The following is a 57,671-nucleotide window of genomic DNA, read 5'->3' on the forward strand; positions in this document are numbered from 1 at the left end:
CTGGCCGCGCGTGACGTGCATCCCGGCCAGATCATCGCGATCACGTTCACCAACAAGGCCGCCGGCGAGATGAAGGAGCGGGTGGCCGCGCTGGTCGGGAGCCGGGCCCGGCTGATGTGGGTGTCGACATTCCACTCCGCCTGCGTGCGCATCCTGCGGGCGGAGCACGAGCACGCTGGGCTGAAGTCGACGTTCTCCATCTACGACGCGGACGACTCGCGGCGGCTGATGCAGATGGTGGCGCGCGAGCTCGACCTCGACCCGAAGCGCTACCCGGCCCGCGGCCTCGCTCACCAGGTCTCCAACCTGAAAAACGAGCTGATCGACCCGGATAGCTTCGCCGAGCGCGCCAAGGGGCCGGCCGAGCGGGCGATCTCCGAGGCGTACACGTTGTACCAGCGACGCCTCAAGGAGGCCCACGCGCTGGACTTCGACGACCTCATCATGACCACCGTCCACTTGCTCCAGTCGCACCCGCACGTGGCGGAGACCTATCGGCGGCGGTTCCGGCACGTGCTCGTCGACGAGTACCAGGACACAAACCACGCGCAGTACGTGCTGATCAAAGAGCTGGTTTCCGGTACCCCCGGGCTGGAGCCGGCCGAGCTCTGCGTGGTCGGTGACGCCGACCAGTCGATCTACGCGTTCCGCGGCGCCACGATCCGCAACATCCTGGAGTTCGAGCGGGACTTCACCGACGCGCGCACGATCCTCCTGGAGCAGAATTACCGCTCCACCCAGACGATCCTCAATGCGGCCAACGCGGTCATCGACCGAAACAGCTCCCGCAAGCCCAAGCGCCTCTGGAGCGAGCAGGGGCAGGGTGAGCAGATCGTCGGGTATGTGGCGGACACCGAGCACGCCGAGGCCGACTGGGTGGCCCGCGAGATCGACCGCCTCTGCGACGCCAGCGAGGCCCGCCCCGGCGACGTCGCGGTGTTCTACCGCACCAACGCGCAGTCCCGCGTGTTCGAGGAAGTGTTCATCCGGGTCGGCCTGCCGTACAAGGTGGTCGGCGGCGTGCGCTTCTATGAGCGCAAGGAGGTCCGGGACGCGCTGGCGTACCTGCGGGCGGTTGTCAACGACGACGACACGGTGAGCATCCGGCGGATCCTCAACACGCCGCGGCGCGGGATCGGCGACCGGGCCGAGGCGTGTGTCGAGGCGCTGTCCAGCCGCGAGCGCATCTCGTTCGGCGCCGCGCTGCGCCGCGCCTCGGAGGCACCGGGCATCTCCACCCGCGCGGCCAACGGCATCGCCGACTTCGTCGCGCTGCTCGACACCGTGCGCGAGCTCGCCGAGACCGCCCCACCCGAAGAGGTGCTGGAGGCGGTTCTACAGCGCTCGGGCTACTTGGCCGAGCTGGAGGAGAGCCTCGACCCGCAGGACGCCGGACGGGTGGAAAACCTCCAGGAGCTGGTGAGCGTCGCCCGGGAGTACACCGAGCGCGCCGAGGCCCAGGCGGAGGAGGGCGGCGAGGGTGCCACGATGGCCGGCTTCCTGGAGCAGGTGGCGCTCGTTGCCGACGCCGACCAGGTGCCCTCCGACGACCCCGACCACCAGGGCGTGGTCACGCTGATGACGCTGCACACCGCCAAGGGCCTGGAGTTTCCGGTGGTGTTCCTGACCGGCCTCGAGGATGGCGTCTTCCCCCACCTGCGCTCGCTGGGCGACACGCACGAGCTGGAGGAGGAGCGCCGCTTGGCGTATGTGGGCATCACCCGCGCCCGCCAGCGCCTATATATCTCCCGCGCGATGACGCGGGGAGCGTGGGGACAGCCGCAGTACAACCCGGCCTCCCGCTTCCTCGCCGAGCTTCCGGGCGAGCTTGTGCGGTGGGAGCGCACCGACGCGGCCTATACGTCGTGGTCCGGCACCGGCGGGGGCATCGGCGGCCGGTCGTCCGCGTCCGGGACGAGCCGGGGCACCTTCACCGGCGGCACCGCCAAGGCCGCCCGGCTGGCCGAGCGGCTCGGCGTCGACGGGGCCAAGCTCGCCACGGCCAGCGACCTACCGCAGGTCCCGAGCGTCAGTGCCGGCGACCGCATCAACCATCAGCGGTATGGCATGGGGCGCGTTGTCGAGGTCGAGGGCTACGGCGCCCGAGCCCAGGCAAAGGTCGACTTCGGCGACCAGGTCATGTGGATCGTGCTCCGGCACGCCCCGATCGAAAGGCTCTAGAAAGAGATCTGAGCTACCGCGGCGTCCGTCGTGGTCCGGACCGCTGCTCCCGCGGCTTCACCCTCCGCGACTCTCCCGCTTCGGGTTCGAGGGGCAGGGCGAGCCCTGCCCCTCGAACCCAGCACCGCATCTCAGCAGCCGAGGTCTACGCCGCGTTCGCGCATGAACGGGGCCGGGTTGATCTGGTTCCACAGGCCCATGTGCACCTCGAAGTGCAGGTGCGGGCCGGTCGAGTCGCCGGTGGAGCCCTCGTAGCCGATGACCTCGCCGGCCTCGACCTTCTGGCCGGGCTGCACGACGGTACGCGACTGGTGGGCGTAGTGGGTCTGTACGCCGCCGCCGTGGTCGATCATCACCGAGATGCCGTATCCGGAGTAGACCCAGCCGGCGTCCAGGACGGTACCGCTGGCGGCGGCGTGGATCGGGGTGCCCTCGTCGGCGGCGAGGTCGATGCCCGCGTGCAGTACGCCCCACCGCTGCCCGAAGCATGACGTGATCGCGGCCCCCGCTATCGGGATGACCCAGGCGGCCGCGGGCTTGGCGGTCGTGGGCTTCGGGGCCGGCGCCGCTTCCTGCTTCTTCGCTGTCTCCGGGGCCGCGGCCTTGGCGGGCGCCTGGCTCGACGCCGAGGCCGAGGGCGACGGGGGCGGCGGGCGCTCGGCCCGGTCCGCGCGGTCGGCCGTGTCGGCCCGTGCCTCCTGACCGGCGGCGACCGCGAGCGTGGCCGCCGGGTCCGGCTCGCCGCCGTTCATCGCCGCGGAGATGGCGGCTACAGGCAGGCCGATGAGCAGGACCGCGGCGGGTACGACGAAGCGGGCGCGACCGCTGAGCCGAGTGCGTACCCGGTGCCGGATGACCGCACGACCGCGGCGGCGGCGGGAGTGGGCCGGTGCGTGGGGGGACGTGCTCTGCACGGGGGACCTCCGTGGTTCGTCGGACCCGCAAATGTTTGTTTGCCGGCCGTTCACCACGGGTAGGGGTGTGAGGAGCCATCGACGGGGATTCGCTGGAGAGCGAGCTGCTTTGCCCGTATTTGCCGACTACCACCCGGTAGCGCCACTAGGCCCGTGTGTGGCGTCGGTCACACCTGCTGCTGTGACCAGGGAAACTTTGCCTGGTCAGGGGCATGAAAAAACCGCCCATGCCGGGAGGCACGGGCGGTCGGAAGGACAATACGCTGGGTCAGGAAGCGGCTACATCGGGGGCAATTGCCTCGACTTCGAGCTTGATGTCCGCTCCGCGGTCGCGGAACCACGGGATCGGGTCGCGAGGCTCGCCATTGACATGCACCTCAAGGTGCAGGTGGTTGCCATACGCATGGCCGGTGCTGCCCACGTATCCGAGCGTGTCTCCGGCCTTCACCTGCTGGCCCGCCTTGACCGCGACCTGCGACGAGTGGCCGTAGATGGTCTCGATGCCGTTGCCGTGGTCGATGATCACCGCGTTGCCATAGCCGCCGTAGTAACCGGCGAGCTTCACCGTGCCGGCGTGCACCGCGCGGTAGGGCGTGCCCTCGGGAGCGGCCAGGTCGACGCCAGCGTGCAGCTGGCCCCAGCGCATCCCGTAGGCCGAAGTGAACTCGTAGCCGTGCAGCGGGAGCAGCCAAACCTCGTCGGAGGCCGCCGCGGTGTCGGACCGCCCGTCGCGGGACGCCCGATTGGCATCCTCCGCGCGCTCGGCGAGATCCTGCTGGGTCGAGGCCTGGTCCAGGTCGGCGATCGCCGACGGGTCGACCGTCTTCGCGTCCGGCATCGCGCCCGCACCGAGCGCGACAATCCCAGCGCCGACGAACGCGGTGGTGACAACTGCCGCGTAGCGGCTGCGCGGGGGTGTGGGGACGCGCCGTCGACCGCGATAGCGGTCGGGCTCAGACGACAAGCGCTGGCGCACGCACATCCTCCGGTATCCGTCAGGCTGGCGGCTGACGAGCGTCTCAAATGAGGGGGTGAACGCTCGGTCGCCGCGCTGTCGTCCCGTGGGGGCCGGGATGACAACCGTTGGACACGGTAACGAAGCCGATAGGCGTGTTACAAGCCGAACAGGCAAATTCCCTACAGAACCTTGAGCTGTCCGTTGTGGAATGCCGGAATTCGTTACTATTTGTGTGCCCACTCGTTAGTAGCGTTCAGTCACATCGAATCGTACTGATAGTCATGTGACCTGTTCAACAGCGGTAAATGCTTGATCTCCTTAAAGGACGGTCCATGGCGCCCGTGGGGAGCTGCGGCAGGCCCTGACGCTTCCTCTCCGCGTCGATGCGATTACCGTCCGCTCTGGTGTGGCGGCATCATTCCGGACGCCAGCATTGGGCGAACATTACGCAATCAGTGGGATCGCACTACGCACCGTTGTTATTGGTGCTCCATAATGTACGAACAGCAAAAGGGAGAGGCCGGACGCACCCCTCACACGTCCGGCCCCTCTATGCACGATGCCCCGCCGCCACCCCTCGACCGACAGGGCATCGGCCGTCTTCGTCGTTGCTGTATCGCTCAGACACTTGAATCAACGACCCCCTACACGGGGGGTTACGCAACCGTCGCAAAAAGATTGGTGCTGCTCGCCTCCGGCGGCCCGGTGCTCGCGATCGGCCCGGTCGGGCTCTGGATCATGACGCGACCCACCTGCGTCCAGGGCCCCCGAAGCGGAGATCATCGCGGCGGTCGCCCACTGCTCCGGCGGCCGGCTACCGGCCACCTGAGCCACCGGTGTGTAGTACCGCACACCGGTCACCCGTTCGGTTGCTAGGCGTACGCCTGTCGCTAGGCTGCGGCCAATGGCCTGTTTATTTCCGATGACAGGCGTCAACCGCTTTCTCACGCTGAGGGTGCTACGTGGACCTGTACGAGTACCAGGGGCGCGACTTGTTCGACCGGCACGGGCTGCCCGTGTTGGCCGGTGGCGTCGCCACGACCCCGGAGGAGGCCCGCGCGATCGCCGAGCGCCTTGGCGGACGCGTGGTCGTCAAGGCCCAGGTGAAGGTCGGGGGCCGGGGCAAGGCCGGCGGGGTCAAGCTCGCCGATAACCCCGAGGAGTCGGTGGCCCGCGCCACGGACATCCTCGGCATGGACATCAAGGGTCACACGGTCCACAAGGTCATGATTACGGTGACCGCGGACATCGAGGAGGAGTACTACTTCTCCTACCTGCTCGACCGCGCGAACCGCACCTTCCTCTGCATCGCCAGCGTGGCCGGCGGCATGGAGATCGAGCAGGTCGCCGAGGAGGCGCCGGACAAGGTCGCCAAGGTCGCGATCGACGCGAATGTGGGCGTCGACGAGGCCAAGGCCCGCGAGATCGTGGCCCAGGCGGGCTTCCCTGCGGACGTGGCCGACCAGGTGGCCGACATCGCGGTGAAGCTCTGGAAGACGTTCGTCTCCGAGGACGCGACGCTTGTCGAGGTCAACCCGCTGGCCAAGGTCAAGGGCGGCCAGGTGCTCTGCCTCGACGCGAAGGTGACGTTCGACGCCAACGCCGACTTCCGCCACCCGGAGCACGAGGAGCTTGTCGACCAGGCCTCGATCGACCCGCTGGAGCAGCGCGCCAAGGAAAAGGACCTCAACTACGTCAAGCTCGACGGCGAGGTCGGCATCATCGGCAACGGCGCGGGCCTCGTCATGTCCACGCTCGACGTCGTGGCGTACGCGGGTGAGGCGGTAGGCGGTGTCAAGCCGGCCAACTTCCTCGACATCGGCGGCGGCGCGAGCGCGGCGGTCATGGCCAACGGCCTGGAGATCGTGCTCTCCGACCCGAGCGTGAAGAGCGTGTTCGTCAACGTGTTCGGCGGCATCACCGCGTGCGACGAGGTGGCCAACGGCATCGTGCAGGCGCTCGCCCTGCTCGATCAGCGCGGCGAGAAGGTGACGAAGCCGCTGGTTGTACGGCTCGACGGCAACAACGCTGAGGCCGGCCGGGCCATCCTCGACGGAGCGGCCAACCCCCTGGTCGAACGGGTGGACACTATGGATGGGGCGGCCAAGCGCGCCGCCGAGCTCGCCGCGGCAGGAGTCTGATCATGGCAATCTGGCTGACCAAGGACTCGAAGGTCATCGTCCAGGGAATCACCGGTTCCGAGGGCTCCAAGCACACCCGCCGGATGCTCGTCGCGGGTACCCACGTCGTGGGTGGGGTCAACCCGCGCAAGGCCGGCCAGCAGGTCGTCTTCGAGGACCTTAACGGCGGCACCGCGCTGCCCGTCTTCGCGACCGTGGCCGACGCCATGAAGGAGACCGGCGCGGACGTCTCGGTGATCTTCGTGCCGCCGGCGTTCGCCAAGGCCGCGGTCATCGAGGCGATCGACGCCGAGATCCCGCTCGCCGTGGTGATCACCGAGGGCATCCCGGTGCACGACACGGCGGCGTTCTGGGCGTACAACGTGTCGAAGGGCCAGAAGACGCGGATCGTCGGGCCGAACTGCCCCGGCATCGCCTCGCCGGGCGCCTCCAACGCGGGCATCATCCCGGCCGACATCAGCGGCGCCGGCCGCATCGGCCTGGTGAGCAAGAGCGGCACGCTCACCTACCAGTTGATGTACGAGCTGCGCGACATCGGCTTCTCCACCTGCGTCGGTATCGGTGGCGACCCGGTGATCGGCACGACGCACATCGACGCGCTCGCCGCGTTCCAGGAGGACCCCGACACCGACGCGATCGTGATGATCGGTGAGATCGGCGGCGACGCCGAGGAGCGGGCGGCCGAGTTCATCAAGGCCAACGTGACCAAGCCGGTGGTCGGCTACATCGCCGGCTTCACCGCGCCGCCCGGCAAGACCATGGGCCACGCGGGCGCGATCATCTCCGGCTCGGCCGGTACCGCCGACGCCAAGAAGGTGGCGCTGGAGGCCGCCGGCGTCAAGGTCGGCAAGACCCCGAGCGAGACCGCTCGCCTCATGCGCGAGCTGATGAGCTAGCCCAGCAAGTCGGTACGAAAAGGGCTCTCCGCGAGGAGAGCCCTTTCGTCTTTGTCAGCGTCGGAAGGCGTAGACGATGTTCCAGACGATGCCGATCGCACAGCAGACGAACGCGATGTACGCCAGCGTCGGCTGCCTGCCCGCCCTGCGCGCGTCGCGGAAGGACAGGTACGCGAAGACGAGGCCGAGCGGCCAGCAGCAGATCAGGCCGATGACGATGCCGAGTACGCCCCAGAGCGTCGTGCGGTCGTTGGACGGGGCAGCCGCGGGTGGCGGGTAAGGCTCGCTCATGCTGATCTCCGCGGGTCACGTCCGCGACCCCCGATGATCGCGGCCCTCCGGGCTAAATTATCCTGAAACGCCCGCATATTGCCCCGAGAACACCATGATCGACGGTGGTGTCGCCATCGAGCGGGGGCCAACGCGTGTCAGAGTAGGGCCTGATGCCAGACACCACCCCTGACCAGCCTGCGCCGGAAAACCCGGCCAACAGGGAGACTGTGCGCATCACGGTCCGGGAGCAGGAAACCGTCCGGCTGCCCAGCCAGCGCTCCGGCCCGGCCCGCGCCGCCCGCCCTGGCCGCCCCACCCGGCGACCGCGCCGCGCCCCGCTCCCGGTGGCCGTCGGCGTGGCGACCCTCTGGGCCGCCTTTGTCTCGTACCTTCCGGTGGCCGTAGTCCTGGGCATGGCCCAGTTCGCCGAAGACACCGGCTCGGTGGCCGGTGCGGCCCGCCTCGGCCTCGCCGGCTGGCTGCTCGGGCACGGCGTACCGCTCGACACCCCCACCGGTCAGCTCGGCCTCGCCCCACTTGCGCTCTCCGCGTTCGCGGCGTGGCGGATCTCCCGTGCGGGCGTCCACGTCAGCCGGGCCATCGGCGCGCGTCACCGCGGTACCCCGGCTCAGGCACTCTCCGTCGCGGGCACGGTCGGCCTCGGGTACGGGATGATCGGCCTGATCGCCGCGATCATCCTCAACACCGGGAGCGTCTCGGCCTCACCGCCCCGGGCCGGCCTGACGCTCGCCGCGTTCGGGGCGGCCGCCGCGCTTGTCGGGGCGCTCCGCACGACCGGCGCGCTGCGCTTGATGGCCCGCCGGATGCCCCGCGTGCTCCGCGACGGGCTGCGCACGGGCGTGGTGGCCGCGTTCTTGGTGCTCGGCGCCGGGGCCGGCGCGGCCGGGTTGGCGGTGGCGCTGGGCGCGGGCAACGCGAGCGACACGCTGGGCGCGTACCGGACCGGGGTCACCGGACAGGCGGGCATCACACTGGTCAGCGTCGCGTACGCGCCGAACGCCGCGGTCTGGTCCGCCGCCTACCTGCTCGGCCCCGGCTTCGCGGTCGGGACCGACACGATTGTGCGTACCACCGAGGTGTCGGTCGGCGCGTTGCCCGCGGTACCGCTGCTCGCCGGGCTGCCGGAAGGGCCGATGGGCGGAGCCGGCGCCGCGCTGCTCGCCGTCCCCGTCGTGGCCGGTATGGCGGCTGGATGGTTGCTCGCCCGTCGCATGCTGCGGGCCAACCCGTCGGCCCGGTGGCGGGCGGTGCTCGGTGCGGCTGCGGTGTCCGGGCCGGTCGCCGGCCTGGTGCTCGGTGCCGCGGCGCTGGTTTCCAGCGGCCCGCTCGGGGGCGGCCGGATGGCGGAGATCGGGCCGGTCGCCTGGCAGGTGGTGGCGATGTCAGCAGTGGTGGTGGCCGTGGGCGCGGTGATCGGTGCGGCGGGCACGAGGGCGTTCACCGGCCCCTGAAAACACTCCGGGGCGCCCCGGTCACCCGGAGCGCCCCGACTACCAGGCCCCTCAGCGAGAGGTCCAGTAGATAATCGAACCGATCAGGTTGAGCGCGCTGGCCGCGAACGCGATGTAGGCCAGCGTCGGCGGCTTGCCGGCCTTCTTCGCCTCCTGAAGCGCGAGCACACCGAAGACGATGCCCGCGGGCCAGCAGCAGATCAGGCCGATGACGATGCCCAGGACACCCCAGAGCGTGGTGCGGTCGTTGGCCGGCTGCGCGGCGGGCGGCGGCGGATATGGTGTCGTCACTTTCTGTCCCTCCCCAATTTCTTCCAACTTGTTTCGAACGTAGCTGGACGATGCTCGCGTTTGATCACTTGCACGTCAAGCCCGTCGATCGCGCAAATCGCTAGTAGTACGCGAATCGCTAGTAGTAACTGACGTTGAAGATCAGGGTCAGGGCGGTGCTCACGATGCCGCAAGCGGCGCCGATGATGCCGCAGATGAAGCCGGTCTGAGCCTGCTTGCGGTTGTTGGCGAGGCCCTGGTCGGCCTTGTTGCGGCCCAGGAAGCCGAGGATCGCGCCCACGACGCCCAGGATGACGCCGATGAACCCGCAGCAGATGCCAAGCGGGATCGCGGCGATGCCGAAGATCATGGCGAGCAGGCCCTGCGTGTTGCTCTGCCCCGCGGGCGGCGCGCCGTAGCCGCCGGCCGGGTAGGCCGGCGCCTGGGGGTAGGCCGGCGGCTGCTGCCCGTACGGGTCCTGGTACGACGGCTGCTGCGGCGTGGCGTAGGGGTCCTGGTACGGCTGGCCGTACGGCTGTCCCGAGGTCGGCTGCCCATAGGGCTGGCCCGACGTCGGCTGACCGTAGGGCTGTCCAGAGGTCGGCTGGCCGTAGGGCTGTCCCGACGTCGGCTGTCCATACGGCTGTCCAGGGGCGGGCGGCTGGCCGTACTGGGGCTGGCCGTAAGGTGGCTGCGCATTGGGATCCTGGGGCTGCTGGCCGTACGGGTCCTGGCCTGGGTAGCCGGGCTGCATCGGAGCTCCTTGGTGACGAGTGCTGGGTCCGCCAGTCGGGTGACCCACGGCGACCGGCAGCGTACCTGGTCAACACCACTCCACGAGGTCCCGGTAAGGTCTCGACGTGCGTGAAGGCGCCCCACAACCCGCTCGCCTCGTGGTCCTGGTATCCGGCTCGGGTAGCAATCTGCAGGCTCTGCTCGACGCCAGCGCTGACCCCGAGTACGGGGCGCGGGTGGTCGCGGTGGGCGCCGATCGCGACGGCATCGCCGGCCTCGACCGGGCGGCCGCGGCGGGGGTGCCGACCTTCGTCGACTCCGTCCGTGGGTACGAGACGCGTGAGGCGTGGGATGCCGCGCTGACCAGGCACGTCGCCGAGCACAAGCCCGACCTGGTGATCTCTGCGGGCTTCCTCAAGCTTGTCGGCGCCGCGTTCTTGGAGGCGTTCGCCGACCGCTATATCAATACGCACAACTCGCTACTCCCCGCGTTCCCCGGGATGCACGGCCCGCGCGACGCGCTCGCCTATGGGGTGCGGGTGACCGGCGCGACCCTGTTCTTCGTGGACGCCGGCGTCGACACCGGGCCGATCATCGCCCAGGTCGCGGTGCCGGTGCTGCCCGATGACACGGAAGAGACGCTCACCGAGCGGATCAAGGAGGCCGAGCGGCGCCAGCTGGTCGAGTCGGTCGGCCGCCTGGTCCGCGAGGGCTGGACCATCAACGGAAGAAAGGTCTCGATTCCATGAGCCCGGAGGCGGGGCGGCGGCCGATTCGGCGCGCGCTCGTCAGCGTGTACGACAAGACCGGCCTGCCCGAGCTGGCCAAGGCCCTGCACGGGGCGGGTGTCGAGCTTGTATCCACCGGCTCCACCGCCGCGGCGATCGAGGCGGCGGGCGTGCCGGTGACCCGGGTGGAGGATGTGACCGGCTTCCCGGAGACCCTCGACGGCCGGGTGAAGACGCTCCACCCGGCGATCCACGCGGGGCTGCTGGCCGACCTGCGGCTGCCGGCCCACGAGGCCCAGCTGGCCGAGGTCGGCGTGCGCCCGTTCGACCTGCTGGTCTCCAGCCTCTACCCGTTTCGGGAGACGGTCGACTCGGGTGCCACCGAGGAAGAGTGCGTCGAGCAGATCGACATCGGCGGGCCGGCGATGGTGCGCGGGGCCGCCAAGAACCACGGATCGGTCGCGGTGGTGACGTCCGTTTCGCTGTACCCGATGATCCTGGACGCCCTCGACGGCGGCGGCTTCACGCTCGCCCAGCGCAAGTCCCTCGCAGCCCGCGCGTTCGCGGACATCGCGGAGTACGACATCGCGGTGGCCCAGTGGACCGCGGCCGTGCTCGACCCGGACCCGGACGGGTGGCCGGCCTTCGCCGGGCTGGCGCTGCGCCGGGCAGACGTGCTGCGGTACGGGGAGAACCCGCACCAGCAGGCCGCCCTCTACCTCAACCCGGACTCGCCGCCTGGGTTGGCGCAGGCGGAGCAGTTGCACGGCAAGGAGATGTCGTACAACAACTACGTCGACGCCGAGTCGGCCTGGCGCGCGGCGAACGACTTCGGTGACCCGGCGGTGGCGATCATCAAGCACGCCAACCCGTGCGGCATCGCGATCGCGGCCGACGTCGCCGACGCGCACCGCAAGGCGCACGCCTGCGACCCGGTGTCGGCGTTCGGCGGCGTGATCGCGGTCAACCGCCCGGTCTCGCTGGAGATGGCCAAGCAGGTGGCCGAGATCTTCACCGAGGTCATCGTGGCCCCGTCCTATGAGGACGGTGCGGTCGAGGTGCTCTCCGCCAAGAAGAACCTGCGCATCCTCGTCGCCCCGCCGTGGCAGCCGCTGCCGGCGGAGTGGCGGCTGGTCGGCGGCGGCGCACTGGTCCAGATCGGCGACCGCATCGACGCGCCCGGCGACGACCCGGCCACCTGGCGGCTCGTGGCCGGCGAGCCGGTCGAGGACCTGCGCGACCTCGCGTTCGCCTGGCGGGCCGTGCGCTCGGTGAAGTCGAACGCCATCCTCATCGCCATCGACGGCGCCACCGTCGGCGTGGGCATGGGCCAGGTCAACCGGGTCGACTCCGCGCGGCTCGCGGTGACCCGTTCCGGCGGCCGGGCAGCCGGCGCGGTGGCGGCCTCGGACGCGTTCTTCCCGTTTGCGGACGGGCTTGAGGTGCTTGCCGAGGCGGACGTCCGCGCGGTCGTACAGCCGGGTGGCTCGGTGCGCGACGAAGAAGTCATCGCCGCGGCGAACGCGGCCGGCATGACCATGTACTTCACCGGGACGCGCCACTTCTTCCACTGACCGTTCACGACAAGGTCTGAGCTACCACGACGGGGCGTCGCGGTAGCTCAGATCTCCATCGTCAGGCGGCGGCGTTGACCGTTAGCTTCGTCAGGTCGACCCGGCTGTAGAGGTCCAGCTCGACGCCCTTGACGCGGGCCGAGAAGCCGAAGTTGTTCTGGCCGAAGCGGAGCGGAATCACCGGCATGTCCCGGGCCAGGATGTCCTCCGCCTCCTGGTACTTCTTGATCGTCTCGCCCTCGTTGGCCGCCTGCATCGCGTCGGTGATGAGGGTGTCGAAGCGGGCGTTGCGATATCCGGCGTAGTTCGACGAGCCGGCCGTGGAGTACAGCGGGGCGAGGTAGCTCTCCATCGACGGGTAGTCCATCGGCCATCCCATCCGGAACATGCCTACGGCCTTGCGCTGCTCCACCTTCGCGAGCACGTCGCCGAAGCGCGGCTCGGCCACCGCCGTGCACTGGACCCCGAGGTTGGCCCGAAGCTGCTCGCACGTCGCCTCGACCCAGGCCTTGTGGCCGCCGTCGTCGTTGAAGCTGATCTGAATCGAGCCCGGCCCTCCCGCCTCCGAGTAGAGGCGCTTGGCCTCGGCCGCGTTGAACTGGCAGGCGGCGCCGCAACTGTTTTCGCGGTAGCCGGTGACGACCGGCGCGACGAATGACCGCGCCGGCTTCTGCGCGCCGTGGAAAACCGATGCCGCTATCGCGTCCCGGTCGATCGCCATCGAAATCGCGCGCCGCACGCTGCCCTTGAAGAAATCCGGCATGAACGTCGGGAACGCGAGGAACTGGATCGTCGAGTCGGGGCTGCTGCCGGCCCGGCCGTCGAGATCCTTGGCCGCGTCGGCCACCCGTTCCGCCGGGATCGTACGGATCACGTCGAGGTCGCCGTCGCGCACGTCCTCGTACGCCTTCGCGAGGTTGTCGTAGATCCGGAATGCGGCACTGTCGACGCTGGGCTTGTCCCCCGGGTACGCGTCGAAGCGCTCGACCTCGATCGCGGTCTTGTCCCGCCAGCCGCCCTTGAGTTTGAACGGGCCCTGCCCCACGATCGCGTCCTCGAAGCCGTCGGCGAGCACGCCCGGCTCCTTCCACGCTGCGTTGGGGAGCGGGTAGAAGGCGGTGTCCCCGAGCATCGCCTTGAACTCGGTGAACGGCGTCGAGAGCGTGACCCGGAACGTGCGGTCGTCCACCTTCTTCAGGCCGGAAAGCGTCTTGGCCTTGGGCTCGGCGGTCGGTTGGGGGCCGGGACCGTCGGGGTCGGTGGGCTGGGTGTCCGCGTACCCGCCGATCTTGGCGAAGAAGTATCCGTTGCTCTGCTTGTTGGGCGCGTAGGCGCCGTAGTTCCACGCGTTGATGTAACTGTCGGCGGTCACCTTCTCGCCGTTGTGGAACGTGTAGCCGTCCTTGAGTGTCACGGTCCACACTCGGTGGTCGGTCGACTTGATCGACTCGGCGGCTTGCTCGCGCGGCCGGTGCTCACCGTCGTACTGGACCAAGGGGGCGAAGAGGGCGGAGAGCACCTGGGCGCCATCCGCGTCGTTCGTATTCGTCGGCAGCATGTGCCGGGGCTGGGCGATCTGCACGCTTACCGAGCGCGGGCCGGTGCCGCTCGCCGAGTCGCCGCCGAGTGGGTCGCACGCGGTCAAGGCCAGCGCACCGGCCACCGGTAGGACCGCACAGATGGCGATCGCGCGTACCTGCATGACGTCCCCTCACCACTTTCTCTTCGGGCTCCCTATGAGACCATTTGCGGCGTGACCGCGACACTCCTGGACGGTAAGGCAACCGCGTCCGCCATGAAGGACAACCTCCAGACGCGGGTAAAGGCTTTGGCCGAAAGGGGAATCGTTCCGGGACTTGGCACAGTCCTGGTGGGTGACGACCCTGGCTCACACGCGTATGTGCGGGGAAAGCACCGCGACAGCGCCGAGGTGGGCATCGCCTCGATCCAGCGCGAGCTGCCCGCCGACGCCACGCAGGAGCAGGTCGAGGCCGTCGTCACCGAGCTCAACGCCGACCCGGCCTGCCACGGCTACATCGTCCAGCTGCCGCTGCCGCCGCAGATCGACACCGAGCGGGTGCTGGAGCTGATCGACCCGGACAAGGACGCCGACGGGCTGCACCCGATCAACCTGGGGCGGCTTGTGCTCGGCTACGACGCACCGCTGCCGTGTACGCCGCGCGGGATCGTCGAGCTCCTCCGGCGGTATGGCGTGGAGCTGCGCGGTGCGGAGGTGACCGTGGTCGGCCGCGGTACCACGGTGGGGCGCCCGCTCGGGCTGCTGCTCACCCGCCGCAGTGAGAATGCGACCGTGACCCTCTGTCACACCGGCACCCGCGACCTGGCCGCGCACACCCGCTCCGCCGACATCGTGATCGCCGCCGCCGGCGTGCCGGGGCTGATCACGAAGGACATGGTGCGCCCCGGCGCGGTCGTGGTCGACGTGGGCATCACCAGGGTCGTCGGCGAGGACGGCAAGGGCGTCTACACCGGCGACGTAGCGCCCGAGGTAGCCGAGGTGGCTGGCGCCCTGGCCCCGATGCCCGGCGGCATCGGCCCAATGACCAGGGCCATGCTCCTAACCAACGTGGTCGAGCGCGCCGAGCGCCTCCTGTAGTTGATCAGGGACTTCGCGGGCGTGTCGGACGGCGCGTCGCCCCATCAACTCCCTGATCAACGGCGAAGGACCGTGTGGACCGGCACAGCCGCCCCGGTCAACGGAAACAGCAGTTAGCACGGCTGATACGGTCCGGAAAAGAATGCCGTTCGTATCAAGGAGTGAGACGACCATGGGCAAGAAGGTCACCGTCGTCGGCGCCGGCTTCTACGGCTCCACGACGGCACAGCGGCTGGCCGAGTACGACATCTTCGACACGGTCGTGCTCACCGACATCGTGGAGGGCAAGCCCGAGGGTCTCGCGCTCGACATGAGCCAGTCCCGGGCGATCGAGGGCTTCGAGACCAAGGTGGTCGGGCAGACGACCGGTCCGAACGGCGAGGGTTACGAGGCGATCGAGGGCTCGGACGTCGTCGTCATCACTGCCGGCCTGCCCCGCAAGCCCGGCATGAGCCGGATGGACCTGCTCGGCGTCAACGCCAAGATCGTGCGTCAGGTCGCCGAAAACGTCGCGAAGTACGCGCCAAACGCCGTCGTCATCGTCGTATCCAACCCGCTCGACGAGATGACCGCGCTCGCCCAGCTCGCCACCGGCTTCCCCAAGAACCGGGTGCTGGGCCAGGCCGGCATGCTCGACACCGCCCGCTTCACCCACTTCGTCGCCGAGACGCTGGCCGTACCGGTCGCCTCGGTGAAGACGCTGACGCTCGGCTCGCACGGCGACACGATGGTGCCGGTGCCGTCGAAGTGCACGGTCAACGGCAAGCCGCTCGCCGAGCTGCTGCCCGCCGACAAGATCGAGGAGCTTGTCGTCCGTACTCGCAACGGCGGCGCTGAGGTCGTGGCGCTGCTGAAGACCGGTTCGGCGTACTACGCGCCGTCTGCGGCCGCCGCCCGCATGGCCCGCGCCGTGGCTGAGGACTCCGGCGCCGTGCTGCCCGTCTGTGCCTGGGTCGACGGCGAGTACGGCATCTCCGGTGTTTACCTCGGTGTCGAGGCTTCGATCGGTGCGAACGGCGTCAACCAGGTGGTCGAGACCGAGCTCACCGAGTCGGAGCTGGCCGGCCTGACGGCGGCCGCCGAGGCGGTCCGCGCCAAGCAGGCGGACGTAGCGGCTCTCTAGCAACGACCGAAATGACCGGCCGCCCGGCTTCCATGAGAAGCTGGGCGGCCGTTCGCATGTCCGGTGTCCCTTACGCCGGTAAGAACGGCTCGCTCAGGTGTGGTGTGGCGAGAGTGATGCCCGCTTTCAACAGCTTCGTCCGGGAGTTCCGCGCCGCCTCGGGGTCCATCTCATGCGCGTATGCCGTGTCGGGGGCCACGAGCTGGACCACGTGCACCAAAAGATCGCCCGTGATCAGGAGCTGCCGCTCGCCGTACCCGATGAGCACTGATTGGTGTCCCGGCGTATGGCCGGGCGTCGCGATCGCGGTGACCCCGGCGGCGATCGGGACGTCGCCCTCGACGAGCCGCAACTGGCCGGCGTCCGTGAGCGGGCCCAGCAGGCGGCGCCTGATCTCCGGCCGGTCGAACGCCTCCGCGTCGGCCCGCTGGAGCAGATAGGTCGCGTTCGGAAAGTACGGCGTGCCGACCAATGAACCTTTTTCAACCTCGCCTCGCCCTCCGTGGGTTGGGGTGCCGGCTCCGCGCGGTTCAGGTTGAAAAAAGTTCACAGCCCAGCCGATATGGTCGGTGTGGAGGTGGGTGAGCACGACGGTGTCCACGTCGGCGGGGTCGATGCCGGCGGCGGCCAGCTCCTCCGGGAGGCGGCCGGGCACCGGCGCCCAGCTCGCGGCAAGCGAGTCCGCTGGCCCGATGCCGGCGTCGACAAGGGTCACGTGGTCGCCGTGGCGGACCGCGAAGCATCGGAAGCGCAGCAGCCACTGGCCGTCCGGCGTCACCGCGCCCGGGTCGCGCGCGTCGGCCTGTGCCCACAGCTCGGCGCTGACCTGCGGAAACGCCTCACCGCGCGGCTGGAAGAAGGTGCCTTCGCCGTCGTGCAGAGCGACGACCGTCGCTCCGCCGAGGGTCCGGGTGAGTGGCATGCAGGGCAGTCTAGGCCGTGCAGTACGCTCGTACTGCTTAATAACTGCCCGGAGAGGAGCGCCGGCTCGATGGCGAAGATCAAAGTAGAGAACCCCGTTGTCGAGCTCGACGGCGACGAGATGACCCGGATCATCTGGAAGCAGATTCGGGAGCAGCTGATCCTGCCCTACCTCGATGTCGAGCTCGAGTACTACGACCTCTCGATCCAGTACCGCGACGAGACCGACGACCAGGTCACCATCGACGCGGCCAACGCCATCAAGCGCCACGGCGCAGGCGTCAAGTGCGCCACCATCACGCCGGACGAGGCGCGGGTGGCGGAGTTCGGCCTCAAGAAGATGTGGCGCTCGCCCAACGGCACGATCCGTAACATCCTCGGCGGCGTCGTCTTCCGTGAGCCGATCATCATGGCCAACGTGCCGCGGCTCGTGCCCGGCTGGACCAAGCCGATCGTCATCGGCCGTCACGCCCACGGCGACCAGTACAAGGCCACTGACTTCGTGGTGCCCGGCCCGGGCACGGTGACCATCGCCTACACGCCTGACGACGGCGGCGAGCCGATGGAGTTCGAGGTGGCGAAGTTCCCTGGCGGCGGCATCGCCATGGGCATGTACAACTTCGACGACTCGATCCGCGACTTCGCGCGCGCCTCGTTCCGGTACGGCCTGGACCGCGGCTTCCCGGTCTACCTGTCCACCAAGAACACGATCCTGAAGGCGTACGACGGTCGCTTCAAGGACCTGTTCGCCGAGGTGTTCGAGGCGGAGTTCAAGGACAGGTTCGTGGCGGCCGGCATCACGTACGAGCACCGCCTGATCGACGACATGGTCGCGGCCGCGCTGAAGTGGGAGGGCGGCTTCGTGTGGGCCGCCAAGAACTACGACGGCGACGTGCAGTCCGACACGGTGGCGCAGGGCTTCGGCTCGCTGGGCCTGATGACCTCGGTGCTCATGACGCCTGACGGCCGTACCGTCGAGGCCGAGGCGGCGCACGGCACGGTCACCCGGCACTACCGGCAGTGGCAGAAGGGCGAGAAGACCTCGACCAACCCGATCGCGTCGATCTTCGCCTGGACCCGCGGCCTGGCCCACCGGGGCAAGCTGGACGGCACGCCGGCGGTCACCGAGTTTGCCGACAAGCTCGAGCAGGTCTGCGTCGATACGGTCGAGGGCGGCCAGATGACCAAGGACCTGGCCCTCCTGATCTCGCGCGACGCCCCGTGGCTCACCACGGACGAGTTCATGAACGCGCTGGACCAGAACCTGTCCAAGAAGCTCGCCTGAGTTTTTCGGCCTGCCCCTCTTCGGCTGTTTGAAACGGCCGGGGAGGGGCATCGCGCCCGGAGCGAGATGTGGGGCGCGGGGGCCCGGGACAGGGCCCCCGCTGGGAAGGGACGGCAGGCTATTCGCCATAGCCGTAAGACCGACGGCCGGCACGGTGGGCGGCCATGACCGGCGATCTCACTGGACGTGACTGGCACCACGTCCACTCGTACTAACGAGCCCGTCGATCCCTGGTGACGGCACAGCCCGTTTCCGCTATGCGAACGGGGTCGGCGGTGGCGTATTCGCCAGGAGGCGGCGTGTGGTCTCCACTCCCCAGTCGTCGAGGTCCGCTATCCGGTCGGAGCTGACCCGCAGGCCGCCGAACCGCTCGACCACCCTCGCCCAGTCCGCTCGGCGCTCCACTTCCGGCCGCGCGATCAGGCAGTCGGGGTCGTTGACCCAGAAGCGGCCGTGTTGCCAGGCCCGCGCTTGCGTGGAAAGGGCGGCGCCGCGCTGGGATGGCTGGGAGAGGTCGCCGTCCACCGGCTCGTACGCGGGGCTGATGTCGGCCGACACGCGCATCGCGTCGTAGAGGCCCACGCTGGGCAGGATCGGGGCGCCGCAGCCGAGCAGGTAGGCGTCCGGTCCGATGACCTCACGGACCAGGGTCACCGCCCGCCGGTACGCGGCCAGCGGCTCGACGCCTGTGTGGCGTGAGCCGGCGAGCGCGGCGGCGTACGCGAAGTCGATTTTGAAGTAGTCGAAGCCGAGGCCGGCGAGCCAGGCGAAGACCTCGCAGACGTAGTCGGCGGCAGCCGGGTTGGTGGTGTCCAGGCCGTAGGACGGGGCGCCCCAGTGCCGGCCGGCCGAGACCGGAAGGCCGTCCGGCCCGGCGATCAGCCACTCCTGGTGCTCGCGGGCGAGCCAGCTGCCCTCCTGGACCCAGAACGGCGCCACCCAGATGCCGGCGCGCAGCCCCGCGTCCCGGATCCGCGCGGCCACGCCGTCCAGCGAGGTGAACCGGTCGGACAGGTGCAGCCAGTCGCCCACCGCCGCCTGCCAGCCGCCGTCCACCTGGACCACTTCGACCGGCAGCTCGCGGTCCCGGATGGCGGCGACGTTTTCGTCGATGTCCGTTTCCGTGACCCGCTCGAAGTAGTGGTACCACGAGCACCAGGCGGTCGGCGCCGCGCGCGGTAGGGGTCCGCCGGCGGTACGGGCGAAGCCGGATGCCCAGTCGCCGAGCGGTACGCCGGTGTGCGCGGTGACCGGCCCGTCCGCCGCGACCACGAGCCGGTCGCCGGTGAGCGTGGCGCGGATCGAGGGGACGGTCAGCGGGTCTGGCGCGGCGTACAGGCGCAGCGGCCCACCGTCACCCGGATCGATGGCCAGCAGCCCTTCGCCCTGGAAGCCGTCTGCCGGTGCGGCGCTCTCCGGGCGGTAGTTGCCGCGCCGCCGCCAGTCGGCCGCCGGGCGGGGAGGCGGAGCGTCGACGGGATACCACGAAGTGGGCGACGCGGACTGCCATCCCTCCTCGTAGACCCGGGCCGTCCCCGGGTCGACCCGGACCTCGTCGAGGGTCTCGAAGAGCACTGGCACAGGATGTCACAACGGCTGCCTGCGTGCGGTAGTGTTCAAATCTGTTCACTTGCGTTCTGTTCACTCGGTCAGGGATGTCGAGGAGGGTTGGGGCCGATGCTCGCACCGCAGCGCCAGGCCGCGATCCTGGACCGGGTCAGGGCCGCCGGCGGGGTTCGGGTCAGCGACCTGGCCGCCGAGTTCGGCGTGTCCGACATGACGATCCGCCGCGATCTGGAGGCACTCGCCGACCGGGGCCTGCTCGCCAAGGTGCACGGCGGCGCGACGTCGGTGCAGCCCGGCTCGACCGACGAGCCGGGCTTCGCGGCCAAGTCCATCCGGCAGCGGTCCGAGAAGGCCGCCATCGCGGTCCGGGCCGCGCAGCTCGTCACCCCCGGGACGGCGGTCGCGCTTTCCGCGGGTACCACCACCGCCGAGCTCGCCCAGCGCCTGGTCGACGTGCCCGAGCTGACCGTGGTGACCAACTCGATCCCGGTCGCCGACGTCTTCTACCGCGCCGGTCGCCCGGACCAGACGGTGGTGCTGACCGGCGGTGTGCGTACCCCGTCCGACGCGCTCGTCGGCCCGGTCGCGGTCGCCGCGATCCGTTCGCTTCACCTGGACGTGCTCTTTTTGGGGGTACATGGGATGAGCGAGCGGGCCGGTTTCACCACGCCCAATCTGATGGAGGCGGACACCAACCGGGCGCTCATCGCCGCCGCCGAGCGCCTCGTGGTGCTGGCCGACCACACCAAGTGGGGCACGGTCGGCATCTCCTCCATCGCCGAGCTGTCCGAGGCCCACGTCGTGGTGAGCGACGCCGCCCTGCCCCCGCCCGCCCGGGCAACCCTTACCGAGCATGTCGAGGAGTTGGTGATCGTCCCGTGAGGAAGGTGCCGACCACGCTGGCCGACGGCCGCGAGCTGATCTACTTCGAGGAGCGCGACGACACCTTCCGCGACTCCGTCGACAAGCGTGACCTGCCACCCCCGCCGCCCGCGTCCCAGTTGCGGTATGACGCGCTGGTCGACGAGTGGGTGGCGATCGCCGCCCATCGGCAGAGCCGTACCTTCCTGCCGCCGGCGGACGAGTGCCCGCTGTGCCCGTCGCGGGACGGGCGGCAGAGCGAGATCCCCGCCTCCGACTACGACGTGGTCGTCTTCGAAAACAGGTTCCCCTCCTTCAGCGACCGCCCGGTGGCGCTGCCGGAGGACATCGTGGCGAGGCCGGCGCAGGGCCGGTGCGAGGTGGTGTGCTTCACATCGGACCACAACGCGTCGTTCGCCACGCTGCCGCCGTCCCGCGTGCGCACCGTGCTGGAGGCACAGATCGACCGCACGCTGGCACTGTCCACGCTGGACGGTGTGGAGCAGGTGTTCTGCTTCGAAAACCGGGGCGTCGAGATCGGTGTGACGCTCCACCACCCGCACGGCCAGATCTACGCGTACCCCTTCGTCACCCCACGCACCCGCGCGATGCTCACCGCCGCCCGCGGCCGCCCGGTGTACTCGGAGCTGCTGGCCAGCGAGCGCGCCGCCGGCGTACGCGTGGTGGCGGCCAACGAGCACTGGACCGCCTTCGTGCCGGTGGCCGCGCGGTGGCCGTTCGAGGTGCACATCGCCCCACACCGCCGGGTGCCCGACCTGCCCGCGCTCGACGACGCGGAACGCGCGGCGTTCGGCCCGCTCTACCTGGACGTGCTCGGGCGCTTCGACGGCCTCTTCGACATGCCGATGCCGTACATCTCCGCGTGGCACCAGGCACCCGTACGCAGCGGCCGCGAGGAGAGCCACCTGCACCTACAGATCTTCAGCATCCGCCGCGCGGCGACCAAGCTGAAGTACCTGGCCGGCTCCGAGTCCGCCATGGGCGTCTTCATCAACGACATCGTCCCCGAGGACGCCGCCCAACTCCTCCGCGCCGCCACCTGACCTCTCTGAAGGAGGAGCAATGAGCGCAAACTGGCGGGACGTCAAGGCCAAGGCGCGGGCGCACGACCCGGAGTGGGACAGCGCCGAGCGCGCCGGCCGGCGCGCTCAGATGCGCCAGGAAATGCTTGCCTCGCTGAGCGGGGCTCAGCTTGCCATTCATGGGCGTGATGGCGACGTAGGCGGGCGACTGCTGGAATCTTGTCGTACCCGGGGCCTAGATTCAGAGCGTGGACCTGCGCGTAGCGGTTGGTGAAGGCGTTCATTTGCGGGTGCGCCGGCGCGATGGGGCGCGTGAGCCGTCCTTCCTGCTCGTGCACGGCCTCGCGTCCAATGCGCTCCTCTGGGACGAGATGGCCGCCGAGCTGGCCCGGGCCGGCCACGGGTCGTTCGCGGTAGACCTGCGTGGCCACGGCGAGTCGGACCTGCCCGACAGCGGCTTTGACGCGGGCACCGCGGCTGCCGATCTCGCGGCCGTCGCGACCGCGCTTGAGCTCCAGGACCTGGTGGTGGCCGGGCAGTCGTGGGGTGGCAATGTCGCGGTCCGGCTGGCCGCCGAGCACCCCGCGCTGGTCAAGGCCCTCGCGCTGGTCGATGGCGGGTGGATCGACCTGTCTACGCAGTTCGGCAGTTGGGAGGAGTGCGCCACCGCGCTGCGCCCGCCCGACCTCGACGGGCTGCGCGTCGACCAGATGCGGGGCTTCCTGCGGCGCACGCACCCCGACTGGTCCGATGTCGCGATCGAGGCGACCGTGGCCAACCTGCGGGTCGGCCCTGAAGGTTTGCTGGCCCGGCGGCTGCCGATCCCGCGCCACATGGAGATCGTCCGCGACATGTGGGAGGACCCGCCGCAGCGGTTCTACCCGGCGCTCGTGATGCCGGTGTTGTTGGTGCCGGCCGTGCCCACCGACCTGGAGCGGGCGGCGCGCGGTCGGGCGCGGGTCGAGGCCGCGGCGCAGGCGCTGGCCGACGCCACCATCCGGGAGTACCCGGGCGGCGACCACGACCTGCACGCGCAGCATCCGCGTGAGCTGGCCGCCGACCTACTGAGGTTGGTATGAGCGGGAGTCGTGAGGCTACGGGCCTTCACCACGACGGCGGACGAGCGCCGAGCGACGGAGCGTGGAAGGCACAGGGCGGGCTCCTGGTCATCATGGGGTCGGGGGAGACCGCGCCCACGATGGTCAAGCCGCACCGGGCGATCCTGGAGCGGGTCGGCACGCGGCGGGCCGTGCTGCTCGACACGCCGTATGGGTTTCAGTCCAACGCCGAGGACATCTCGTCACGCGCGGTGGGCTACTTCGCGGCCAGTGTGGGGCGCGAGATCGAGGTGCTCTCCTGGCGCCGTCCGCCCACCGACACGCTGGAGCGGGAGCGGGCGCTGACCACGCTCCGCGAGGCCGGGTGGGTGTTCGCCGGTCCCGGCAGCCCGACGTATGCGCTGCGCCAGTGGCGGGACACCGCCGTGCCTGACCTGATCGCGGGCAAGCTGCGCGACGGCGGCGTGGTCTGCTTCGCCAGCGCAGCGGCGTTGACGCTGGGCAGCCACGCCATCCCGGTGTACGAGATCTACAAGGCCGGCATCGAGCCGCACTGGGTGCCCGGGCTGGACGTGGTCTCGTCGCTGTTCGGCGTTCCGGTCGTGATCATCCCGCATTACGACAACGCCGAGGGCGGCCACCACGACACCCGCTTCTGCTATCTCGGTGAGGGGCGGCTGACCGCGATGGAGGCCGAGCTTTCCGACGAGACGCTGATCCTCGGCGTCGACGAGCACACGGCGGTGGTCTTCGACCTCGCCGCGGGTACGGCGTCGGTGCTTGGCAATGGGCACTTCACGATCCGCCGGCGCGGCGAGAGCACCGTGCACCGGAGCGGGTCGGTGGTCGGCATCGCGACGCTGGCGTCGGGCGGCTCGGCGGCGGTCCCCAGCGCGGTCGCACCGGCGGATGAGGTGCTGCCGGACGACCCGGTGCCCGAGTCGTCGCTCAAGGCGGCCGCCGACGCGCTGGAGCTCCGCTTCGCCGCGGCGCTCGCCCGGCGCGACGTGGACGGCTGCGTGGCCACGATCCTCGACCTGGAGCAAATCATGGTCGACTGGGCGGCCGACACAAACATCTCCGACGAGGGCGAGCAGGCGCGCGGGGTGCTCCGCTCGATGGTCGTGCGGCTCGGCGAGCTTGCCGCGGCCGGCGCCCGCGACCCGCGCGACGTGCTGGAGCCGTATGTGTCGCTGCTGCTCGACCTGCGCGCCAAGGCCCGCACCGACCGCGACTTCGCCACCTCCGACAAGATCCGCGACAGCTTGTCCGCCGCGGGGATCGAGGTCCGCGACACCCCGACCGGCCCGGACTGGTCGCTCCAGCCCTAGGGCCTGTTTCAAAATCCTTGCCGGGCTGCGCCGGGCCCAGACGACGACCGGCGGCGCCGGGCGTAAGGCCACATACAACACCGGTATACGACCTTGCGCCCGACTTGCCGGATCGCCGCCTGGATCCCGGCTCGCCTCGACAATCCCTTTGAAACAGGCCCTAACCGAAGGTGAAGGCGTAGGCCTCGGCGCCGGGCTCCCGGAAGGTGATCTCCAGGGTCCGCTCGCGGACCGCGCCGGATTGGCGCACGAGTTGGTACAGGCGACCCTCGCGGAGCAGGCCGCTGCCGCCTTCGTCGACGTCCACGCCGTGCGCCGGCCCCGGCGGCTCGCCGTCGAGGAGCAGGCGGAAGGGAATCGGTCCGCGTGCCCCCGCCGACAGCACGAGATGCACGTCGCGCGCGTGAAACCTGATGGCGATGCGCCCGCCACCATCGCCGAGCGCGACCCTCTCCGCCCCCATCGTCCACTCGCCGGCCAAGGCCCAGCTGTTCACCGGCAGGGGTTCGGGGATCTCATAGGCGCGGCGCTCGTCGAACGGGCCGCCGTCCGGCGACGCGAGGCGCTCGCCACGCCCATAGCCGAGGTACGTCTCGGGGGTACGCAGGTTGGCCCAGTCGGCCTCCGCCTCCACGCCGACCCCTTCGACGGGTACGAGCGAGCGCTCGACGCCGAGCAGCCGCTGGATGACGCGCTCCGACTGCTCGTAGTGCCCTTCGCCGAAGTGGTCACCGCGGACGACGCCGCTGGTGTCAACGAAGTAGAGCGCCGGCCAGTAGTGGTTGTCGAAGGCGTTCCAGACCTCGTAGTCGTTGTCGACCGCGACGGGGTAGTCGATCCCGCGCTCCTTGGCCGCCTGCCGCACGCCGCCGACGTCGTGCTCGAACGAAAACTCCGGTGTGTGCACCCCGACCACGACGAGGCCGTCGTCCTTGTAGGCGCGGGACCACGCCCGGACGTATGCCTCCTGGCGTAGCCAGTTGATGCAGGTCAGCGTCCAGAAGTTCACGAGGACGGCGTGACCGCCCAGCTCGGCGGGGCCCAGTGGCCCTGAGTTGAGCCACTCGGTCGCGCCGCCGAGTGACGGCAGGTGCGGACGCCCGTACGTGATCATGTGGGAGGCCGCCGGAAGTGCATGGAATTATGGTAATTCGTCCGCTAGGAGAGCGTGGCAGTGTTGCTAGAGAGCTTGGTGTTGGGGGGCCTCGGTGTGTTGTCGCGGATAGAGATCCAAAATCAAGGACGTTGGGCTACCGCGATGTCCGTTGTGGTCCAGACCGTCGCTCCCGCGGCCTCACCCTCCGCAGTTGGGCAAGCTCACCCCCAGGTCGTGGTCGGCCGACCACGACCTCTCGCGTACACCAACCCGACCGCGCCGATCAAGGAGGCGGGTCTGCGCGGTCGCCGCGGGACCAGCACCATCCAGGACCAGAGGTGCCGCCTGGCGGCAAGGTCGCCGCTGATCGCCAGCGCGGCCACTGTAGGAGAGCAGAGCAAATGCGCCCCCGCACCCACGATGGCGATCGGGTCGGGGTTGGGGGTTGGGCTTGGGCCGCGGACCTGGCAGCGCAGGTCGGGGATCTCGGCGAGCGCTAGCGAGCCGCCGACCTGCGCGGTGCCCGCGGGAGCATACGGTCCGCAAGTGACGCGGACCGGGGCAAATACCTTGTCTCAAGAAATCGAATTTGACCCCGACCCTGAAAGATCTCTAGACCAGGCCGGTGCGGACGGCGTACAGCGCGGCTTGGGTACGGTCCTGCACGTCCAGCTTGCCGAGGATCGCGCTCACGTGGGTCTTCACGGTCTTCTCCGACACCGAAAGGGCCTTGGCGATCTCGCGGTTGGACCGGCCGCGCGCCACCTCGATGAGCACCTCGCGCTCGCGGGCGGTCAGCGTCGGGGCGGCCGAGGGCGCGTCGCCGGCTGCGAGCAGCCGGGCCACGTCCGGGTGGAGCAGTACGTGGCCGGCGTGCACGGCGCGGATCGCGGCGGCCAGCGCGGGTGGGTCGACATCCTTGTACACGTAGCCGGAGGCGCCAGCGCGGACGGCCGGGAGGACCGCCGTCGGCTCGGTGAAGCTGGTGACCACCAGGACCCGAGGCGGCTTGTCCAGGTCACGCAGTCCTTGCAGCGCGGCGACGCCGTCGGTCCCGGGCATCCGCAGGTCGAGCAGGATCACGTCGGGGCGGAGCCGCTCGGCCTCGGTCACGCAGCCGGCGCCGTCCTCGGCCTCGCCCACCACGCTGATGCCCTCCTGCACGTCCAGGAACGTGCGCAGCCCTTGCCGGACGACCGGGTGGTCGTCGACGACAAGCACGCGAATCGGCTCAGCCACCGGTGGGCACCTCCAGCCGTACGCTCGTGCCGGCGCCCGGCGCCGACGTGATCTTGAGGGCGCCACCCACCGCCGCGGCCCGCTCGCGCATCGACGCGAGGCCGAGCCGCCGAGCCGCCTGGGCAGGTGCCTGATCGAAGCCGCGGCCGTCGTCATCCACCCGCAGTACCACCTTGCCCGCCTCGGCCCGCAGCTCCACGGTCACCGCCGACGGGTCGCCGTGCCGCAGCGCGTTGTGCAGCGCCTCCTGGGCGGTGCGGTAGACCGCCTCTTCCCGCGCGGCGGTGAGCCGGGGTACCGGACAGCCGGTGAACCGCACCGAGGCCGCGTGCACCCGGTCGAGCAGCTCCGCCTGCTTGCGCAGCGCCACGTCGAGCCCGTCACCGGACAGGTCCACCGGGCGCAGGCCGTCCACAATGGAACGCAGCTCACCGGCGGCGTCGGCGGCCAGGCGGCGTACCGTCTCCAGCTGCGCGGCGGCCGCAGCCGGATCGCGGTCGACGATCGTCGCGGCGGCATCGGCGGTCAGCCGCAGGCTGAAGAGCTTCTGGGTGACCGCATCGTGCAGCTCGCGGGCGATCCGGTTGCGTTCCTCCACGATGGACAGCTCCCGGCTGCGCTCGTACAGCCTGGCGTTGACCAGCGCTATCGCGGCGTGCGCGGCGAGCAGCCGGAGCAGTTCCTCGTCGTCTGCGGTGAAGCCGCCGGGTTCGATCTTGTTGGCCAGGAAGAGTTCACCGAGGATCTCGTCGCCGTCGACGATCGGCATGCCGATGAAGTCGGTGAGCACCGGGTGCGCCCGCGGCCACCAGCCGAAGTGGGGATGCTGCTGGATGTCGGCCATCCGCACCGCGTGCGGGGAGCGGAGCATCTCGCCGAGTACCCCGTGCTGGCGCGGCAGCGGCCCGATCGCCCGCCACTGCTCGTCGCTGACCCCGTCGGCGAGAAACTCGGCGAAGCCGCCGTCGCTGTCCGGCACGCCGAGTGCGGCGTACCGGGCGCCGAGCAGGCGGCGGGCCGAGGTGAGGATCGTCTGCAACACCTCGCGCACGGACAGGTGCGCGGTGACGGCCAGCACGGCCGCGCTCACCTCGCGCAGCTCACCGCGATCGCACACACCCTCAGGCTACCCACGGTGACGCCGATCCGGATCGGGCCGCAGACCTAGGTCCAAAGGCCTAGGCCCGGACCGGCCACGGCCCGATGGCAGGCGGTGCGCCGCTACCTAGCGTCAGTGGCATGCCTGTCGCAATCATCACCGGCGCCTCCCGAGGGCTCGGGCTGGCGCTCGCAACCGGACTCGCCGAGGCCGGCTGGGACCTCGTAATCGACGGCCGCGACGCGGCCACGCTGGCCCAAGCTGCTGCCGGAGTACCGCGGGACGTGACCGCGCTGCCCGGCGACGTCACCGACCCGGCGCACCGGATGGCCTTGGTCGCCGCCGCGGACCGGCTCGGCGGTGCCGACCTGCTCGTCAACAACGCGGGCATCCTCGGCCCCAGCCCGCAGCCACGGCTGGCCGACTACCCGCTGGAGGTGCTCCGCGACGTGTACGAGGTGAACGTCGTCGCCCCGCTCGCGCTGGCGCAGCTCGCCCTGCCGGGACTGCGCACCCGTGGTGGGGCGATCGTCAACGTGACCTCGGACGCGGCGGTGGAGGCGTACGAGGGCTGGGGCGGCTACGGCTCGGCCAAGGCCGCGGTCGAGCAGGCCAGCCGCATCCTCGCCGCGGAGGAGCCGGCGGTACGCGTGTGGTGGGTGGACCCGGGCGACCTGCGTACCCGGATGCACCAGGAGGCATTCCCGGGTGAGGACATCAGCGACCGCCCGGAACCGGTGACGGTGGTGCCAGCGTTCCGGCGGCTTGTCGAGAGGCGGCCACCGTCTGGGCGGATCCGCCTCGCCGACCTGATGGCGGGGGTGCCGGCGTGAGCGTGTCGACGTTCACGTTGCCCGCCGAGCTGGAGGCGCACGAGCCGCCGGAGGCGCGCGGCCTGGCCCGGGACGGTGTACGGCTGCTCGTCGGTGAGGTGTCCACCGGCGCGACGGCCCATCGCCGCTTCACGGACCTGCCGCGCCTGCTCCGGGCCGGGGACGTGCTCGTGGTGAACACATCGGGCACGCTCCCCGCGGCGGTCCCGGTCGTGGGCGCCTCGCTCACTGTCCACTTCAGTACCGAGCTCGCCCGCGGGAAGTGGCTCGTCGAGCTGCGCCAGGCGGCGGGCAAGGCGACCCGGCCGTACGACGGGGCGTCGCCGGGCAGCGGTATCCGTTGCCCGGCGGCGGGTCGGTGCGCCTGCGCGAGGAGTACTCGCGGGGTCGACTGTGGACAGCCACTGTGGACATCGGCGGGTCGGTGGTGGGATACCTGCGGGCGTACGGGCAGCCGATCCGGTACGGGTACGTGCCCCGGCCGTGGCCGCTGTCCCACTACCAGACCGTGTTCGCCACCGAGCCGGGCAGTGCGGAGATGCCGAGCGCGGCCCGCCCGTTCAGCGATCGGGTGGTGACCCGGCTCGTCGCCGCTGGCGTGCAGTTCGCACCCGTACTCCTGCACACCGGTGTGGCATCGCCGGAAGCGCACGAACGCCCGTACCCGGAGCGGTTTGTCGTGCCGGAGACCACCGCGCGGCTCGTCACCCAGGCCAGGTCCGGCGGTGGTCGGGTGATCGCGGTCGGCACGACCGCGGTGCGCGCCTTGGAGACCGCGGCGACCGCGGCGGGTGTGGTGACCGCGACCAGCGGCTGGACCGAGCTTGTGGTGACGCCGGACCGCGGCGTGCGCGCGGTGGATGGCCTGCTCACCGGCTTTCACGAGCCGCGCGCGTCGCACCTCGATCTACTGGAGACGGTCGCCGGACGCCCGCTGCTGGACCGGATGTACACCGAGGCGCTTGAGTCGCGCTACCTGTGGCACGAGTTCGGCGACGTCAATCTCATCCTCCCGTAAATGCGTTGCCCGGCCATGCGGTTACGGCGAGCATCGATGTCATGACCGTGCTTGAGGCTGTTTCGCTGACGAAGCGGTTCGGTCCCGTCACGGCCGTCGACGGGGTGAGCTTCAGCGTTGGCGAGGGCGAGATCGTCGGCCTGCTGGGGCCAAACGGCGCCGGCAAGACCACCACACTGCACATGATCCTCGGCCTGACTACGCCGGACAGCGGCACCATCCGGATGTTCGGGCGGGACCTGGCCGCCCACCGCACCTGGGCGCTGTCCCGGGTCAACTTCGCGGCCAGCTACGCGAGCCTGCCGTGGGTGCTGCGCGTCGACGAGCTGCTCGACGTCTTCGCCCACATGTACGGGCTGCGTAACCCGCGCCGGCAGGTGACACAGCTGATGGAATTGCTTGATCTCGGCGAGCTGCGCGACCGGCGCTACGGGCAACTGTCGTCGGGGCAGCAGACCCGGGTGCAGCTGGCCAAGTCGCTGCTCAACGAGCCGGGCCTGCTGGTGCTCGACGAGCCGACGGCCAACCTCGACCCGGATGTGGGCGACCGGATGCGCGAGCTGCTGCTCCGCGAGGCCCACCGCACCGGGCGGGCGATGCTGATCACGTCGCACAACATGCCCGAGGTCGAGCGGATGTGCAGCCGCATCCACTTCGTCTCCGGTGGCCGGATCGTGGCGACCGGCAGCGCGGCGGAGCTGGCCGGGGCCTACGGGGTCGACGACTTGGAAGCTGTCTTCCTGAGGGTGGCACGGGGATGAGTGACATAGTCCTGGACGGGTGGCCGGCGCGGCGCCGGCGGATCGCGAGCGTTATCCGCCGCGACTTCTTCGCGCTGCGCCGCGACCCGCCGCGCATGGTGGACATGGCCTTTTGGCCCACGGCCGAGCTTGTGCTGTGGGGCCTCGTCTCGATGTACATGCAGCAGAATCAGGTGCACATCGCGGTGGCGATGCTGCTCGGGGCGGTGCTGCTGTGGCAGGTGATGCACCGCTCCCAGGGTGAGGTCGCCTTCGGCTTCCTCTTCGACGTGTGGAGCCGCAACCTGCTCAACGTCTTCGTCTCGCCCCTGTCCACTATGGAGTACGTGGGTGGTCTGGTGCTCGCCAGCGTGGTCAAGGTGACGGCGACGATCGGTGTGATGGCGGCACTCGCGTTCACCTTCTACGGCTTCGGCGTGTTCACGATCGGCCCGGGACTCGTGCCGTTCATGGCGGTGCTCATGGTCATGGGCTGGGCGCTCGGCGTCGTGGCGATCGCCTGCGTGATCCGCTTTGGACAGAGCGCGCAGATTGTCGCGTTCATCATGGTGTTCGTGTTCCAGCCGTTCGCGGCGGTCTTCTACCCGCTGTCGGTGCTGCCTCCCGCGGCACAGGCGGTCGCCGCGCTGGTGCCGGCGAGCCATGTGTTCGAGGGGATGCGCGGGGTGCTGGCCGGCGGTGGCGTGGCGTGGGACAGGCTGGCGGTGGCCGCGCTGCTTGACCTCGTGTACATCGCGGGCGCGCTCGGCTTGCTGCTCTACTCGCTCCGCTACGCACGACTGAAGGGCAAGCTGTCGAGGTTCGGTTCGTAGACCTGCCGAGCTCTGCGCATTTTTCGAACGCTTGGCGGCCGTCCGGGCAATATCGGGTATGAGCGACGCGACGGCGGAGGTGGCGGCCGACCCGGTGGCGGTGCCGGCTCCGGGCGACGGTGAGCTGATCGAGCGGTCGCTCGCCGCCGGTGAAAGCTTCGCCGCCATCTTCGACCGGCATGGGCTCGCGGTGCACCGCTACCTGGCCCGGCGGGTGGGTCACTCGCTGGCGGACGACCTGACCAGCGAGACGTTCCTGCTCGCCTTCCGGCTCCGCGCGCGGTACGACCCGAGCCAGCCGGACGCGCGGCCGTGGCTTTTCGGCATCGCCACAAACCTGCTGCACCGGCACCGGCGGACGGAGGTGCGCCAGTACCAGGCGTTCGCGCGTACCGGCGTCGATCCGGTCGCTGAACCGCACGCGGAGCTGGTGGACCGGGTGGCGGCCACCGCGGCCAGCCGCCGGCTGGCCGCGGTGCTGGCGAAGCTGCCCGCCACGGAACGGGACGTCCTGCTGCTCGTCGCGCGTGAAGAGCTCAGCCTCGTCGAGGTCGCCCGCGCTCTGGACATTCCCGCCGGCACGGTGCGGTCCCGCCTGCACAGCGCGCGCCAGCGCCTGCGCCGCGCGCTCGCCGACCTCGACCCGAGCACCCCTGAGGAGCATTGACGTGAACGACCTCGACTACGTGCGCGACCTGCGCGGCGACCTCCCACCTGCGGACGACGCCACCCTCGACCGGATCCGGACGGCGCTGGTCCGCGAGGCCCACCAGCCGGCCGTGCGGCCTCGCCGGGTGTGGCGGTTCGCGGCAGTACCGGGCCTGGCCGCCGCCGTCGCAGGCGTGCTGCTGGCCGCCGGCCCGTGGACCGGGACCGGCGATGAGCCGCCGATGGCACGGGAGCTTTCCGCCTCCGAGGTGCTGGCCAGCGCCGCGCTCGCCGCCCAGCAGGCCCCGGTGGTCCGGCCCGACCAGTTCGTGTTCATCGAGTCGATCCAGACGGATGCGTCAGAGTCGTTCCCGTGCGACGGCGCGAACGATGGCTGGCGCTGCGAGCCCGAACGCGGCGAGCCGGTCGCCATCACCAGGCGGATCTGGCTCTCCGCCGACGGCCAGCAGACCGGAAGGTTGCATGTACAGCCGCGCGGCTCGCGGAGCGGGTGGTGGGAGACGAGGCTCGAAGCCTGCCCGCGCGGCGTGTGGCTGGTCACCCGGCCTGGCACGCCGATCGCCTGCGAGCGGACGCCGGACTCCGGCGCGGACCGTTCCGGCGCGCCGGCGGACGCCGCGGGGATGGAGCAGTACCTGCGCGAGCGCGCCGCAAAGGCCAACGGCGGCGACGTCTTCGCGGCCGCCAGCGACCTGCTCCGCGACAGCTACCTGCGTCCCGAATCGCAGGTCGCGCTCTACCAGGTCGTGGGCCGGCAGGCAGGCGTTACCGCGCAGGACGGCGTGGTGGACGCCGCCGGGCGGCGCGGCGTGTCAGTCGGCGTATCGCGCAACGGCGTCCGGATGGAGCTCGTCTTCGACGGCACCACGTACAAGTACCTCGGCGAGCGCGTGGTCCGCGGCAAGACGGTGGTTCGAGAGTCCGCACAGCTCCGGGTAGCGATCGTCGACCGCCCGGGTCAGCTCCCATAGGGTGCTGCGCTCAAACGCCGCGGCCTCGGACGCCGTACGTTAGGTAGCCCGCCCGGCCGAGGCAGGTGTCGCGCGACATTCTTTGACTGTCCTAATCAGACACTCAATTCACCTTGAACCACCTATTGTGACTCAGCTCCACAACGCGGCGAATGCTTGTGGATCATTTACCAGGCGGAAGTGATCGACAGGCCCAGCCGGCGGCGCATTCGCCACCAACAGGCGCCGTAGCCGGCGAAGGAAAGGGCCGCCGCGGTGTGCCCGACCGCGGCGCCGGTCTCGGCCGTCGCGGCGAATACCTTCCAGGTACGGGTCAGGCCGGCTGGAGGCGCGGCTCGACCCACCCCGTCTCCATGAGGTGCTGGAGGACCCCCTGCACCGCCTCCTCGATCGACATTTCGCTGGTGTCGAGGACCAGGTCGGCGTCGGTGGGCACCTCGTACGGGTCGTCGATCCCGGTCATCCCGGTGATCTGGCCGGCGCGGGCCTTCGCGTACAGGCCCTTGCGGTCGCGCTGCTCACAGACCTCGAGCGGGGTCGACACGTACACGAGGATGAAGCCGGCGCCCGCCTCCAGCGCCATCGCGCGCGCGGTGGCCCTGGCCTTCGCGTACGGCGCGATCGGGCAGCACAGCGCCATCCCGCGGTGGCGGGCAACCTCGGCGGCGACCCAGCCGATGCGGCGCACGTTGATGTCGCGGTCTTCCTTGCTGAAGCCGAGGCCCTTCGTCAGCTCGCGCCGCACCACATCGCCGTCGAGGAGGGTGATGGTACGGTCGCCGCTCTCCCTCAGCGCGTCGGCGACGCCGCGGGCGACGGTCGACTTGCCCGAGCCGGAGAGGCCGGTGAAGAGGACGACCACACCGCGGTGGCGGCGCGGCGGACGGGCCCGGGACAGCTCCTTGGCGACCGCCGGCGGGGTGTGCCACTCGGGCAGCGGGAAGCCGCGGTCGAGCAGATCCTCGATCTCGTCCGGGCGCAGCGCCAGCCGGCGGTTGCGCGGGGGGATGTCGTCGCGCCAGCGCCACTGGCCGTCGCGGTTGTCGTAGGCCAGCTCGCGCGGCACCAGCACGCGCGGGCCGCCGCCGGAGAGCATGTCGCCGGTGGAGAGCAGGTGGGTCACCCCATACGCCGCGGCGACCCGGGCGCGCAGCAGCGCGTCGCGGATCTCGTCGCCGCGCCGGGCCAGCGGCACCGCGACGAGCGTGGCCGGGGCATCCGGTCACGGGCGGCGAACACGGCCCGGACCAGCACCTCGGGCGGCATGCCGTCAGGGCCCTGCTCGGCGACCGGGATGAGGATCAGCAGGTGGGACGCGAGGGTACGGGCGGCGTGCGCGATCTGTGCCAACTGTGGACGGTGCAGCGGCCGGTCGGCGATCACGCCGAGCACGCGGCCCGGCGGGAGCAGCGACTTGACCTCCTCGGGCGTGCGCCGCAGCCGCTGGAACGGGCCATGCCCGCCGTCGCCCAGCCGCCGGACGGCGCCACCCACGCCGTATCGCCCGTCCCGTGTGGGCCACGCGTCGGTCACGTCGACCGCGGCCGCCGGAGCGCCCTCGAAGTCGGTCAGCACGAGCGCCCGTTGGAGAGGGTTTTCAAGGTCCAAGTCGGAGATCAGATCGCCGGGGACCTCCAGCGTCACCGGCACCGGCCAAGGGGTGCCGTCGGCCAAGCGCCCGCGCCGGGCCAGGCCCGCCAGATCCGCCCGGCTGAGGAAGCCGGATAGTGGCGTGTACGCCCCGGAGAGAAGCAGCTCGAGGTCTGCCAGCTCAAAGGAGCGCGGCGTATACGCCGGCGCGTCGCGCAGCACCTCGTCGGGCATCACCCACCCGTTGCTCATCGCACCCCCAACGGCGAACCGGCACACAGTTTCTCAGCCGTCCGCTCATCGGTCGAGAGTGCCACGGCTCTCCGGTGTCTGCTACCGGACGCAGAGAAGATACCGGTAAGGGGGTATGCCCCGCGCCTGCGCCCGCCATTTCAGACCCGGACGAGGGTTGAGGCGCCGAACGAGACGGCGAAACGCTTGCACCAGATGGAGACGCTGCCGAGCCTGTCGAGATCGGTGCCGGCGGGGATCGCGTACGCCTGGTCGCCCTTGTTGCCCTTGAGCCGTCCGAGCTCCACCCACTGCCCGTCGTCGAAGACCCGCCAGCCCGCCGTGCCCTCCTTGACCGGCTGGTCGCTGAGCCATACCCGCAGGTCGGGACCGTTTGAGGTGTCGAGGGCGACGAGTTCGAGGCGGTGCGAGCCGTCCGCGTTCCGGATGATCCGGGCCGTGCCAGTGGTTTGGTGCTCGTGGGTGATGAACGTGCCCTGCCGCACCACCGTCGGACCGTCCGGCGCGGCACTTTGGGATCCCGTGCTTTGGGATTCCGTCGGCGCTACCGCCGGCACGCTCGAAAGTGCCTCGTCCACCTCCTGGTCGGTGACGAGCTTCCACGGCTGGAACCAATACAGGCCGAATACCGCGCCCACCGCGAGGACGGCCACGACAACCCAGATCACCGGTTTGCGAAACACCCCATCAGTACACAGCCGAACCCGGCCGGCCGACCCTTATGAAACTGTTACCGCTCGGTCGGTGGCCTGGCGCGACGAGCCGGGGGTACGACTTGAGACTCGGACGCTACAACCGGGGACATAATCCCGTCGGGTGAGACCCTGAGGGTAGGTCCAGGGTTCCGCCTGATACCTCCGGACACGCTCCGTTACCTACGCTGAGCGCGTGACTCTCATAGCGACCGAATCGCTCACCAAGACCTACGGGGTCGGGTGACGGCGCTGTCTGACCTGACGGTCAGCGTCGAACCCGGCATCGTCGGGCTGGTCGGAGCCAACGGCGCGGGCAAGTCCACGTTGATCAAGATCCTCTTGGGCTTGCTCGCCCCCACCAGTGGTCGGGTGCGTGTGCTCGACCTCGATCCCACCGTCGACGCGGCCGCGGTGCGGGCCCGGGTCGGCTACATGCCGGAGCACGAGTCGCTCTCGCCGGACTTGTCCGCCGCCGAGTTCGTCACCCATCTCGGGCGGATCAGCGGACTGCCGCGCACGGCGGCCCGCGAGCGCGCCTCCGAGGCGCTCCGCCACGTCGGCCTGTACGAGGAGCGCTACCGGCAGATCGGTGGCTACTCGACGGGCATGAAGCAGCGCGTCAAGCTCGCCCAGGCGCTCGTCCACGACCCCGACCTGCTGCTGCTCGACGAGCCGACCAACGGCCTCGACCCGGCCGGCCGCGACGCCATGCTCGCGCTGATCCACCGGATCGGCACCGAGTTCGGCATCTCGGTGGTGGTCTGCTCGCACCTGCTCGGTGAGGTCGAGCGGATCTGCGACTCGCTGATCGCGATCGACGGCGGGCGGCTGCTGCGCTCGGACAACATCTCCGCGATGACGACCGTCACCGACGTGCTGGCGGTCGAGGTGAGCGAGGGCATCGACCAGCTCGCCGCCCGGCTCGACCTGCTCGGGCTCAACGTCCGGCGGGACGGCCGGCTGCTGCTCGTACCCCTGGAAGACGACGCCACGTACGACCGCATCCTGACCGCGGTGGCCGAGCTCGACCTGCCGCTGCACCGTCTCGACCAGCGGCGCCACCGCGTCGCCGAGCTCTTCGCCGCCCGGGAGGTGACCCATGTCTGAGGCCGCGGGTGTCATCCACGACATCGGATACCAGCGCTACACCGGGCCGCGCTTCGGCCGGGCGTACGTGTTCACGTCGATGTACGTGCACGGGCTGCGCACCGCCTTCGGGCTGGGCCGCAGCGCGAAGGCCAAGATCTTCCCCTGGTTCGTGCTGGGCGTGGTCTTCCTGACCGGCACGGTCCTCGCGGCGGTCCGCGCGCAGGTGCCGGATGCCGGGGTCACGTACACAGCGTTCGTCGACATGATGGCGTGGTTGGTGGTCTTCTTCGTGGCCGTCGTCGCGCCCGAGCTTGTCTCGCGGGACCTACGGTCGGGCGTGCTGCCGCTCTACTTCTCGCGGCCGTTGCGCCGTGCCGACTACGCGTACGCGAAGCTGGCCGCCCTCGCCACGGCGGTGTTTCTGCTGCTCGGCGCGCCGCAGGTGCTGATGTTCCTGGTCGCCGCGTTCTCCGCGGACAACATGAGCCAGTTCTGGACCGAGGTCGGCGACGTCGGACCTGGGCTGTTCTACGCGCTGCTGTGGGCGGCCGTCTTCGCCGGGATCGGCCTGCTGGTCGCGTCGATGACCGGCAAGCGGGCGTTCGCGGCCGGCGGGATCGTCGCGGTGTTCCTGATGACCACGCCGATCGTCGGGGTGCTGTCGGTCCTGCCGTCCCAGACCATGAACGACCTGGCGTTGCTCTTCAGCCCGTCCAGCCTCGTCTTCGGGGTCGGCGTGTGGCTCTTCGACACCGGAAACGAGGCCGAGGTCATCGGCCCGTACGGCCCGCTCTACCTCGCGGTGACGCTCGGCGTCGTGGCCGGCTGCGTCGCACTCCTGCAGGCTCGCTACCGGAAGGTCGCTTCGTCATGAGCGATGTCACGCTTGAGGGCGTCTCCCGCTGGTACGGCAATGTGGTGGCCGTCAACGACGTCACCATGACGCTCGGCCCGGGGTGACCGGCCTGCTCGGGCCCAACGGCGCCGGCAAGACCACCGTGCTGCACATGATGGCCGGCTTCCTCGCCCCCTCGCGCGGCACGGTCACCATCGACGGCGCACCGACCTGGCGCAACCCGGCCGTCTACAAGCAACTCGGCCTGGTCAGCGAGCGCGAGGCGGCGCACGACTTCCTGACCGCCCGCGAGTTCCTGACCGTCAGTGCCCGCCTGCACCGGCTGCCCGACGCGGAGGCGGCCGCCCAGCGGGCCCTGGAGCTTGTCGAGATGACCCCGGCGCAGGACCGGCGCATCGGCACGTACTCCAAGGGCATGCGCCAGCGCACGCGGGTCGCCGCCGCCCTTGTGCACGACCCGCAGGTGCTGCTGCTGGACGAGCCGTTCAACGGCATGGACCCGCGCCAGCGGCTGCACATGATGGAGCTCCTGCACCGGCTCGGTGAGGCCGGCCGCACGATCCTCTTCAGCTCGCACATCCTGGAAGAGGTCGAGCAGGTCTCCGGCACCGTGCAGGTGATCGTCTCCGGCCGGCTCGCCGCCTCCGGCGACTACCGCGCGATCCGCCGCCTCATGTCCAACCGTCCACACGTCTTCGCCGTCCACTCGACCGATGACCGCCGGCTGGCGGTCGCCCTGATGGGCCAGGCGTCGGTGACCGGCGTGGAGATCGACCGCACGGGCCTGACCATACGCGCCGGCGACTACGGCAGCTTCACCCGCGCGCTACCCAAGATCGCACTCGCCGAGGGCATCCGCGTTCGCCGGCTGCATCCCTCGGACGAGTCCCTGGAGAGCGTCTTCTCCTACCTGGTGGAGGCATAGCAGTGGTAACCCAGACGATCGCGTGGATCACGACCCGCGGCCTCTTCGGCCGCCGTCGGTTCCTCCTGCTCATCCCGCTGCCACTGCTGGTGGTCGGCCTGGCCATCATCAGCCGCGCCTTCGGCGTGGCCCCGGAAAACTGGGCCCAGCCGGTCCTCGTGGGGCTGGGGCTCGCCGTGGTGCTTCCGGTCATCGCCCTCATCGTGGGTACGGGCGTGCTCGGCTCGGAGATCGACGACGGCACGATCGTGCACATCCTCACCAAGCCGCTGCCCCGCTGGCAGATCGTGCTCCCCAAGCTTGTCGTGGCCACCGCGGTCACGACGGTCACGGTCTCGATCGCGCTGTACGTGGCCGGGGTGCTGGCCGACTCCGTACGCCTCGGCCTCGGCTTGGCGCTGGGCGGCCTGGTGGGTTCGCTGGCGTACTCTGCGCTGTTCCTGGCGCTGAGCCTGGTCACCCGGCGGCCGGTGCTGCTCGGTCTGGTGTACGTGCTGGTGTGGGAGGGCCTGCTGGGCAACTTCGTGTCGGGCACCCGCGTGCTGTCCGTCCAGCAGTACGTGCTGACGATCGCCGACAAGGTCGCCCCGACCGGCCTGCTCCAGTCCAAGGTCTCACTGCCGGTCGCGATCATCATGTCCGCGATCTTCGCGGTCGGCTTCACGCTCCTCGCCATCGACCGACTCCGCTCCTTCTCCGTCGCCGGCGAGACCTCGTAGCCAGCGACGCCAGCCCACCCAGCCAACGCCGCTGTCCCGCCATCCGCGGGACAGCGGCTCTCGGCCGTGCGGGTCAGCCGGTGTTGCGCATGCCGGCGGCGATGCCGTTGACCGTGGTCAGCAGTGCTCGCTCCAAAGCCGTCCCGTCGCCGGGTGCGCGCCTCGCCCCCGGTGCCGTCGCCACCGCGCGGGAGGCCGCGCCCGAGTCTCGGTACTGCTGGAGCAGTGCGACCTGTAGGTGGTGCAGCGGCTCCAGGTACGTGTCCCGGACGGCGAGCGTCCGCTCCAGCACCGGCTGCCGGTCGAGTAGCGCGGACTCCCCGGTGATGGCGAGCACCTCGCGGACCGTGCGGGCGTACTCGTCCTCGATCTTCGCGAAGATGGGGCGCAGCTCTTCCGGCACGAGGGTCTCCACGTACCGGCGGGCGATCTTCAGGTCGGTCTTGTAGAGCATCATCTCCACGTTGGACAGGAACGTCCGGAAGAACTGCCAGCTCCCGTGCATCTCGGCCAGATCCCGGCGAGCCCCGCCTCGCGGGCGGCGGCCAAGCCGGTCCCGACGCCGTACCAGCCGGGGACGATCTGGCGGGACTGGGTCCAGCCGAACACCCACGGGATCGCGCGCAGCCCACTCAGGCCGGCACCGGTGTTGGGACGCTTGGCCGGGCGGGAGCCGATGTTCAGGGCGCCGAGCAGCTCGGTGGGGGTGGAGGCCCAGAAGTACGCGGGCAGGTCCGGGTCCTCGACAAGCTCGCGGTATGCCGTGTAGGCCGCCGCCGAGGTGGTGTCCATCGCGGCGTCCCAGCGGGTCAGGGCCTGCGTGGATACGCGCGAGGTGGTGTGCAGCAGCGTCGCCTGGAGGACGGCGGCGACCGTCAGCTCCAGGTTTTCGCGGGCCAGCGCCGGGATCGTGTACTTGTCGGAGATGACCTCGCCCTGCTCGGTGACCTTGATGGAACCGTCCAGCGTGTTGTAGGGCTGGGCCAGGATCGCCTCGTGCGTGGGGCCGCCGCCGCGGCCCACGGTGCCGCCTCGGCCGTGGAAGAGGCGCAGCCGCACACCGTGGCGGGCGGCGACGTCGCGGAGCGCGCGCTGGGCACGGTGGATGGACCACTGCGAGGTGGTGATGCCGGCTTCCTTGTTGGAGTCGGAGTAGCCGAGCATGACCTCCTGCACGTCGCCGCGGGCGGCGACAAGTGCCCGGTACGCGGGCAGGGAGAGCATCTCGTCGAGCAGCTCGCCACCCGCGTCGAGCTCGGCCGGCGTCTCGAGCAGCGGCACGAGACCGATGTGGGCCTTGTGGCTGTGCACGTCGATCAGCCCGGCCTCGCGGGCCAGCACCGCCGCGGCCAGCACGTCGTCGACGCCGAGGGTCATCGAGATGATGTACGACTCGATGACCTCGGTGCCGAAACGCTGCTGCGCCTCGCGGATGGTGGTGAAGACGTCGAACGTGCGCCGCGCCGCCTCGGTGAGCGGAGTGTCCAGGCTGGACAGTGGGCGGCGGCCGGTCAGCTCGTCGGAGAGGAGTTTGGTGCGCTCGGCGCGGGAGAGCGTGTTGTAGTCGGCGACCTCGCCGATCCGCGCGTACATCTGGGCGAGCACCGTGTGGTGCGCCTCGGCGTGCTCCCGTACGTCCATTGTGGCCAGATGGAGGCCGAACGAGGCCACCGTGCGGATCACGGACGCGAGCCGCCCCACGGCCGTGAGCTGGCCGGAGTTGCGGGCGAGCGACGCGCGCAGCAGCTCGAGGTCGGCGAGGAGCTCGTCAGAGCCGCGGTAGTCGCGACCCGGCACGTGCGCAGTGCCCTGGCCCAACCGGCGCCGCGTGTTGGCCAGCTTCGCCTTGATGCAGCGGGCCTTGAGGCGGTAGGGCTCCTCAGCGTTGGTACGCCGGAAGCGCTGCGGCACCTCGGGCAGCGCGTCGAGATCCTTGGCCAGGCTGGCGGAGAGGTCGAGCGAGACGCCGCGCAGCCGGCGCGATACCGAAATCTCGTTGATCAGCGCGTCCATGGCCGCCTCGGTGGCCTGGATGCCGTGCTCGTGCTGGATCATGAGCACGTCACGGGTGACGCGCGGCGTCACGAACGGGTTGCCGTCGCGATCGCCCCCGATCCACGTGCCGAAAGTGAGTGGCCGCGATGTCGGCGCCGTCTCCACGCCCAGCGTGCGAAGCGTGTCGGTGAGGTCGTCGAGCACCTGGGGCGCCGCGTCCGAGTACAGGTCGCGCAGGTAGTAGATGGCGTTGCGGGCCTCGTCCGTGGGGTCGGGGCGGTCGAGGCGCAGCTCGTCGGTCTGCCACAGCAGGTCGATCAGCTCGGCGAGGCGGCGCTCGGTCTGCGGGGACTCGGTCGCGCCGTACAGGATCGCGGCGGCCGACTCCGCGTCGAGCTCGTCGGCGACCGCGCGGAGCTTGGAGAGGATCGAGCGGCGGGCCGCCTCGGTGGGGTGCGCCGTGAACACCGGCCGCACGGCCAGCCGCCGCGCCGCGGCCGCGATCTCGTCGGTCGGCACGCCCCGCTCGGCGATCAGCTTGGCCGCCTGGTCTAGCCACCCGCCCTGCGTGGCCCGCTGGCGCCGCAGGTCGCGGGCGCGGTGCACCTGCTCCGTGACGTTGGCCAGGTGGAAGTACGTCGAGAAGGCGCGGGCCAGCTGGGTGCCCGTCGTGACATCCATCGCGCCGAGTCGGGTGGCCGCCCGCTCCGCGTCGGTGCGGACCAGCGCCCGGATCTCCTCGACCAGGTCGAGCAGCGGTGGCCCCTCCTGGCGGGCGAGCGTCTGGCCGAGAAGGGTGCCGAGGCGGCGGATGTCCGCCCGCAGGGCCTGATTTGGGTCGCCAGCGTCCAGGCGACGGCCCGGAGAGACGTCGGGCTGCTCGGTCACCATGCGCTCCTTACGTGAGTACAAAGGACGGCGCTGTCCGACAACCTGGATGTTACCGACGCCACGTTGCCACCCGGTCAGACTGGTGAGTCATGTCTCAGAGTGCGACCACGTATGGCGGCCGCCGTAAGTAACACTTCCCAGCCTGCCGCGGCCCACACCGCCAGGTCGGAGGAAGGGTGCCAGCCTTCCCAGCACCTTGACTGGGCGAGCCCAACGACCAAGTGCGCGCGTCTTGCTCCATTTGTCCATGTATGACCCGTACCAGATGTGCTCGGCCCTCTGTGCCGGATCGACCGGCTCTGCTACTGCCAGTTGACAAGAACGGCGTATGCGTCGGGAGCGTAAAAGCGGCGGCTGGCGCTGCTGGTGGGCGTGTCGACCGGGGCCAGGACGCCAAGTTGCACCAGCTGGCCAACGAGGACGTTGGCGCGGCCGTATGATATTTCGAGGTTACTCTCGACGGCCCGGACCGTAAATGTTGAACGAGAGATCGCAAAGTCCACTAATGCGTGTGCCGTATCCGCTCTTAGGTTGGAGTGGCGGATTCGCTCCTTCATGGAGTCTTGGACATCGACCAGAGCGTTCATGCGTTCGTGGGTCGTGTTCGCGGAGGATTCCAGGCCGGTGGCAAAGAACCTAACGAAGGAGTCCCAGGCGCCTTTGGTACTGACTGCGAGCAGGTGGTCGTAGTACTCGGATCGTCGCGCCTCGAACCACGGAGACACGGCGAGTGTGGGCTCGAGGAGCACTCCCTGGGTCAGTAGGTGCGCCACGATCAGAAGGCGGCCGATCCTGCCGTTACCATCGTGGAACGGATGCAACGTCTCGAACTGGTAGTGGGCCAGTGCAGCTGCTACGACAGGGTCGATCTCTTCGAGGACTCGCTTGTCGCTCATCCAGTCGAGGAGATCCTGCAGGTTCGCCCGTAGATCCAAACCGGGTGGCGAAGGAACGAAGCGTGCCGCTTGTACCGGATGGGCGTCTGCCGGTGCGGCTTTTCGGCGACCGATTACGACCTGCTGAGTTCGTAGGGAGCCCGATTCTCCACTTTCGCTCCGGGTTCCGCGAACGAGTACCGCCTGCAGCACTTCCAGCATGCCGACATTCAATGGTCGGCCCTCTTCAATCCAGCTGAATGCGGCATCCGCCATTCGTACGTAGTTCAGGACTTCGCGGAGATCGGCGTTCGGTGGACGGTCCTCGTCCGCTGTGAGTACTTCACTTAGTGGTGCGTAAGTGCCCTCCAGTGCGGAGGTACTCTGAGCCTCTGCTTGGAGCGTCGGCCTTCTGAAGATCCGTGGATCGGGTAGTCGTCTGGCTGTGCTGTCAAGTGCGGCGAGTGCTGCGCGTGAGTCCGCGACAGCTCTGTACGTACGCGCAGACAGATCGGGTGGGACCAGAGGGAGCGGGTGCGGGATGAAAGCGGCGTGTTCCCAGGCGCCGCGGAGAGGATCTGTGCCGTTGATCCCGACGAGGTTGCCGGGAGCGTCGGGCGTGAAGATCGTCAGGTCCACGAATGTCAGCCTAACCCCCTTGTTTGACAAGCCCCGCTTGTGTGACATCGCATCCAATGGGCGAATGCGCCCAAAAGGGGTGGAATCGCTAACGTATCGCTTGATGAGGGGCCGGCTCTGATTCGAGACGACCTGGCATGTCAGTAAACGGCAAACCCCTGGACTTCGTTGCATACAACTGGCGGTTCTGTGACATGGCCGAGTGAGTGTGTCACTTAAAGAGCAACCCCATGGGACGGCGACCGGTGCCGTTGCGGCAGCGCAAACCGCGCCGCGCCGCGGCTTGTCGGAGAGCTAGGCTTGGGTGACACCCCCCGTCCGGTTCGGGCGCGGGGTCTTCGTGCGTGCCCTAATGGGGAGGCATCTCATGCTCACCGGTCTGCTGCCCGCCGCCCTCGGCGATCCGGCGCTGGCGCGCGTACGCGATCGGGCTCGGGCCGCGCGGGCGGACAGCGACGGGCTCGACCTCACCGCGCCCGCGGCGCTGCGGCCCTTCATCGTGTCGGCGGTCGCGGCCGACACCGCGACGGGCGGGGCGCGCAAGCCGGTCCTCGCCATCACCGCGACGAGCCGCGAGGCGGACGACCTGGCGTTCGCGCTGGGCAGCCTGATCCCGGCCGACGAGGTCGCGGTCTTCCACTCCTGGGAGACGCTGCCGCACGAGCGCCTATCGCCGCGTTCGGACACCGTTGGGCGGCGTCTGGCGGTGCTGCGGCGGCTGGCGCATCCGGAGGGGAGCCCGCTGCGGGTGGTGGTAGCGCCGGTCCGGTCCGTGCTCCAGCCGATGCTCAAGGGGCTGGGTGACCTGGAGCCGGTCGAGCTGCGGCCGGGCGCCGAGGCGGAGCTGGAGGACGTGGCGCGGCGGCTGACCGACATGGCGTACGCGCGCGTGGACCTGGTGACCAAGCGCGGCGAGTTCGCCGTCCGGGGCGGGATCCTCGACATCTTCCCGCCGACCGACGAGCATCCGTCGCGGGTCGAGTTCTGGGGCGACGAGGTCGAGGAGATCCGCACGTTCGCGGTCGCCGACCAGCGCACGATCGAGGCGGTCCAGCACCTGTGGGCCCCGCCCTGCCGGGAGCTGCTGCTCACCCCGCAGGTCCGGGAGAAGGCCGCCGAGCTGGCCGCGAAGCACCCGGAGCTGGAGGAGATCCTCGAAAAGCTCGCCGAGGGCATTCCCGTCGAGGGCATGGAGTCCCTCGCACCGGCGCTGCTGGACGGTACCGACAGCATGGAGCTGCTGGTCAACGTGATGCCGGCGGATACCCACGTGCTGCTCTGCGACCCGGAGCGGATCCGCACCCGGGCGCACGACCTGGTCCGTACCTCGGCGGAGTTTTTGGAGGCCAGCTGGGCCGCGGCCGCCGTCGGGGGCCAGGCCCCGTGGACCTCGGCGCCGCCGCCTTCCGGACCCTGGCCGAGGTACGCGCGGTCGCCGGCGATGTCGGCCTGCCCTGGTGGACGGTGTCGCCGTTCGGGCTGGCCGAGGCGGAGGCGCCGGCGCCCGAGGCGCAGCCGTGGGAGGAGCCGCTGCCCGAGGTCACGGTGACGCCGGACCTCAGCGACGCGATCACGGTGGCCGCCCAGGCGGTGCCGCTCTACCACGGCGAGACCGCGCGGGTGGTCGACGACCTCAAGCGGTGGTCCGGCGACGGCTGGGCGGTGGCGCTCGTCTTCGAGGGGCACGGGCCGGCCGCGCGGGCGGTCGAGGTGCTGCACGACGCCGGGGTCGGCGCCACGACTGTCGAGTCGATCGACGCGCCACCGCAGCCCGGGCAGGTGCTGGTGAGCTGCGGCGCGCTCAACCACGGCTTCCTCGACGAGATCGCGCGGTTCGCCGTGATCACCGGCAACGACATCACCGGTGGCCGCGGCGCATCCACCCGCGACATGCGCAAAATGCCCAGCCGGCGGCGTAACACGATCGACCCGCTGGAGCTGCGGGCCGGCGACTTCGTGGTGCACGAGCAGCATGGCATCGGCCGGTACATCGAGCTTGTGCAGCGCACAGTCAACGGCGCCTCCCGGAGTACCTGGTCATCGAGTACGCGGCGAGCAAGCGCGGCCAGCCCGGCGACCGCCTCTTCGTGCCGACCGACCAGCTCGACCAGCTCTCCCGGTACGTGGGCGGGGAGAACCCGGCGCTGCACAAGATGGGCGGCGCCGAGTGGCAGAAGGCGAAGGCGCGGGCCCGCAAGGCGGTACGCGAGATCGCCGCCCAGCTCATCCAGCTCTACGCCGCGCGCAAGGCGTCCAAGGGGCACGCGTTCGGGGCGGACACGCCGTGGCAGCGGGAGCTGGAGGACGCGTTCCCGTACACCGAGACGCCCGACCAGCTTGCCGCCATCGAGGAGGTCAAGCACGACATGGAGCAGCCGACCCCGATGGACCGGCTGATCTGCGGCGACGTGGGCTACGGCAAGACCGAGATCGCGGTACGCGCGGCGTTCAAGGCGGTGCAGGACGGCAAGCAGGTGGCCGTGCTCGTGCCCACCACGCTGCTCGCGCAGCAGCACTACAACACGTTCACCGACCGGATGGGTCAGTTTCCGCTGGAGATCCGGCAGCTGTCCCGCTTCCAGACGCCGCGCGAGACCGAGCAGACGCTGACCAAGGCCGCCGACGGCAGCGCGGACATCGTGATCGGTACGCACCGGCTGCTCCAGACGTCCACCCGGTTCAAGAACCTCGGCATGGTGATCGTCGACGAGGAGCAGCGCTTCGGCGTGGAGCACAAGGAGTACCTGAAGCAGCTCCGTACCGCCGTCGACGTGCTCACGATGTCGGCCACCCCGATCCCGCGCACGCTGGAGATGGCGATCACCGGCATCCGGGAGATGTCGACGATCGCCACGCCGCCGGAGGAGCGGCACCCGGTGCTGACGTTCGTCGGGGCGTACGACGACAAGCAGGTCGCCGCCGCCATCCACCGCGAGCTGCTCCGCGACGGCCAGGTCTTCTACCTGCACAACCGGGTCGAGTCGATCGACCGGGCGGCACGCCGGATCCGCGAGCTGGTACCCGAGGCGCGGGTCGCGGTGGCGCACGGGCAGATGGGCGAGGACGCGCTGGAGAAGGTGATGGTCGGCTTCTGGGAGAAGGAGTACGACGTCCTCGTCTGCACCACGATCGTCGAGTCGGGCATCGACATCCCGAACGCCAACACGCTCATCGTGGAGCGGGCCGACCTGCTCGGCCTCGCCCAGCTGCACCAGATCCGGGGCCGGGTGGGGCGTGGCCGCGAGCGGGCGTACGCGTACTTCCTGTACCCCGGGAGAAGCCGCTCACCGAGCACGCGCACGAGCGGCTGGCCACGATCGCGCAGCACACCGAGCTCGGCGCGGGCATGTACGTGGCGATGAAGGACCTCGAGATCCGGGGTGCCGGCAACCTGCTCGGCGGCGAGCAGTCCGGGCACATCGAGGGTGTGGGATTCGACCTGTACGTGCGGATGGTCGGCGAGGCGGTACAGCAGTTCAAGGGCGAGCGGCCGGCCGAGGAGGAGGTCGACGTCAAGATCGATCTGCCGGTCGACGCCCACCTGCCACACGACTACATCGGGGTCGAGCGGCTGCGCCTGGAGATGTACCGCAAGCTCGCCTCCGCCCGCACCTCGGCCGAGCTGGACGAGGCGGTCGTGGAGATGCGCGACAGGTACGGCGAGCCACCCGCGGCGGTCGCCAACCTCGTCGCGGTGGCCCGGTTCCGGCTGGTCGCCCGCTCGTACGGCCTCACCGACGTCTCGGTGCAGGGCAAGCACCTGCGCTTCGCCCCGCTGGCGCTGCCCGACTCGAAGCAGCTGCGGCTCAAGCGCTACCACCCGGACTCGGTGTACAAGCACACGGTCGAGCAAGTGAGCGTGCCCCGGCCGGCCACCCGCCGCGTCGGCGGCGAGCCACTGCGCGACCAGGCGTTGCTGGAGTGGTGCGCCCAGTTGCTCAAGGACGTGCTGGGTGACCCCGTACCTGCCGGCGTGAGCGGCACGTGAGAGAGTGTCGGCCATGAAGCGTGGTCGCCGGCTGGCATCCCTCCTCCTCGCCGCCTCGCTGGGCCTGGGCAGCCTTGTCGGCTGCCAGAGCGAAAGCGGTAAGGCCGCATTCGTGGGCGACACGACGATCTCCGAAGACCGGGTGTCCGAGGTGCTCGACGAGGTGCTGGCGAAGACTCCCACGCAGGAGCCCGAGCCGGCGGTGTCCGGCTCGCCGGCGCCCGAGGCCGAGCTGCCGGTCACCCGCCAGGAGGTCGTCGACCTGCTGGTGAGCGTGGAGCTGGCTCGGCGGGTCGTCAAGGAGAAGAACATGCCGCCGGCGAAGGAGACCACCGAGCCGGGCGAGATCGCCGATGCGCTGAAGGTCGCCGGCGACAGCGAGTACACGAAGCTGTGGGCCGAGTGGCTCGACCTCCAGACGGTCATCACCGAAAACACCCCTCGCGCCTTCCTCACAGACGAGGGGATCATGAAGGTGTACGGCGCGCTGGCCGAGGCCGGCGCGATCCAGCCGGGCCTCCCGGTGGCGCAGGTGCGGGAGCAGTTCGGCGCGGCTGTCTTTGCCGAGGCCGCGATCCTCGTGTCGACGTCGCTCGGCGCCGAGGTGGAGAAGACCGATACCAAGGTCAACCCGAAGTACGACCCGGTCAGCGCCCCGATGGCGGTCGGCACGCAGCAGGGTCCGATCTTCTACGACCTGCCGTACATCTCGTCTGACCTGGTGACCGACGTTTCCCTATGACGGCCTGGTCTCTGTGACAGCACGGCTCGTACTGCTGGTCACCTCGCCACGCCTGCCGGCCGGCCTGCTGACGGCGGAGGCCTGGGACCTGGTCCGCGCGCACCCGGTGCTCGCCGCCGCGGAGACCGAGCTGGCCGCGATCGTGCGGGCCTCGGGTGGCTCGGTCACGATCGCCAGCGGCACCGACGCGCTGCTGGCGGCCGCCGGCCCGGACGGTACGGCGGTGTGGCTGGCTGGGCCGACCGGCGACGAGGACTTCGCTCGGGAGCTGGGCCTGCGGCTGATCCGCGAGCCAGGGCGGGCCGAGCTGGAGCTGATGTACGGCTCGTGGGACCCGCCCGGCGCCCGCCTGCTCGACGCGGTCACCGTGATGGACCGGCTCATGTCGCCCGGCGGCGACCCGTGGAAGCGGCAGCAGACGCACGCGACGCTCGCGCAGTTTCTGCTGGAGGAGTGCTACGAGGCGTACGATGCGATCGAGGCAGGCGACCTACCCGCGCTCCGCGAGGAGCTTGGTGACGTACTGCTCCAGGTGGTGCTGCACGCGCGGATCGCCGAGGAGCTGCCCGAGGACGAGCGGTGGTCGGTCGACGACGTGGCTGGCGACCTGGTGGCGAAGCTGATCCGGCGCAACCCGCACGTCTTCGCCGGCGCCGCGGTCGCCGATGTCGAAGAGATCATCAAGAACTGGGAGCGGATCAAGCGGGCCGAAAAGTCCCGCGACTCGGCCATGGACGGCATCGCGCTCGCCCAGCCGGCGCTCTCGCTGGCGGCGAAGATCATGCAGCGGGCGGAGCGCGCCGGGGTGACCGTGCCGCCGCCCGCTCAGCCGTCCACTGTCGACACAGAGGAAGCACTCGGCGCGGCACTGCTGGCGACCGTGTCCGCCGCCCGTACGGGTGGGCTGGACGCCGAGGCGGCGCTGCGCCGGGCCGCGTTGTCGTACGCCGACTCGGTCCGGGCCGCCGAAGCGGGCTGAGCCGTCAGCCCCACCGCCAGCCCGAGCGCGACCACGAGCACGCCCGCGGTCTGGCCGGCGTCGGGCAGCCGGCCGGCCTGGATCGCGGCGGTGACCAGCGTCGCCACCGGCATCAGGCCGACGAACATGCCGGCCCGCTCCAAGCCCAGCCGCCGCAGCCCGCTGAACCAGGCCAGGAACGCGACCACCGTCATCAGCAGCGCCAGGTAGCCGAGCGTGGTCGCCTCCACCGCCGTGGGCACCCGCAACCGCGCCATCTCGCCGGCCGCGACGCCGCCGACCAGGAGCAGTGGTACGGCGAGCCCGCAGCTGTACGCGGCTACCCGGATCCCGCCGAGCCGGGGCAGCACCGCGGCGGCGAGCAGGGAGAAGAGCACCTCGCCCACCAGCGCGCCGAGCGCGGCGAGCACCCCGACCGCGTCGGCCTTGCCGGAGCCCTGCACCAGCGCTGTACCGCCCACGACCACCGCCGCGGCCACCACGATCCGGGCGGCCGGGCGGGCACCGCGCAGCAGCGGGGCGAGCAAGGCGAGGCCTAGCGGGGCGGCGCCGATCACCGTACCGACGACGGCCGCGTCCGCGTGCGGCAGCGCGATGAGGATGCAGGCGTTGAACCCGGCCAGCCCGGTGGCCGCCAGGACCGTGAGGATGCCCAGCTCACGGCTGGTCGGACGGATCCGGCCACGGACGAGGAGGGCGAGGATCAGGGCGGCCAGCCCGTACCGCAGGGCCTGGCCGGTGAGCGTGGGGTAGTCGAGGATCAGCTGGCTCAGCGACACCGAGCTGCCGACGATCGCCATGCCCATGACGCAGAGCAGCGCACCAACCTTCACGACTGCGACGCTATGGTGGCAGTGGACCCCGAGACAGGGCCACTTGAGCGCGACGATGGAGGACCATTTTGTGGGAGGCGTTGGTCCAGCTCGACCGCAGCCGACCCGGCCTGGCCGACCAGCTGATCAACGCGGTCCGTGACGCCATCGCCGACGGCCGCCTGGCCCCCGGCACCCGCCTCCCTTCCAGCCGCGCCCTAGCAAGAGACCTAACCCTCTCGCGCGGGGTGGTGGTGGAAGCCTACGAACAGCTGGTAGCGGAAGGCCGCCTGCTGTCCCGCCAAGGCGCCGGCACGGTGGTCGCGGGGTTGATCAGGGAGACGGTGGAGCGGCGCGCCGCCGAACCGCCCGACCAAGTCCCTGATCAGCCGAGCACGCTGCTGCGGCCGGGGGTGCCGGATTTTGGGATGTTTCCGCGAGCCGCTTGGCGGCGGGTTTACGAGCGGACGCTGGCGCTGATGGCGGATGCGGTTTTGGATTACGGGGATCCGTCTGGCGCGGTGCGGTTGCGGTCCGAGTTGGCGAGTTACCTGGGGCGGGTACGGGGTGCTCGGGTAGAGCCCGGCCACGTGGTGGTGACGACGGGGGCGGCGCAGGGGTTCGCGGTGCTGGCCGCCGCGCTACGGGCGGGCGGCGTGACCGCGATCGGATTCGAGGAGCCGGGCAGCTACGGCGTACGCGGGCACCTGGAGAGCCACGGGCTGCGGCTGGTCCCCGTACCCGTCGACGCGGACGGGCTCGACGTCGCCGCGCTCGAACGCTCCGCCGCGCCCGCGGTCTTCGTCACGCCGGCCCACCAGTTTCCGACCGGTGTGGTGCTCGCGCCGGCCCGGCGGGCGGCCCTCGTCGAGTGGGCGCGGCGCACCGGCGGGCTGATCGTCGAAGACGACTACGACGCCGAGTTTCGGTACGACCGCGACCCGGTCGGGTGCTTGCAGGGCCTCGCGCCGGACGCGGTCGCGTACATCGGCTCGGTCAGCAAGGCACTCGCACCCGCGCTGCGACTCGGCTGGCTGGCCGTACCCGAGAAATGGCGGGACGCGGTGGCCGAGCGGAAGGCGTGGGCCGACCTCGGCGGACCCGTCCTGGAGCAGCTCGCATTCGCCGAGCTGCTGGCCAGCGGCGGGTACGACCGGCACCTGCGCCGGACCCGGCTTGAGCACCGGCGGCGGCGGGATGCGCTCGTGGCGGCCCTGCGGCGGCACCTGCCCGGCCTTCGGATCTCCGGCGTCGCGGCCGGACTGCACCTTGTCCTGGAGCTGCCGGAGGGCGTGGACGACGAGGCGCTGGCCGAGCGGGCACGGGCCCTCGGGCTGGGCCCACTCCCGCTGTCCCGCATGCGTTTGGCCGGTTTCGGGCCGCCCGGTCTGGTACTCGGCTACGCCGCCAACTCACCCGGGGAGCTCGAAACCGGGGTGAAGCAGCTAGCGTCTGTGTATGGCGCAGTTCGTACCGCTCGCTGAGCGCATCGTCGACGCAGTCCTGGAAAGCAACCCGGCCCTTGCCTCCTATGTGGGCGATCACCGGTTCGACGACCGGTTGCCCGACCTGTCGACAAGTGGCGTGACCGCCCGGGTGGCGATGCTGCGCGACGCCGGCAACGCGCTCGCCGAGGTCGACGCCGATGCCCTCGACCCGTCCGAGCAGGTCGACCACGCGGTCCTGTCCGCGCTCGTCGAGCGCGGCCTTTTCGAGGCCACGGAGGTACGTGGGCACGAGTGGGACCCGCTCGAGCACAATCCTGCCGCGCTGATCTACAACCTGATCGCCCGCCCGTTCGCGCCGGTCGAGGCACGGCTGGCCAGCCTCGCCGGCCGCCTCGCCGCTGTGCCGGACGCGCTGGCCACCGCCCGCGCCACGCTGCGCGACATGCCGAGGGTGCACGTGGAGACCGCGGCTGGGCAGTTCGCCGGGGCCGCCGCGCTGGTACGCGACGAGGTGCCGGGCATGCTCGACGCGGCGCCCGGGATGCGGGCCACAGTGGAGCCTGCGGCGGCGACCGCCGTGGCCGAGCTGGACGGGTTCGCGGCGTGGCTGCGCTCCAGAGTGGACGACTCCGACCGCGATCCGCGGCTGGGCCGGCGGCTGTGGGAAGCGCGGCTGTGGCACACGCTCGACACCGAGCTGCCCGCCGCGCAGGTGCTCTCCCGGGCGCGGGCAAACCTGGAGCGGGTCACCGAGGAAATCCGCGAGGCGGCGGCCGCGTTGGTGGGCGGTCCGGCGGACGACGCGACGGTACGGCGCGCCCTCGACCAGCTCGCCGCACAGCGGCCGGACGAGGAGTCCATCGTGGACCTCGCCAAGGTGACGCTGGGCGAGGCCACCGACTTCGTCCGCGCGCACGACCTCGTCGGGCTGGTCGACGACCCGTGCGAGATCCTGCCGATGCCCGAGTTCGCGCGCGGCGTCGCCGTGGCGTACTGCGACGCGCCAGGCTTGCTGGAGACGGCCGACATCCCGACGTTCTACTGCATCGCGCCGGCGCCCGCCGACTGGCCGGCGGAGCGGGTCGAGTCGTTCTACCGCGAGTACAACGACCACATGATCCGCAACTTGACCGTGCACGAGGCCATGCCGGGCCACTTCCTCCAGCTCGCCCACGGTCGGCGCTTCCGGGGCACGACCCGGGTGCGGGCGCTCGGCATGTCCGGCCCGTTCGTGGAGGGCTGGGCCGTGTACACGGAGGAGCTGATGGCCGGCCTCGGCTTCGGCGGCCTGCCGGTCCGCCTCCAGCAGCTCAAGATGCAGCTGCGGATGAGCATCAACGCGATCCTCGACCAGCTGGTGCACTGCGAGGAGCTGTCCGAGGCGGACGGCATGGCGCTGATGACCGGGCCCGGCTTCCAGGAGGAGGGCGAGGCGGCCGGCAAGTGGCGCCGGGCCCTGCTCACCTCGACGCAGCTCTCCACGTACTTCGTCGGGTACACCGAGGTCGCCGACATCGCGGCGGCCCGCCCGGCTGGCACGTCGCTGCGCGAGTGGCACGACGCGATGCTGGCGCACGGCTCGCCCCCGCCGCGGCACCTGCGCGCACTGCTCGACATCTGAGGGAACCGAGTGGGTGCCGCCGGCGTGTATCGGCGTGAACATCCCGACGGCGACAGAGGTGACGCCGAGCGCCGACCGGCTGGCGTTCGACGAGTTCTACATTGCCCACGTTCACCGGATCTACCGGGCGCTCGCGGTCACGCTGGGCAATGACGACCTGGCCCGGGAGTCCGTCGACGAGGCGATGACGCGCGCCTACGCACACTGGCGCCGGGTTCGAGGTCTCGACTACCCGGCCGGTTGGGTGTTTCGGGTCGGCCTCAACTGGGCCACCTCGTGGCGGCGCAAGGTCGGGCGCGAGCAGGGTGTGCTTACCGAGGAGCGGCAGCCGCGTACGGCCGCGACCGACCCGGCCGCGCTCGCGGCCCGCGAGGCGCTGGCGCGGCTCCCGCTCGCCCAGCGCGCAGTGATCGTTTGCCGCGTGCTGCTCGACCTGTCCACGGTGGAGACCGCCGACGCCCTCGGGCTATCAGAAGGCACAGTCAAGAGCCGCCTCTCCCGGGGGCTGACCGCCCTGCGGCGGGCGCTCGAAGGAGAGGAGTGAGCGATGAATCTTGTCCCCGATGAGCTGGCCGAGGTGGTGCACCGCGCCGCTGGCGGCACTGCCGAGTACCCCGTCGACCTCGCTGGCATCGAGCGGCGATGGCACCGGCGCCGGCGTCGCCAGACGGTCGCGGCCGTGGCGGGTGTCACCGCGCTTGCCTTGATGGGCGTCGCCGCGGTACCCGTGATCGCCGGCCGTGCCGGGACGGACCGGACGCCTCCAGCGGCCGCGGGTCAGTCGGCTCAGCGCCTGATGTCCAATGCTTGGGTTTTGATGACGGCCGTCGAGTTCCTGCCGGACGGCACGGTCGTGCGCTGGCCCCTGGCCGACTCCAACGGCATGTACCAGGTCGCCGGCCTGCCCGACGACCGCCTCGCCGTCCTCGGTATCGACAACGTGTCGCGGAGCCAGCCGGCCACGCCCGAGCCGGTATTGACCACGCTGCGGGTGTTGTCGCGCACCGGGGCGGTCGAGCTGACCCTGCCGCTCGGCACGGGCAGCGCACGGCTCGTCACGGCGACCACCGAGACCGCCTACGTGTGGCGCCCGGAGGGGATCGTCGCCTACACCCTGGCAAGCGGGGCGCACCGCGTGCTCGTGCCCTCGGACAAGCTGGGAGCCAAGCTGGCCTCCGGGCCGGCCTCCGACGCTGATCTTCTCGGCGACCACCTGGCGATCACCGGGGTCGGCCCGGACGCCTGCGAGGTGCGGGTGTTCGACCTGCGCGGTGGGGGCTTCGCGGACCACCCGGTGACCCGGCAGACGTGCGACGGTACGGGCTCGGTCAGGATCTCGCCCGACGGGCGGCTGGCCGCGGTTACGTACCAGCCGACCTCCGGGACTCAGCGCGTCGCCGTGCTCGACCTCGCCAGCGGCGCCTTACGGGCCGACGAGCCGATCCAGGTCCTGAGCGCGGCTGGCGTGCGGGGCGGACCGGCCGGTCTGGCGTGGCTGGACGACACGCGGCTGCGCATCGCCATCGTCAAGTCGGGCGACGACCCGAACTTCTACGACCACGAGGGCACGTCCTGGCAGCAGATCGTCGAGGTCCGTTAGGCGCCGCTCCCGAGATCGCCCGCATCGGTACGAAACTGATACCGCGACGGCGAGTCGAGTTGTCGTGCTGGCTAGGCTCATCGGCGAAGCCTCGGCCGCAGTGCGGCGGCCCGTGAGAGATCTAGGCGAGGAGCGTCACAAGTGGCCACCATCGAGGGAATCGTCGCGCGGGAGATCCTCGACTCGCGCGGCAACCCCACCGTCGAAGTCGAGATCGGGCTCGACGACGGCACGATCGCCCGCGCTGCCGTACCGTCCGGCGCCTCCACCGGGGCGTTCGAGGCGGTCGAGCTGCGCGACGGCGACAGCGACCGGTACAAGGGCAAGGGCGTCGAGAAGGCCGTAGCGAACATCGAGGACCGCATCGTCCCCGAGCTGATCGGCTTCGACGCGACCGAGCAGCGCGCCATCGACCAGAAGATGCTCGATCTGGACGGTACGCCCAACAAGTCGGATCTCGGGGCAAACGCCATCCTGGGCGTCTCGCTCGCGGTGGCGAAGGCGGCGGCTGCCAGCTCTGAGCTGAGCCTCTTCCGCTACGTCGGCGGGCCGAACGCGCATGTGCTGCCGGTGCCGATGATGAACATCCTCAACGGTGGGGCGCACGCCGACTCCAACGTCGACGTGCAGGAGTTCATGGTCGCCCCGATCGGCGCGCCGACCTTCCGCGAGGCGCTGCGTACGGGTGCGGAGGTCTACCACGCGCTCAAGTCGGTGCTGAAGAAGAAGGGCCTCGCGACCGGGCTGGGCGACGAGGGTGGCTTCGCGCCCGACCTGCCCACCAACGCGGCGGCGCTGGACCTGATCGGCGAGGCCGTGCAGGCCGCCGGGCTGCGGCTGGGCACCGACATCGTGCTCGCGCTGGACGTGGCGGCGACCGAGTTCTACAAGGACGGTGCGTACGTCTTCGAGGGCTCGCCCAAGCCGACCGACGAGATGATCAATTACTACAGCAAGCTCGTGGACGCGTACCCGATCGTGTCCATCGAGGACCCGCTGGCCGAGGACGACTGGGCTGGCTGGTCGGCGTTCACGGCGGCGCTGGGCGACAAGATCCAGGTCGTCGGCGACGACCTCTTCGTGACGAACCCCGAGCGGATCGCGCGGGGATCGCGGAGAAGGCCGCCAACGCCGTGCTCGTCAAGGTCAACCAGATCGGCACGCTGACCGAGACGCTTGACGCGGTCGACCTCGCCCACCGCGCCGGCTTCAAGTGCATGATGAGCCACCGCTCCGGCGAGACCGAGGACACCACGATCGCCGACCTCGCCGTGGCCACCGGCACCGGCCAGATCAAGACCGGCGCGCCGGCCCGGTCCGACCGGGTCGCCAAGTACAACCAGCTGCTCCGCATCGAAGAGGAGCTGGACGACGCGGCGCGGTACGCCGGGGCCGCGGCCTTCCCGCGGTACCATCTGTCCTAGTTGATCTAGGGCTGCGAGCTTCGCCGCCCGGGCCCGCCGCGCGGGCCCGGCGCTGCGGCTGGATCGCGGCCCCGGATCACGGGGAGGACGTGATGACGCAGAGGCTGACGCCGGGCGGGCAGGGTCCCGCCCGGCGCCCGGGACGGCGAAGCCGGGCCGCGCCACCTCGGACCGGACGCCCGGTGGCTCGGGGCGCCGAGGTCAAGGAGAGCGCCGAGAGCGGACGCTCCGCCAATCGCCCGGCCGCCCGGCGCGCGCCGGTCCGCCGCACCAACGCGCCGCAGCCGCGCCGCTTCACCGGCCGGGCCACCGTGCTGGTGGTGGTGCTGATCGCCCTCGCGCTCGGCTACACGTATCCAGTGCGGGTCTACCTGAGCCAGCAGTCCGACATCGCGCGGATGGAGCAGGCGCAGGCGGACCAGCGCCAGCGGATCAGCGAGCTGAACGAGCAGGCGGCGCTCTGGAAAGACCCGAAATACATCGAGATCCAGGCGCGGAAGCGGTTCTACATGGTGAAGCCGGGTGAGGTACCGCTGGTGGTGCTCACCGACCCCGACGGCGCCGCGCGCGACGCGGGTGTCCCGCCGGAAGCGGGCGAGAGCCAGCCCGCCGACCCCTGGTACGACACGCTGTGGTCTTCGATCCAGGCCGCGGATGCGGAGAGCGACCGTTGACCGAACCCGCCACGCCGGCTGACCTCGATGCGGTGGCTGCCCAGCTCGGCCGCCCGCCGCGGGGCACCCGGGCTGTCGCGCACCGCTGCCCGTGCGGCCTGCCCGCGGTGGTCGAGACCCGGCCACGGCTCGCGGACGGCACGCCGTTCCCGACGCTGTACTACCTGACCTGCCCGCGCGCCACCTCGGCGTGCAGCCGCCTCGAGTCCGCCGGGCTCATGAAGGACATGGAGGCGCGGCTCGCCACCGACCCCGACCTGGCCAAGCGGTACCGGGCGGCGCACGAGGACTACCTGACCCGGCGGGAGGCGATCGAGCACGTGCCGGAGATCGAGGGCACCTCGGCCGGCGGCATGCCCGGGCGTGTGAAGTGCCTGCACGTACACATGGGGCACGCGCTGGCCGTGGGGCCGGGCGTCAACCCGTTCGGCGACGAGGTCGTCGAGGAGGTCGGCGCCTGGTGGGCGGACGGACCATGCGTGACATCGTGATCCGCCGGGCCCGCACTGCGGACGTCAGGGCCATCCGGGATCTGATCGACACGTACAGCGGGGAACGCCGCCTGCTGAGCAAGGCGACCGTGACGCTCTACGAGGACGTGCAGGAGTTCTGGGTCGCCACGCGTGGCCCGGACGGTGCCGTCGTCGGGTGTGGCGCCCTGCACGTGATGTGGGAAGACCTGGCCGAGATCCGCACCGTCGCGGTGCACCCCGACGCCCGCGGCCTGAAGATCGGCCACGGGCTCGTCGCCGAGCTGCTCGGGGTGGCCCGTGAGCTGGGGATCGCCCGGGTGTTCGTGCTGACGTTCGAGACCGGCTTCTTCGGCTCGTTCGGCTTCGTGGAGATCGACGGCGCACCTGTGCCGCCACAGGTGTACGAGCAGCTGCTCCGCTCGTACGACGAGGGCGTCGCCGAGTTCCTCGGCCTCGAACGGGTCAAGCCCAACACCCTCGGAAATAGCCGCATGCTGCTGCATCTCTAGGTCTGGCTCCCGCGGCCTCACCTTCCGCGTTCCATAAGCGTCAAACCCTGGCCGGTCCGGCCCGATAGGGTCTGAGCCATGACTAGGGTGGCGGCGATCGACTGCGGGACGAACTCGATCCGGCTCCTGGTGGCCGACCTTCCCCGGCGGGTGCGGACGGGGCGCTGACCGACGTCGTACGCCGTATGGAGATCGTCCGCCTGGGCCAGGGTGTCGACCGTACCGGCCGCCTCGCGCCCGAGGCTATCGAGCGCACGCGGGTGGCCCTCGGGTCGTACGCGGCCGAGGTCCGCTCACTCGGCGCCGAGCGGGTGCGCATGTGCGCCACCTCGGCGACCCGGGACGCCGCCAACGCCGGCGACTTCCGCGCGATGGTCGTGGACACGCTCGGCGTCGAGCCGGAGGTGGTGACCGGCGACGAGGAGGCGCG

Annotated in this window: 43 protein-coding genes and 9 pseudogenes (2 of these 52 only partly in view); 36 read left to right on the forward strand and 16 right to left on the reverse strand. The window is 70.5% G+C overall.

Annotated elements, in window-relative coordinates:
• Positions 1-2,181 carry the 3' portion of a DNA helicase PcrA gene (gene pcrA, locus Pflav_RS37310; RefSeq protein WP_173041328.1) on the forward strand. Its footprint begins 243 nt before the window's first position, so 2,181 of the gene's 2,424 nt are visible here — the last part of the coding sequence; its start codon lies off the left edge, out of view; the stop codon is at positions 2,179-2,181.
• A gap of 131 nt (positions 2,182-2,312) precedes the next feature.
• Here the strand turns inward: pcrA and Pflav_RS37315 are convergent, their stop codons facing one another.
• Together Pflav_RS37315 and Pflav_RS37320 are read right to left on the reverse strand one after the other, a co-directional pair.
• A complete protein-coding gene (locus tag Pflav_RS37315; RefSeq protein ID WP_232072358.1) occupies positions 2,313-3,095 on the reverse strand; it encodes a M23 family metallopeptidase in 783 nt (260 codons plus the stop codon).
• Between the two features lie 268 nt (positions 3,096-3,363).
• On the reverse strand, positions 3,364-4,071 hold the full coding sequence (locus tag Pflav_RS37320) for a M23 family metallopeptidase (protein WP_173041329.1): 708 nt from the start codon (positions 4,069-4,071) through the stop codon (positions 3,364-3,366).
• A 944-nt stretch (positions 4,072-5,015) separates the two neighbouring features.
• On the opposite strand from Pflav_RS37320, the gene sucC reads away from it, so the two are divergent.
• Both sucC and sucD read left to right on the forward strand, forming a co-directional pair.
• Positions 5,016-6,194 (forward strand): ADP-forming succinate--CoA ligase subunit beta, encoded by a 1,179-nt coding sequence (gene sucC, locus Pflav_RS37325; protein WP_173041330.1) that lies wholly within the window; start codon positions 5,016-5,018, stop codon positions 6,192-6,194.
• Positions 6,195-6,196: 2 nt separating this feature from the next.
• Positions 6,197-7,090: a succinate--CoA ligase subunit alpha gene (sucD, locus tag Pflav_RS37330; protein WP_173041331.1), complete on the forward strand. Its 894-nt coding sequence runs from the start codon at positions 6,197-6,199 to the stop codon at positions 7,088-7,090.
• Positions 7,091-7,144: 54 nt separating this feature from the next.
• Here sucD and Pflav_RS37335 read toward each other — a convergent pair whose 3' ends face one another.
• A complete protein-coding gene (locus Pflav_RS37335; RefSeq protein WP_173041332.1) occupies positions 7,145-7,381 on the reverse strand; it encodes a hypothetical protein in 237 nt (78 codons plus the stop codon).
• A gap of 152 nt (positions 7,382-7,533) precedes the next feature.
• Here Pflav_RS37335 and Pflav_RS37340 point away from each other — a divergent pair, with 152 nt between their 5' ends.
• Complete coding sequence (locus tag Pflav_RS37340; RefSeq protein WP_173041333.1) at positions 7,534-8,835, forward strand: cell division protein PerM; 1,302 nt, start codon at positions 7,534-7,536, stop codon at positions 8,833-8,835.
• Between the two features lie 51 nt (positions 8,836-8,886).
• Here Pflav_RS37340 and Pflav_RS37345 read toward each other — a convergent pair whose 3' ends face one another.
• Both Pflav_RS37345 and Pflav_RS37350 read right to left on the reverse strand, forming a co-directional pair.
• The gene (locus tag Pflav_RS37345) at positions 8,887-9,126 is read right to left on the reverse strand and encodes a hypothetical protein (protein ID WP_173041334.1); all 240 of its coding nucleotides are present in this window, start codon (positions 9,124-9,126) and stop codon (positions 8,887-8,889) included.
• A 118-nt stretch (positions 9,127-9,244) separates the two neighbouring features.
• Positions 9,245-9,859: a DUF4190 domain-containing protein gene (locus tag Pflav_RS37350; RefSeq protein WP_173041335.1), complete on the reverse strand. Its 615-nt coding sequence runs from the start codon at positions 9,857-9,859 to the stop codon at positions 9,245-9,247.
• A gap of 106 nt (positions 9,860-9,965) precedes the next feature.
• Between Pflav_RS37350 and purN the strand changes: the two genes are divergently transcribed.
• Together purN and purH are read left to right on the forward strand one after the other, a co-directional pair.
• Positions 9,966-10,589, forward strand: coding sequence for a phosphoribosylglycinamide formyltransferase (purN, locus tag Pflav_RS37355; protein WP_173041336.1), 624 nt, complete (start codon positions 9,966-9,968; stop codon positions 10,587-10,589).
• On the forward strand, positions 10,586-12,142 hold the full coding sequence (gene purH / locus Pflav_RS37360) for a bifunctional phosphoribosylaminoimidazolecarboxamide formyltransferase/IMP cyclohydrolase (RefSeq protein WP_173041337.1): 1,557 nt from the start codon (positions 10,586-10,588) through the stop codon (positions 12,140-12,142). Before purN ends, purH begins: the two co-directional genes overlap by 4 nt.
• A gap of 61 nt (positions 12,143-12,203) precedes the next feature.
• Here purH and Pflav_RS37365 read toward each other — a convergent pair whose 3' ends face one another.
• Complete coding sequence (locus Pflav_RS37365; protein WP_173041338.1) at positions 12,204-13,844, reverse strand: peptide ABC transporter substrate-binding protein; 1,641 nt, start codon at positions 13,842-13,844, stop codon at positions 12,204-12,206.
• A 51-nt stretch (positions 13,845-13,895) separates the two neighbouring features.
• Between Pflav_RS37365 and Pflav_RS37370 the strand changes: the two genes are divergently transcribed.
• Complete coding sequence (locus Pflav_RS37370; RefSeq protein ID WP_173041339.1) at positions 13,896-14,759, forward strand: bifunctional methylenetetrahydrofolate dehydrogenase/methenyltetrahydrofolate cyclohydrolase; 864 nt, start codon at positions 13,896-13,898, stop codon at positions 14,757-14,759.
• Between the two features lie 172 nt (positions 14,760-14,931).
• A complete protein-coding gene (mdh, locus tag Pflav_RS37375) occupies positions 14,932-15,882 on the forward strand; it encodes a malate dehydrogenase (protein WP_173041340.1) in 951 nt (316 codons plus the stop codon).
• 70 nt (positions 15,883-15,952) lie between these two features.
• On the opposite strand, the gene Pflav_RS37380 is transcribed toward mdh, so the two are convergent.
• The gene (locus Pflav_RS37380; protein ID WP_173041341.1) at positions 15,953-16,804 is read right to left on the reverse strand and encodes an MBL fold metallo-hydrolase; all 852 of its coding nucleotides are present in this window, start codon (positions 16,802-16,804) and stop codon (positions 15,953-15,955) included.
• A 69-nt stretch (positions 16,805-16,873) separates the two neighbouring features.
• Between Pflav_RS37380 and Pflav_RS37385 the strand changes: the two genes are divergently transcribed.
• Positions 16,874-18,088, forward strand: coding sequence for an NADP-dependent isocitrate dehydrogenase (locus tag Pflav_RS37385; protein ID WP_173041342.1), 1,215 nt, complete (start codon positions 16,874-16,876; stop codon positions 18,086-18,088).
• A gap of 255 nt (positions 18,089-18,343) precedes the next feature.
• Here Pflav_RS37385 and Pflav_RS37390 read toward each other — a convergent pair whose 3' ends face one another.
• Positions 18,344-19,663: a glycoside hydrolase family 36 protein gene (locus Pflav_RS37390; RefSeq protein WP_197938836.1), complete on the reverse strand. Its 1,320-nt coding sequence runs from the start codon at positions 19,661-19,663 to the stop codon at positions 18,344-18,346.
• Positions 19,664-19,765: 102 nt separating this feature from the next.
• Between Pflav_RS37390 and Pflav_RS37395 the strand changes: the two genes are divergently transcribed.
• From Pflav_RS37395 to Pflav_RS37410, 4 genes are all read left to right on the forward strand, one after another.
• A complete protein-coding gene (locus Pflav_RS37395; protein WP_173041344.1) occupies positions 19,766-20,536 on the forward strand; it encodes a DeoR/GlpR family DNA-binding transcription regulator in 771 nt (256 codons plus the stop codon).
• Positions 20,533-21,579 (forward strand): galactose-1-phosphate uridylyltransferase, encoded by a 1,047-nt coding sequence (galT, locus tag Pflav_RS37400; protein WP_173041345.1) that lies wholly within the window; start codon positions 20,533-20,535, stop codon positions 21,577-21,579. The genes Pflav_RS37395 and galT overlap by 4 nt, the downstream gene beginning before the upstream one ends.
• Before the next feature lie 227 nt (positions 21,580-21,806).
• Positions 21,807-22,637 (forward strand): alpha/beta fold hydrolase, encoded by an 831-nt coding sequence (locus tag Pflav_RS37405; protein ID WP_173041346.1) that lies wholly within the window; start codon positions 21,807-21,809, stop codon positions 22,635-22,637.
• A 92-nt stretch (positions 22,638-22,729) separates the two neighbouring features.
• Entirely contained in the window at positions 22,730-23,947 is a 1,218-nt protein-coding gene (locus Pflav_RS37410) for a CysS/YqeB C-terminal domain-containing protein (protein ID WP_173041347.1), read from the forward strand.
• A 160-nt stretch (positions 23,948-24,107) separates the two neighbouring features.
• On the opposite strand, the gene Pflav_RS37415 is transcribed toward Pflav_RS37410, so the two are convergent.
• The 3 genes from Pflav_RS37415 to Pflav_RS37425 form a co-directional block, all read right to left on the reverse strand.
• On the reverse strand, positions 24,108-25,061 hold the full coding sequence (locus Pflav_RS37415) for a redoxin domain-containing protein (protein ID WP_173041348.1): 954 nt from the start codon (positions 25,059-25,061) through the stop codon (positions 24,108-24,110).
• Positions 25,062-25,655: 594 nt separating this feature from the next.
• A complete protein-coding gene (locus Pflav_RS37420) occupies positions 25,656-26,282 on the reverse strand; it encodes a response regulator (RefSeq protein ID WP_173041349.1) in 627 nt (208 codons plus the stop codon).
• The gene (locus Pflav_RS37425; RefSeq protein ID WP_173041350.1) at positions 26,275-27,399 is read right to left on the reverse strand and encodes a GAF domain-containing sensor histidine kinase; all 1,125 of its coding nucleotides are present in this window, start codon (positions 27,397-27,399) and stop codon (positions 26,275-26,277) included. Before Pflav_RS37425 ends, Pflav_RS37420 begins: the two co-directional genes overlap by 8 nt.
• A gap of 122 nt (positions 27,400-27,521) precedes the next feature.
• Here Pflav_RS37425 and Pflav_RS37430 point away from each other — a divergent pair, with 122 nt between their 5' ends.
• The 7 genes and pseudogenes from Pflav_RS37430 to Pflav_RS37455 all read left to right on the forward strand — a co-directional run bounded on the left by Pflav_RS37430 (position 27,522) and on the right by Pflav_RS37455 (position 32,445).
• Positions 27,522-28,214, forward strand: a complete 693-nt coding sequence (locus tag Pflav_RS37430) for an SDR family NAD(P)-dependent oxidoreductase (RefSeq protein WP_173041351.1) — start codon at positions 27,522-27,524, stop codon at positions 28,212-28,214.
• 2 nt (positions 28,215-28,216) lie between these two features.
• Positions 28,217-28,441 (forward strand): annotated as a pseudogene (locus tag Pflav_RS47725) (S-adenosylmethionine:tRNA ribosyltransferase-isomerase); the annotation flags it as partial.
• 35 nt (positions 28,442-28,476) lie between these two features.
• The gene (locus Pflav_RS37435) at positions 28,477-29,232 is read left to right on the forward strand and encodes an S-adenosylmethionine:tRNA ribosyltransferase-isomerase (RefSeq protein ID WP_269474576.1); all 756 of its coding nucleotides are present in this window, start codon (positions 28,477-28,479) and stop codon (positions 29,230-29,232) included.
• Between the two features lie 41 nt (positions 29,233-29,273).
• Positions 29,274-29,993 (forward strand): ABC transporter ATP-binding protein, encoded by a 720-nt coding sequence (locus Pflav_RS37440; RefSeq protein WP_173041352.1) that lies wholly within the window; start codon positions 29,274-29,276, stop codon positions 29,991-29,993.
• Positions 29,990-30,805, forward strand: a complete 816-nt coding sequence (locus tag Pflav_RS37445) for an ABC transporter permease (protein ID WP_173041353.1) — start codon at positions 29,990-29,992, stop codon at positions 30,803-30,805. Before Pflav_RS37440 ends, Pflav_RS37445 begins: the two co-directional genes overlap by 4 nt.
• Positions 30,806-30,863: 58 nt before the next feature.
• A complete protein-coding gene (locus Pflav_RS37450) occupies positions 30,864-31,472 on the forward strand; it encodes an RNA polymerase sigma factor (protein WP_173041354.1) in 609 nt (202 codons plus the stop codon).
• 1 nt (position 31,473) lies between these two features.
• Positions 31,474-32,445 carry a CU044_5270 family protein gene (locus Pflav_RS37455; RefSeq protein WP_173041355.1) on the forward strand — a complete coding sequence of 324 codons (972 nt, stop codon included), beginning with the start codon at positions 31,474-31,476 and terminating at the stop codon, positions 32,443-32,445.
• Between the two features lie 313 nt (positions 32,446-32,758).
• Here Pflav_RS37455 and cysC read toward each other — a convergent pair.
• Together cysC and Pflav_RS37465 are read right to left on the reverse strand one after the other, a co-directional pair.
• A pseudogene (cysC, locus tag Pflav_RS37460) lies at positions 32,759-34,287 on the reverse strand (adenylyl-sulfate kinase).
• 140 nt (positions 34,288-34,427) lie between these two features.
• Complete coding sequence (locus Pflav_RS37465; RefSeq protein WP_173041356.1) at positions 34,428-34,970, reverse strand: DM13 domain-containing protein; 543 nt, start codon at positions 34,968-34,970, stop codon at positions 34,428-34,430.
• 205 nt (positions 34,971-35,175) lie between these two features.
• Between Pflav_RS37465 and Pflav_RS37470 the strand changes: the two are divergent.
• The 4 genes and pseudogenes from Pflav_RS37470 (at position 35,176) to Pflav_RS37485 (ending at position 38,571) form a co-directional block, all read left to right on the forward strand.
• Positions 35,176-36,089 (forward strand): annotated as a pseudogene (locus Pflav_RS37470) (ABC transporter ATP-binding protein).
• Complete coding sequence (locus tag Pflav_RS37475) at positions 36,082-36,945, forward strand: ABC transporter permease subunit (RefSeq protein WP_173041357.1); 864 nt, start codon at positions 36,082-36,084, stop codon at positions 36,943-36,945. The pseudogene Pflav_RS37470 and the gene Pflav_RS37475 overlap by 8 nt, the downstream one beginning before the upstream one ends.
• Positions 36,942-37,852, forward strand: a pseudogene (locus Pflav_RS37480) (ABC transporter ATP-binding protein). Before Pflav_RS37475 ends, Pflav_RS37480 begins: the two are co-directional and overlap by 4 nt.
• A gap of 2 nt (positions 37,853-37,854) precedes the next feature.
• On the forward strand, positions 37,855-38,571 hold the full coding sequence (locus tag Pflav_RS37485; RefSeq protein ID WP_173041358.1) for an ABC transporter permease subunit: 717 nt from the start codon (positions 37,855-37,857) through the stop codon (positions 38,569-38,571).
• Between the two features lie 73 nt (positions 38,572-38,644).
• Here Pflav_RS37485 and ppc read toward each other — a convergent pair.
• Positions 38,645-41,457: pseudogene (ppc, locus tag Pflav_RS37490) on the reverse strand (phosphoenolpyruvate carboxylase).
• A 302-nt stretch (positions 41,458-41,759) separates the two neighbouring features.
• Positions 41,760-42,971, reverse strand: coding sequence for a Fic family protein (locus Pflav_RS37495; RefSeq protein WP_173041359.1), 1,212 nt, complete (start codon positions 42,969-42,971; stop codon positions 41,760-41,762).
• 367 nt (positions 42,972-43,338) lie between these two features.
• Here Pflav_RS37495 and mfd point away from each other — a divergent pair.
• The 3 genes and pseudogenes from mfd (at position 43,339) to Pflav_RS46710 (ending at position 48,680) form a co-directional block, all read left to right on the forward strand.
• Positions 43,339-46,959 (forward strand): annotated as a pseudogene (gene mfd / locus Pflav_RS37500) (transcription-repair coupling factor).
• A gap of 13 nt (positions 46,960-46,972) precedes the next feature.
• Positions 46,973-47,701: a hypothetical protein gene (locus Pflav_RS37505; protein ID WP_173041360.1), complete on the forward strand. Its 729-nt coding sequence runs from the start codon at positions 46,973-46,975 to the stop codon at positions 47,699-47,701.
• Positions 47,702-47,714: 13 nt separating this feature from the next.
• Entirely contained in the window at positions 47,715-48,680 is a 966-nt protein-coding gene (locus Pflav_RS46710; RefSeq protein ID WP_173041361.1) for a nucleoside triphosphate pyrophosphohydrolase, read from the forward strand.
• 71 nt (positions 48,681-48,751) lie between these two features.
• Here the strand turns inward: Pflav_RS46710 and Pflav_RS42980 are convergent.
• Positions 48,752-49,513 (reverse strand): annotated as a pseudogene (locus tag Pflav_RS42980) (EamA family transporter); the annotation flags it as partial.
• Between the two features lie 68 nt (positions 49,514-49,581).
• On the opposite strand from Pflav_RS42980, the gene pdxR reads away from it, so the two are divergent.
• The 9 genes and pseudogenes from pdxR to Pflav_RS37555 form a co-directional block, all read left to right on the forward strand.
• Entirely contained in the window at positions 49,582-50,976 is a 1,395-nt protein-coding gene (gene pdxR, locus Pflav_RS37515; protein WP_232072360.1) for a MocR-like pyridoxine biosynthesis transcription factor PdxR, read from the forward strand.
• Complete coding sequence (locus Pflav_RS37520) at positions 50,951-52,561, forward strand: DUF885 domain-containing protein (protein ID WP_173041362.1); 1,611 nt, start codon at positions 50,951-50,953, stop codon at positions 52,559-52,561. The genes pdxR and Pflav_RS37520 overlap by 26 nt, the downstream gene beginning before the upstream one ends.
• Before the next feature lie 34 nt (positions 52,562-52,595).
• A complete protein-coding gene (locus Pflav_RS37525) occupies positions 52,596-53,105 on the forward strand; it encodes an RNA polymerase sigma factor (protein WP_173041363.1) in 510 nt (169 codons plus the stop codon).
• A gap of 3 nt (positions 53,106-53,108) precedes the next feature.
• Positions 53,109-54,161, forward strand: a complete 1,053-nt coding sequence (locus tag Pflav_RS37530) for a hypothetical protein (RefSeq protein WP_173041364.1) — start codon at positions 53,109-53,111, stop codon at positions 54,159-54,161.
• Between the two features lie 141 nt (positions 54,162-54,302).
• Positions 54,303-55,585, forward strand: a pseudogene (gene eno, locus Pflav_RS37535) (phosphopyruvate hydratase).
• 92 nt (positions 55,586-55,677) lie between these two features.
• A complete protein-coding gene (locus Pflav_RS37540; protein ID WP_173041365.1) occupies positions 55,678-56,259 on the forward strand; it encodes an FtsB family cell division protein in 582 nt (193 codons plus the stop codon).
• The gene (locus Pflav_RS37545) at positions 56,217-56,750 is read left to right on the forward strand and encodes a DUF501 domain-containing protein (RefSeq protein WP_173041366.1); all 534 of its coding nucleotides are present in this window, start codon (positions 56,217-56,219) and stop codon (positions 56,748-56,750) included. The genes Pflav_RS37540 and Pflav_RS37545 overlap by 43 nt, the downstream gene beginning before the upstream one ends.
• Positions 56,735-57,241 (forward strand): amino-acid N-acetyltransferase, encoded by a 507-nt coding sequence (locus Pflav_RS37550; protein ID WP_173041367.1) that lies wholly within the window; start codon positions 56,735-56,737, stop codon positions 57,239-57,241. The genes Pflav_RS37545 and Pflav_RS37550 overlap by 16 nt, the downstream gene beginning before the upstream one ends.
• A gap of 87 nt (positions 57,242-57,328) precedes the next feature.
• A pseudogene (locus Pflav_RS37555) lies at positions 57,329-57,671 on the forward strand (Ppx/GppA phosphatase family protein); it runs 571 nt beyond the window's last position.

This window comes from Phytohabitans flavus (assembly GCF_011764545.1).
Classification (GTDB): Bacteria; Actinomycetota; Actinomycetes; order Mycobacteriales; family Micromonosporaceae; genus Phytohabitans; species Phytohabitans flavus.

Coding starts and splice junctions, on each gene's coding strand:
- Pflav_RS37540 (WP_173041365.1), top strand. CDS start 55,678: ATGACGCAGAGGCTGACGCCGGGCGGGCAGGGTCCCGCCCGGCGCCCG.
- Pflav_RS37505 (WP_173041360.1), top strand. CDS start 46,973: ATGAAGCGTGGTCGCCGGCTGGCATCCCTCCTCCTCGCCGCCTCGCTG.
- Pflav_RS37475 (WP_173041357.1), top strand. CDS start 36,082: ATGTCTGAGGCCGCGGGTGTCATCCACGACATCGGATACCAGCGCTAC.
- Pflav_RS37550 (WP_173041367.1), top strand. CDS start 56,735: ATGCGTGACATCGTGATCCGCCGGGCCCGCACTGCGGACGTCAGGGCC.
- Pflav_RS37385 (WP_173041342.1), top strand. CDS start 16,874: ATGGCGAAGATCAAAGTAGAGAACCCCGTTGTCGAGCTCGACGGCGAC.
- Pflav_RS37450 (WP_173041354.1), top strand. CDS start 30,864: ATGAGCGACGCGACGGCGGAGGTGGCGGCCGACCCGGTGGCGGTGCCG.
- Pflav_RS37350 (WP_173041335.1), bottom strand. CDS start 9,859: ATGCAGCCCGGCTACCCAGGCCAGGACCCGTACGGCCAGCAGCCCCAG.
- Pflav_RS37530 (WP_173041364.1), top strand. CDS start 53,109: ATGAATCTTGTCCCCGATGAGCTGGCCGAGGTGGTGCACCGCGCCGCT.
- Pflav_RS37430 (WP_173041351.1), top strand. CDS start 27,522: ATGCCTGTCGCAATCATCACCGGCGCCTCCCGAGGGCTCGGGCTGGCG.
- Pflav_RS37445 (WP_173041353.1), top strand. CDS start 29,990: ATGAGTGACATAGTCCTGGACGGGTGGCCGGCGCGGCGCCGGCGGATC.
- Pflav_RS37410 (WP_173041347.1), top strand. CDS start 22,730: ATGGGGTCGGGGGAGACCGCGCCCACGATGGTCAAGCCGCACCGGGCG.
- Pflav_RS37335 (WP_173041332.1), bottom strand. CDS start 7,381: ATGAGCGAGCCTTACCCGCCACCCGCGGCTGCCCCGTCCAACGACCGC.
- Pflav_RS37340 (WP_173041333.1), top strand. CDS start 7,534: ATGCCAGACACCACCCCTGACCAGCCTGCGCCGGAAAACCCGGCCAAC.
- Pflav_RS37395 (WP_173041344.1), top strand. CDS start 19,766: ATGCTCGCACCGCAGCGCCAGGCCGCGATCCTGGACCGGGTCAGGGCC.
- Pflav_RS37440 (WP_173041352.1), top strand. CDS start 29,274: ATGACCGTGCTTGAGGCTGTTTCGCTGACGAAGCGGTTCGGTCCCGTC.
- Pflav_RS37380 (WP_173041341.1), bottom strand. CDS start 16,804: ATGCCACTCACCCGGACCCTCGGCGGAGCGACGGTCGTCGCTCTGCAC.
- Pflav_RS37520 (WP_173041362.1), top strand. CDS start 50,951: ATGGCGCAGTTCGTACCGCTCGCTGAGCGCATCGTCGACGCAGTCCTG.
- purH (WP_173041337.1), top strand. CDS start 10,586: ATGAGCCCGGAGGCGGGGCGGCGGCCGATTCGGCGCGCGCTCGTCAGC.
- Pflav_RS37415 (WP_173041348.1), bottom strand. CDS start 25,061: ATGATCACGTACGGGCGTCCGCACCTGCCGTCACTCGGCGGCGCGACC.
- Pflav_RS37365 (WP_173041338.1), bottom strand. CDS start 13,844: ATGCAGGTACGCGCGATCGCCATCTGTGCGGTCCTACCGGTGGCCGGT.
- sucD (WP_173041331.1), top strand. CDS start 6,197: ATGGCAATCTGGCTGACCAAGGACTCGAAGGTCATCGTCCAGGGAATC.
- mdh (WP_173041340.1), top strand. CDS start 14,932: ATGGGCAAGAAGGTCACCGTCGTCGGCGCCGGCTTCTACGGCTCCACG.